49 protein-coding genes are annotated in these 50145 nt (G+C 61.2%); 19 read left to right on the top strand and 30 right to left on the bottom strand.

What is annotated here, in order from left to right; all coding sequences use genetic code 11:
• Positions 1-113: 113 nt before the first annotated feature.
• The 7 genes from porV to ABEL04_RS01460 all read right to left on the bottom strand — a co-directional run bounded on the left by porV (position 114) and on the right by ABEL04_RS01460 (position 6769).
• The gene (porV, locus tag ABEL04_RS01490; protein ID WP_375800602.1) at positions 114-1271 is read right to left on the bottom strand and encodes a type IX secretion system outer membrane channel protein PorV; all 1158 of its coding nucleotides are present in this window, start codon (positions 1269-1271) and stop codon (positions 114-116) included.
• A 352-nt stretch (positions 1272-1623) separates the two neighbouring features.
• The gene (locus tag ABEL04_RS01485) at positions 1624-1875 is read right to left on the bottom strand and encodes a histidine kinase dimerization/phospho-acceptor domain-containing protein (protein ID WP_375800601.1); all 252 of its coding nucleotides are present in this window, start codon (positions 1873-1875) and stop codon (positions 1624-1626) included.
• 76 nt (positions 1876-1951) lie between these two features.
• The gene (locus tag ABEL04_RS01480; protein WP_375800600.1) at positions 1952-2809 is read right to left on the bottom strand and encodes an MBL fold metallo-hydrolase; all 858 of its coding nucleotides are present in this window, start codon (positions 2807-2809) and stop codon (positions 1952-1954) included.
• A gap of 74 nt (positions 2810-2883) precedes the next feature.
• Positions 2884-3519, bottom strand: coding sequence for an LON peptidase substrate-binding domain-containing protein (locus ABEL04_RS01475; RefSeq protein WP_375800599.1), 636 nt, complete (start codon positions 3517-3519; stop codon positions 2884-2886).
• Positions 3520-3699: 180 nt separating this feature from the next.
• Positions 3700-4446: an ABC transporter ATP-binding protein gene (locus tag ABEL04_RS01470; RefSeq protein ID WP_375800598.1), complete on the bottom strand. Its 747-nt coding sequence runs from the start codon at positions 4444-4446 to the stop codon at positions 3700-3702.
• Positions 4447-4499: 53 nt separating this feature from the next.
• On the bottom strand, positions 4500-5879 hold the full coding sequence (locus tag ABEL04_RS01465; RefSeq protein WP_375800597.1) for a sigma-54-dependent transcriptional regulator: 1380 nt from the start codon (positions 5877-5879) through the stop codon (positions 4500-4502).
• Between the two features lie 176 nt (positions 5880-6055).
• On the bottom strand, positions 6056-6769 hold the full coding sequence (locus tag ABEL04_RS01460; protein WP_375800596.1) for a tol-pal system YbgF family protein: 714 nt from the start codon (positions 6767-6769) through the stop codon (positions 6056-6058).
• 326 nt (positions 6770-7095) lie between these two features.
• Here ABEL04_RS01460 and gap point away from each other — a divergent pair, with 326 nt between their 5' ends.
• The 7 genes from gap to ABEL04_RS01425 all read left to right on the top strand — a co-directional run bounded on the left by gap (position 7096) and on the right by ABEL04_RS01425 (position 14033).
• Positions 7096-8106, top strand: coding sequence for a type I glyceraldehyde-3-phosphate dehydrogenase (gap, locus tag ABEL04_RS01455; protein ID WP_375800595.1), 1011 nt, complete (start codon positions 7096-7098; stop codon positions 8104-8106).
• Positions 8107-8229: 123 nt separating this feature from the next.
• Positions 8230-9426, top strand: a complete 1197-nt coding sequence (locus ABEL04_RS01450; protein WP_375800594.1) for a phosphoglycerate kinase — start codon at positions 8230-8232, stop codon at positions 9424-9426.
• Positions 9423-10415: a mechanosensitive ion channel family protein gene (locus ABEL04_RS01445; protein ID WP_375800593.1), complete on the top strand. Its 993-nt coding sequence runs from the start codon at positions 9423-9425 to the stop codon at positions 10413-10415. The genes ABEL04_RS01450 and ABEL04_RS01445 overlap by 4 nt, the downstream gene beginning before the upstream one ends.
• A gap of 12 nt (positions 10416-10427) precedes the next feature.
• A complete protein-coding gene (locus ABEL04_RS01440; RefSeq protein ID WP_375800592.1) occupies positions 10428-11378 on the top strand; it encodes an ATP-binding cassette domain-containing protein in 951 nt (316 codons plus the stop codon).
• Between the two features lie 57 nt (positions 11379-11435).
• Positions 11436-12287 carry an ABC transporter permease gene (locus tag ABEL04_RS01435; protein ID WP_375800591.1) on the top strand — a complete coding sequence of 284 codons (852 nt, stop codon included), beginning with the start codon at positions 11436-11438 and terminating at the stop codon, positions 12285-12287.
• 72 nt (positions 12288-12359) lie between these two features.
• Entirely contained in the window at positions 12360-13253 is an 894-nt protein-coding gene (locus ABEL04_RS01430) for a dimethylarginine dimethylaminohydrolase family protein (RefSeq protein ID WP_375800590.1), read from the top strand.
• Positions 13254-13316: 63 nt separating this feature from the next.
• The gene (locus tag ABEL04_RS01425; RefSeq protein ID WP_375800589.1) at positions 13317-14033 is read left to right on the top strand and encodes a TIGR04283 family arsenosugar biosynthesis glycosyltransferase; all 717 of its coding nucleotides are present in this window, start codon (positions 13317-13319) and stop codon (positions 14031-14033) included.
• A 33-nt stretch (positions 14034-14066) separates the two neighbouring features.
• Here ABEL04_RS01425 and ABEL04_RS01420 read toward each other — a convergent pair whose 3' ends face one another.
• The 9 genes from ABEL04_RS01420 to ABEL04_RS01380 all read right to left on the bottom strand — a co-directional run bounded on the left by ABEL04_RS01420 (position 14067) and on the right by ABEL04_RS01380 (position 22848).
• The gene (locus tag ABEL04_RS01420) at positions 14067-15146 is read right to left on the bottom strand and encodes a hypothetical protein (RefSeq protein ID WP_375800588.1); all 1080 of its coding nucleotides are present in this window, start codon (positions 15144-15146) and stop codon (positions 14067-14069) included.
• A 60-nt stretch (positions 15147-15206) separates the two neighbouring features.
• A complete protein-coding gene (locus tag ABEL04_RS01415; RefSeq protein WP_375800587.1) occupies positions 15207-16808 on the bottom strand; it encodes a FlgD immunoglobulin-like domain containing protein in 1602 nt (533 codons plus the stop codon).
• On the bottom strand, positions 16805-17359 hold the full coding sequence (locus ABEL04_RS01410) for a hypothetical protein (protein WP_375800586.1): 555 nt from the start codon (positions 17357-17359) through the stop codon (positions 16805-16807). Before ABEL04_RS01410 ends, ABEL04_RS01415 begins: the two co-directional genes overlap by 4 nt.
• Positions 17360-17406: 47 nt before the next feature.
• Positions 17407-18657: a site-2 protease family protein gene (locus ABEL04_RS01405; protein ID WP_375800585.1), complete on the bottom strand. Its 1251-nt coding sequence runs from the start codon at positions 18655-18657 to the stop codon at positions 17407-17409.
• 54 nt (positions 18658-18711) lie between these two features.
• Positions 18712-19926 (bottom strand): pyridoxal phosphate-dependent aminotransferase, encoded by a 1215-nt coding sequence (locus ABEL04_RS01400; protein WP_375800584.1) that lies wholly within the window; start codon positions 19924-19926, stop codon positions 18712-18714.
• A 97-nt stretch (positions 19927-20023) separates the two neighbouring features.
• Positions 20024-20518 (bottom strand): pantetheine-phosphate adenylyltransferase, encoded by a 495-nt coding sequence (coaD, locus tag ABEL04_RS01395; RefSeq protein WP_375800583.1) that lies wholly within the window; start codon positions 20516-20518, stop codon positions 20024-20026.
• An 11-nt stretch (positions 20519-20529) separates the two neighbouring features.
• A complete protein-coding gene (locus tag ABEL04_RS01390) occupies positions 20530-21153 on the bottom strand; it encodes an RsmD family RNA methyltransferase (protein WP_375800582.1) in 624 nt (207 codons plus the stop codon).
• A gap of 207 nt (positions 21154-21360) precedes the next feature.
• A complete protein-coding gene (locus ABEL04_RS01385; protein WP_375800581.1) occupies positions 21361-22308 on the bottom strand; it encodes a hypothetical protein in 948 nt (315 codons plus the stop codon).
• An 84-nt stretch (positions 22309-22392) separates the two neighbouring features.
• Positions 22393-22848 carry a hypothetical protein gene (locus tag ABEL04_RS01380; RefSeq protein WP_375800580.1) on the bottom strand — a complete coding sequence of 152 codons (456 nt, stop codon included), beginning with the start codon at positions 22846-22848 and terminating at the stop codon, positions 22393-22395.
• A 246-nt stretch (positions 22849-23094) separates the two neighbouring features.
• Here ABEL04_RS01380 and ABEL04_RS01375 point away from each other — a divergent pair, with 246 nt between their 5' ends.
• Both ABEL04_RS01375 and era read left to right on the top strand, forming a co-directional pair.
• The gene (locus ABEL04_RS01375) at positions 23095-23826 is read left to right on the top strand and encodes a pyridoxine 5'-phosphate synthase (RefSeq protein WP_375800579.1); all 732 of its coding nucleotides are present in this window, start codon (positions 23095-23097) and stop codon (positions 23824-23826) included.
• A gap of 56 nt (positions 23827-23882) precedes the next feature.
• A complete protein-coding gene (gene era / locus ABEL04_RS01370; protein ID WP_375800578.1) occupies positions 23883-24797 on the top strand; it encodes a GTPase Era in 915 nt (304 codons plus the stop codon).
• Here the strand turns inward: era and ABEL04_RS01365 are convergent.
• Entirely contained in the window at positions 24792-25994 is a 1203-nt protein-coding gene (locus tag ABEL04_RS01365) for a 4-phosphoerythronate dehydrogenase (RefSeq protein WP_375800577.1), read from the bottom strand. The two genes, era and ABEL04_RS01365, sit on opposite strands and share 6 nt — an antisense overlap.
• Positions 25995-26334: 340 nt before the next feature.
• Here ABEL04_RS01365 and ABEL04_RS01360 point away from each other — a divergent pair, with 340 nt between their 5' ends.
• Positions 26335-27006, top strand: a complete 672-nt coding sequence (locus ABEL04_RS01360) for a hypothetical protein (RefSeq protein ID WP_375800576.1) — start codon at positions 26335-26337, stop codon at positions 27004-27006.
• A gap of 170 nt (positions 27007-27176) precedes the next feature.
• On the opposite strand, the gene ABEL04_RS01355 is transcribed toward ABEL04_RS01360, so the two are convergent.
• The gene (locus ABEL04_RS01355) at positions 27177-27800 is read right to left on the bottom strand and encodes an outer membrane beta-barrel protein (protein WP_375800575.1); all 624 of its coding nucleotides are present in this window, start codon (positions 27798-27800) and stop codon (positions 27177-27179) included.
• A gap of 551 nt (positions 27801-28351) precedes the next feature.
• Here ABEL04_RS01355 and bshA point away from each other — a divergent pair.
• Positions 28352-29503: an N-acetyl-alpha-D-glucosaminyl L-malate synthase BshA gene (gene bshA, locus ABEL04_RS01350; protein WP_375800574.1), complete on the top strand. Its 1152-nt coding sequence runs from the start codon at positions 28352-28354 to the stop codon at positions 29501-29503.
• A gap of 10 nt (positions 29504-29513) precedes the next feature.
• Here the strand turns inward: bshA and ABEL04_RS01345 are convergent, their stop codons facing one another.
• On the bottom strand, positions 29514-30164 hold the full coding sequence (locus tag ABEL04_RS01345; RefSeq protein WP_375800573.1) for an MBL fold metallo-hydrolase: 651 nt from the start codon (positions 30162-30164) through the stop codon (positions 29514-29516).
• Between the two features lie 166 nt (positions 30165-30330).
• On the opposite strand from ABEL04_RS01345, the gene ABEL04_RS01340 reads away from it, so the two are divergent.
• From ABEL04_RS01340 to hpf, 7 genes are all read left to right on the top strand, one after another.
• The gene (locus tag ABEL04_RS01340) at positions 30331-31758 is read left to right on the top strand and encodes an LptF/LptG family permease (protein WP_375800572.1); all 1428 of its coding nucleotides are present in this window, start codon (positions 30331-30333) and stop codon (positions 31756-31758) included.
• Between the two features lie 47 nt (positions 31759-31805).
• Positions 31806-32474, top strand: a complete 669-nt coding sequence (gene rsmI / locus ABEL04_RS01335; RefSeq protein WP_375800571.1) for a 16S rRNA (cytidine(1402)-2'-O)-methyltransferase — start codon at positions 31806-31808, stop codon at positions 32472-32474.
• Positions 32475-32542: 68 nt separating this feature from the next.
• Positions 32543-33187, top strand: a complete 645-nt coding sequence (locus ABEL04_RS01330; RefSeq protein ID WP_375800570.1) for a TlpA family protein disulfide reductase — start codon at positions 32543-32545, stop codon at positions 33185-33187.
• A 63-nt stretch (positions 33188-33250) separates the two neighbouring features.
• Positions 33251-36193 (top strand): DUF2723 domain-containing protein, encoded by a 2943-nt coding sequence (locus ABEL04_RS01325; protein ID WP_375800569.1) that lies wholly within the window; start codon positions 33251-33253, stop codon positions 36191-36193.
• A 443-nt stretch (positions 36194-36636) separates the two neighbouring features.
• On the top strand, positions 36637-36996 hold the full coding sequence (locus tag ABEL04_RS01320; RefSeq protein WP_375800568.1) for a cold-shock protein: 360 nt from the start codon (positions 36637-36639) through the stop codon (positions 36994-36996).
• A 40-nt stretch (positions 36997-37036) separates the two neighbouring features.
• Positions 37037-37498, top strand: coding sequence for an rRNA maturation RNase YbeY (ybeY, locus tag ABEL04_RS01315; RefSeq protein WP_375800567.1), 462 nt, complete (start codon positions 37037-37039; stop codon positions 37496-37498).
• Positions 37499-37654: 156 nt separating this feature from the next.
• Positions 37655-37975: a ribosome hibernation-promoting factor, HPF/YfiA family gene (gene hpf / locus ABEL04_RS01310; RefSeq protein WP_375800566.1), complete on the top strand. Its 321-nt coding sequence runs from the start codon at positions 37655-37657 to the stop codon at positions 37973-37975.
• 86 nt (positions 37976-38061) lie between these two features.
• Here the strand turns inward: hpf and metF are convergent, their stop codons facing one another.
• The gene (metF, locus tag ABEL04_RS01305; RefSeq protein ID WP_375800565.1) at positions 38062-39018 is read right to left on the bottom strand and encodes a methylenetetrahydrofolate reductase [NAD(P)H]; all 957 of its coding nucleotides are present in this window, start codon (positions 39016-39018) and stop codon (positions 38062-38064) included.
• A gap of 88 nt (positions 39019-39106) precedes the next feature.
• On the opposite strand from metF, the gene ABEL04_RS01300 reads away from it, so the two are divergent.
• Positions 39107-39718, top strand: a complete 612-nt coding sequence (locus ABEL04_RS01300) for a 5'-methylthioadenosine nucleosidase (RefSeq protein ID WP_375800564.1) — start codon at positions 39107-39109, stop codon at positions 39716-39718.
• A gap of 51 nt (positions 39719-39769) precedes the next feature.
• On the opposite strand, the gene ABEL04_RS01295 is transcribed toward ABEL04_RS01300, so the two are convergent.
• The 10 genes from ABEL04_RS01295 to nrfD all read right to left on the bottom strand — a co-directional run bounded on the left by ABEL04_RS01295 (position 39770) and on the right by nrfD (position 49806).
• Positions 39770-40069 (bottom strand): hypothetical protein, encoded by a 300-nt coding sequence (locus ABEL04_RS01295; protein WP_375800563.1) that lies wholly within the window; start codon positions 40067-40069, stop codon positions 39770-39772.
• A gap of 503 nt (positions 40070-40572) precedes the next feature.
• The gene (locus ABEL04_RS01290; protein ID WP_375800562.1) at positions 40573-41028 is read right to left on the bottom strand and encodes a cytochrome C oxidase subunit IV family protein; all 456 of its coding nucleotides are present in this window, start codon (positions 41026-41028) and stop codon (positions 40573-40575) included.
• 54 nt (positions 41029-41082) lie between these two features.
• A complete protein-coding gene (locus ABEL04_RS01285; protein WP_375800561.1) occupies positions 41083-41781 on the bottom strand; it encodes a cytochrome c oxidase subunit 3 family protein in 699 nt (232 codons plus the stop codon).
• A gap of 58 nt (positions 41782-41839) precedes the next feature.
• Positions 41840-43585 carry a cytochrome c oxidase subunit I gene (gene ctaD, locus ABEL04_RS01280; RefSeq protein ID WP_375800560.1) on the bottom strand — a complete coding sequence of 582 codons (1746 nt, stop codon included), beginning with the start codon at positions 43583-43585 and terminating at the stop codon, positions 41840-41842.
• A 64-nt stretch (positions 43586-43649) separates the two neighbouring features.
• Positions 43650-44636, bottom strand: a complete 987-nt coding sequence (gene coxB, locus ABEL04_RS01275; protein ID WP_375800559.1) for a cytochrome c oxidase subunit II — start codon at positions 44634-44636, stop codon at positions 43650-43652.
• Between the two features lie 131 nt (positions 44637-44767).
• On the bottom strand, positions 44768-45535 hold the full coding sequence (locus ABEL04_RS01270; protein ID WP_375800558.1) for a hypothetical protein: 768 nt from the start codon (positions 45533-45535) through the stop codon (positions 44768-44770).
• Positions 45536-45664: 129 nt separating this feature from the next.
• A complete protein-coding gene (locus ABEL04_RS01265) occupies positions 45665-46927 on the bottom strand; it encodes a hypothetical protein (protein WP_375800557.1) in 1263 nt (420 codons plus the stop codon).
• A 105-nt stretch (positions 46928-47032) separates the two neighbouring features.
• Complete coding sequence (locus ABEL04_RS01260; RefSeq protein WP_375800556.1) at positions 47033-47683, bottom strand: c-type cytochrome; 651 nt, start codon at positions 47681-47683, stop codon at positions 47033-47035.
• Between the two features lie 53 nt (positions 47684-47736).
• On the bottom strand, positions 47737-48342 hold the full coding sequence (locus ABEL04_RS01255) for a DUF3341 domain-containing protein (RefSeq protein ID WP_375800555.1): 606 nt from the start codon (positions 48340-48342) through the stop codon (positions 47737-47739).
• Between the two features lie 60 nt (positions 48343-48402).
• Positions 48403-49806: an NrfD/PsrC family molybdoenzyme membrane anchor subunit gene (gene nrfD / locus ABEL04_RS01250; RefSeq protein ID WP_375800603.1), complete on the bottom strand. Its 1404-nt coding sequence runs from the start codon at positions 49804-49806 to the stop codon at positions 48403-48405.
• Between the last annotated feature and the right edge of the window lie 339 nt (positions 49807-50145).

Below are 50145 nucleotides of genomic sequence, written 5' to 3'. Positions count from 1 at the left end.
CCCTGCTGTCCGACTGGCCCCAAACAGTACGTCCCGATGCGCTACGCAGCGCACCGGGACGCATCGAGCAGAAGCGATCGTACATGTGTGGGACGAGGCCGCCCCCCGTACTATTACTTAAACTCGAACAGCAGGGAGAACCGCAGGGTATTGGCCAGAGGACTGTTATTCTCTGCCGTGTAGAGATAAGAGATGTCCACCCCGGCAAAGTTGTACCGAAGCCCCGCCCCGAACGTCAGGAACTGACGGTCTCCATTGTCGGGATGCTCGTAGAAGTATCCCGTCCGGAGCGCAAAGAGATCGTTGTACCAGTACTCAACACCGGTCCCGACCGTGAACTGCTCAATGAGACTAAGCTTCGTCACGTTTCCTCCCTTGGCTTGGCCACTCGCCGGCCCCCACGACTTAAACAGCGCGACCCACCCCGGATCCCCGACGCGCGCCGTGTCGCCGTTAATTACCTCCTGCTCAACGTTGACCAACTGCTTGTTAAAGTCGGCCGCGAGGGTCAGGGTGTTAAACTCATCGAAGTCGATGGTGAGCGCCGGACCGAACCGGAGATTCATTGGAATCGGGTCCTTATCGGGGTTCGAGCTGTTGAAGTCCAGCGTCCCTCCCATATTCGCCAGATTCACGCCCGCAGAAAAGGTTGCTTCCGAGCCGCCCAGCGAGAAGGGAGCCGTGCGGTACAGCGCCGAGAAGTCCGCCGCAAATGTCGAGGCTGATCCCTCGCCCGTTCCCTGTAGCTGTCCCGAGGTCAATTTCGAATGGATGTACCGCAGTGAGGTGCCCAGCCCAAGCCGCTCGGATACTTGGTAGCCGTACGAAGTCCCGACGGCGAGTTGAAAGGAGCTTGTTTTCCCTACCCGTTGGCCCTGATCATCACGAATCACGGTCTCCCCCAGGTTCAGGAACCGGACGTTTCCCCCGAACGTCCCGATCCCGTCGACGTGATAGGTACCGACGAGGTACTCGTAGAAGAGCCCTGCGTTAAACTCCGGCAGCCAGTTGGAGTGCGTGATGCCTGCCTGCGTGTTTTTCTGGAAGGCTAGGCCCGAGGGGTTCCAGAACATAGCATTCGCATTGTCCGCTACGGCCACACCCGTGTTCCCCATACCCGCCGCCCGACTGTCCGGCTCGATGCGGAGGAAGAGGGCCGAGGATTGCCCAACCTGGCCATGGGCTGGCGCTGCAAGTGTAAATACGAAGAGGGCCGTCCCCAGTAGCGAGAGGGACCAGCGAGCAATGCGAGACAACAGAGAATACATCATAGGACCCAGGGATAAAGGTTGATCGCGTACAGAACAGAATGAAAGAGCGGCGCGGTGATCAGTGGAGACAGGATGGTAAACCTGAAAACTTCCCGATCCCTCCGTTGAACACTTCAACGCGCCTCATGCCGGATGTTTTCGCGCTCCGGCAGTTGGTGCAGTTTCTGTAGCGCTTTCGATCTGATAGACTTACTGGGTGGATGTAGGAAAGGACACTTCGGGCAACGGTAGGGTACTCAAGACCGATAAAATGCACAACCACTGAGTACTAATGTAACCTCCCTCCGAACGTTTCTCGCGCAATCTTCTTCGGGGCGCTTTTCTCTCGCGGGATTTTCCTTGGGAATGAGGGCTATCGACCATTTCCCAGCTGTTCCTTCAAGCGGTTAAGGCGCTGAAGGACCTCAGCCATCTGCTGGGTCGCTTCTTGGATATCCTGAACCGCCGACGTGAACTGATCGTCGAGTTCCTTTTCTCGGCTCAACTCGCGAAGAAACTGTGCGTTTCCTGAGATGATTGAGAGTGGGTTGTTCAGGTCGTGATGGACAGACGATAGGACATCCTGTATCTCTTCTTCCGGCATGGGCAGTTCGAGGTCATCCATTTCGGCGGAACGTAAGTTTATAGACGAGAGATGTGAGGTAGGACTCCGTATTCTGCAGGCCCAATGCTGGGCGTTCCTACAGATCTCCAAGCGGCCGTCGATCTACCACCTCAATCCCCTGGTCGGTTCGGTCGAGGTCGCCGATCTGGACCCTCGGGTCGTGTTCAAAGAACAATATCCATTCCGAACGCTCGGCCCGGCCTAAAAAATTTCTCTTCTCTTCGATTGTCTGCAAAGGTCGAACGTCGAAGGCCATCGTCCAGACGGGAGCAAGGTGATGGATTGTGGGCAGCAGATCGGCAACGTAAACGAGCGTGGTCTCATCGTCGGACACTTTCACAATCTGCTGCGCTTCGGTGTGTCCGTGGACCAGGATCACTTCGACGTTCGGGAACAGGGACCCTTCGCCCTCCACGAGATGAAGCTGGTTGGCAGCCTCGATTGGGAACAATGTTTCTTCGACAAAGGAGGCGCTCTCCTTAGGATTCGGGTCGGTTGCCCAGTTCCAGTGCCGCTTCTGGACGTGATAGGTGGCGTTCGGGAATGTGGGCTCAGGCCCCTCAGGGGTCTCGCGCGTGCCGCCCCCGCAGTGATCGAAGTGCAGGTGCGTGAGAATCACGTCCGTGATGTCCGCCCGGCCAAATCCGTGGGCCCGGAGGGATTCTTCCAGGGTTGCGGAGCCGTGGTCGACTGCGTAGATGTCCTGGTATTTCGTGCCTTCGAACGTGTCGCCGATGCCCGCGTCGATTAGGATGCGCCGATCGGTGCCCGCCAGCAACAGGCACCGCATGCTCAGCGGAATTCGGTTCTGCGCGTCCGGCTCGATGCGCTTCGACCAGAGGGGTTTCGGGACGATGCCGAACATCGCTCCCCCGTCAAGTCCAAAGCGGCCAGTGTCGATTGGGTAGAGCGTATACGGACCAATCTGGGGCATGGCGGATCGCAGATGAATGAGGGGACTCGCGGATCCGCCAACCTCAAAAACAGCGGGCCGAAAGTCTACAGGCCCTACACTTCTTCAGGGGGAAAATCCTTGAAGTGTCCGTTTGACCGGATCCGACGCTGCACCCCTTCCTGCTGTTCGATGCGGGGGATCACCGACTCGAAGTGGTGGATGAGATACCGGATGCGCTCGTTTTCGGTTCTGAACTCGAGCACCTCCTGTTTCTGGTCGCTGTCGAGGACCGCGTTCTGCGCGAGGACGAAGGAGAGCCGGTCCACGTCTTCGTAGAGGTCGGGGCGAACCGTGCGTCCGGCCAACTCAAGGAGCTTCATGTGCTGCGTGATGACCCGTTCTTTCAGCTCAAGATCGACCTCACTGTCTTCGTCCTGGACGAGTGTGACGTCGGCCGTGTAGTAGCTGAGCTGGTCGTAAACCTCCTCGATGCGGAAGCGAGTCTCCCCCTCCACGGCGATGTCCATCCGTCCGTCCTCGTACTCCTTCAGGATTTGGTCAATCCGGGCGGTCGTGCCCACCTCAGCCCAGCTCTCATCAGCCCGGACGATCCCGAACGGGGCGTCGTGCTCCAGGCAGTACTGGGTAAGTTCCCTGTACCGCTCCTCGAAGATGTGCAGCGGAAGGCGCTCGCCGGGGTAAAGCACGAGGCTTAGCGGAAACAGCGGGAGAGAGTCGATCGAATCCATAGGAAAGGGGAGAGAGTGTCGCTCGGTACTACCACTCCTCAAAGCGCTAAAGTACGGAGGGAGTAGCGATGGGGAGCAGTGTTGGACGTGTGAATTCTCGAATTCACTGAAGGGCCTAACGAACCTTATTCCCCGGAGTTCGGGGATGTCCTCCGGCCCGCACCCTGTTTTACTCCCCCGTCACGACTTGTCAGCATCTCGACCGCGGGAGGCCGCCTCCGCCGGCATAATGTCCTCGGCCGGGTCTATCTCGTGGAGCTGGCCCAGTTCAAGGCGCAGGACGCGCTCGGCGATCTGGGCCAGTGAGGGGTCGTGCGTAGCGAGCACGAAGGTCTGGTCGATGTCCTGGCTGAGCCGTTCAATCTCACGGTGAAGAGGCTGAGCCGTGCGGGCGTCCAGATTCCCGGTAGGCTCGTCCATGAGCACGAGGGCGGGTTCGTTCATCAGCGAGCGTGCGATGGCCACCCGTTGCTTTTCCCCCCCCGAAAGAGTTCCCGGGCGGTGATCGGCCCGGTCGGCCAGACCCAGGAGGTCCAGAAGGTCGCGAGCCCGGGGCCTCACCTCTGACAAGGAGCGGTGCTGGATGAGCGCGGGCATCGCAACGTTTTCGAGGGCCGTAAACTCGGGAAGCAGGTGGTGAAGCTGAAAGACGAAGCCAATCGCCTGATTGCGAAACGCCGCCAGTTCCTCGTCGCTCTTCGAGAAGAGATCGTTCTCCCTGAACCGGACCGTGCCCGCAGTGGGCCGGTCGAGGGCCCCGAGCAGATGAAGCAGCGTCGACTTTCCCGATCCGCTCTCTCCCGCAACCGCCACGATCTCTCCCTCACGGACGCTCATGTCGAGGTCCTGGAGCACTGTAAGCGGCTCGGGGCCGCCAGTGTCGTACTCCTTCACCAGGCCATCGACGTCGAGAAGAGGAGCGTCCACTACGGCAGTGAGGAACTGTGGGGCGGGTCAATGGGGCGTGCGGGAAAACGGCGCTAGTCGTCGCGCTCGATGCCGTACTTGTTGAGCTTGTTGTAGAGGTGGGACCGCTGTATCCCGATCGTCTCGGCGGTTTGGCTCACATTCCAGTCGTGCTCAAGGAGTTTGTGCTGAATGAAGTGCTTTTCGAACTGATCGCGCGCGTCGGTGAAATCGTCGTAGGCCTTTATAAGCTCCTGCGCTACGCCTTCCGAGTCGACTCCAGGTTGCACGAACTGATCGATGTCCGCAGCCTCGATCGTCTCCCGATCCACCAGGATGAGCAGGCGCTCGATGACATTGTGGAGCTCTCGGACGTTTCCCCGCCACTCGTAGTCTTTGAGCCGGTGGAGAGCGTCGTCGGTGAAGGTTTTTGGGGGGAGTCCATTGCGCTGCGCCACTCGCTCGGCGATGTGTTCTGTAAGGAGCGGAATGTCGTCCCGGCGTTCCCGCAGCGGCGGCACGTCGATCAAAATCACACCGATTCGATGATACAGGTCCTCACGGAAACGGCCCTCCTCGATTTCCTCCATCAAGTCTTTGTTCGTCGCCGCAACAACCCGCACGTCGACGGAAATGCTGTGCTCCCCTCCGACCCGCTCGATTTCACTTTCTTCCAGCACGCGAAGCACCTTGGCCTGTGCCGAAAGGCTCATATCCCCGATCTCGTCCAGAAACAGCGTGCCCTCGTGGGCCTGCTCGAACTTTCCGATGCGCTGCTGAGTAGCCCCCGTGAAGGCGCCCTTTTCGTGGCCGAAAAGCTCGCTCTCGATGAGCTCGCTCGGGATGGCGGCGCAGTTCACCTCTACCATGGGTTCATCGGCCCGGGCCGACTTGTGGTGAATCCACTTCGCCACCAGTTCCTTGCCCGTCCCGTTCTCGCCCGAGATGAGAACCCGCGCTTCCGTAGGCGCAACCCGGTCGATCGTATCCTTAATCTCCTGAATGGACGCGCTCTCCCCGATGATCGGAGGAAGGTCGCCCGTGCTCTGCTCACTGATGGCCTGCCGCATGCGCCGGTTCTCGACCTCGAGCTTTCCGTGGTCCAGGGCGTTGCGAACAGTGACGAGGAGCCGGTTGAGGTCTGGGGGCTTCTCGATGAAATCGTACGCCCCAAGCTTCGTGGATTCGACCGCGGTTTCGATGGTGCCGTGTCCACTAATCATGAGAACCGGCACCTCGTACCCCTCCTCGGCAATCGTCTCGAGAACTTCCATGCCGTCGATCTTCGGCATTTTCACGTCGAGGATCACCAAATCGTACGCGTTCTCGCGGAGGGCCGACAGTGCCTCCTCACCGTCGACGGCCTCCTCAACGTCAAAATCCTCGTACTCCAGAATTTCGCGAAGCGTCCGGCGAATGCTCGCCTCATCGTCAACAACTAAGATCGTAGGCATGCCGAAGCGCGGGACAATCCACAGAGTGTGTCACGGACTTGCTAGGGCCCCGAGGCCCTCCCTGCCCCCGGCGTCGGGATTCATGCCTCACGGAACGGACCCCAGTGGTGTCCCTCGCCGCGACATCGGGGCGTCAGCGGGCCCGGGATGGAGGCTCGTCGTCGTCCCCGAGGGCACTACGACGACGTCTGCTTCTGCTGCACCTTCGCGCGGGCCAAGTACCGCTTGGCCCGAGTGGCCTGGTCGGACTCCGGATAGTTCTCCTGGATTTTCCGGTAGACCGTTATCGCGGTGTCGTACTGACCGGCCTCTGCGTAGGCCTGCCCTGCACTAAGCAAGTAGCGCGGGGTGGTCAAGTCGTTCTTGTACTGGGACGCCGCCCTCTCGTACAGCTTGGCCGCCCGTTGGAACTGACCGCGGTTCTCGTAGATTTTTGCCTGCGCCGCCAGGGCGCTCGCCCCGAAGAAGTTGTTTTCCTTCTCAAATTTCTTGAAGTACGTCAGCGCCTGGTCGTACTTTTCAGTTTGGTAGAGGGCGTTGGCGGCGTAGAAGGAAGCAAGGTTGCCGGCATCCGTGCCGCTGTAGTTATCAGCAATTGCGAGAAGCCCGGCCTGGCTGCCCGAGCCGTTGAGGGCCTGTTCGTAGTTGCCTCGCTGATACACCGATATGATTTGCCCTAGCTTCTTGTTGGCTGCCTCTTCCTGCTGCTGGTGGTAGTAGATGTAGCCCGGAACGGCGAGCGCAAGCGCGAGGAGCACGACCCCAATCCCCTGTGCGAGGCGGCGGTAATCCTCGTAGAAAAGCAAAGCTCGCGCGTAGAGGTCGACAAAGATGTTTCTCCGAAGCTCCTTGCGGCGTGAGGTCTTTTCGGGCGTCTGGAGAGCAGTCATGTGTAGCTGAAATGGACGAAACTCGAATGAGCAAACGACAACGTCCCCCCGACGAACCTTTTGAGTTCAGGCCCATGCTGCGCACCGAATTCCGTTTAACGTGCCGCCGTTCGTTCGTTTCCGACCGGGGCGAACCGACGAGCACCGACCCTGCTTTTGCATGTGATCTTTACTAAGTTGACTCGCGGATCTTATAACTTAGTGTTGCGCTACGGCTCCCTCGTGCGCAAGCACGCAGGAGGCTTTCTGAGGCTGTGCACGGGCCTCGATTCATCGCGCGGCCCGCCGGCTTGCTTGATCGTTGAATTCAGACTGGAGTCCACACTATGTCCATCCGACTTGGAATTAACGGGTTCGGTCGCATCGGCCGTCTATGCTTTCGCTCCATTCTTGAGCGTGAAGCGCACAATTTTGAGATCGTAGGGGTAAACGATCTCACAGACGCTGAGACGCTGGCCACGTTGCTCAAGTACGACACCGTGCACGGCCAATTTCCGGGGGACGTGCGCCTGGACGATGGTGCCCTTGTCGTTGATGGGGAACGGTTCCCAGTTTTCAGCAAGAAGGACCCGACCACGCTTCCGTGGGGGGACCTGGACACCGACGTGGTCATCGAGTCAACAGGGGTCTTCCGGACCCGCGAGAAGGCGTCGATGCACCTGACGGCCGGGGCCGATAAGGTCGTAATCAGTGCCCCCGCGAAGAGTGAGGTGGACGCTACCGTTGTGTTGGGCGTAAATGACGAGGTACTGACGGGCGACGAGGAGGTCGTGTCCAACGCCAGCTGTACGACGAACTGTCTGGCCCCGCTCGTGAAGGTTCTCGACGACGCCTTCGGCATCGAGAGCGGCCTCATGACGACCGTCCACGCGTATACCGCGTCGCAAAATATCGTGGATGGGCCCCACAGCGATCTGCGCCGGGCCCGTACCGCCGCCGAATCGATCATCCCGACCACGACCGGAGCCGCAAAGGCCGTAGGGGACGTGCTCCCCCACCTCGACGGCAAACTCGATGGCATGGCCATGCGGGTGCCTACGCCCGACGGGTCGGTGACCGACCTTACGGCGACTGTCGAGCAGGACGTGTCGACCGAGGAGGTGAACGAGGCGTTTCGCGAGGCAGCCCAGGGACCCCTCTCCGGCGTGCTCGCGTATAGCGACGACCCTATTGTTTCGCGGGACATCATCCATGACCCGCACTCCTGTATTTACGATGCGCCCTGGTCGATGGCCGCGGGCTCGATGGTAAAGGTCGTGGGATGGTACGACAATGAATGGGGGTACGCGAATCGCACCGTCGACCTCGTAGACCAGCTCGTCGAGACGTCCGCGTAGTGCCGAGAGCGTCCTGCCCTCGCCCGGCGCCGGAGCGTCTGCACCAAGCCCAACATTGGGAAGAGCCGATAGCAAAATGTTGGCCTCGCCGCCGAATCCTTCCTGTTCCCTGCATACGGTCCCATGCAAAAGCGAACCCTCGATGACATCGATGTCCGTGACAAGCGTGTCCTCATTCGCGTAGATTTCAACGTCCCGCTTGCGGGCTCCAACACCGGACCCCCGAGCGTCGCGGACGACGCCCGAATTCGGGCCTCCCTGCCTACCATCCGCCACGTCCTCGACAAGGACGGGAAAGCCATCTTGACGAGTCACCTGGGCCGTCCCGGTGGGCAGCCGAACCCGGACTTGAGTCTCGCCTGTGTGGCCGACCATCTCGGGACCTTGATCGAGGAACGTGTCCGGTTTTCCAGCAACGCGGTCGGCGATACCGTCGAGGAGGCCATCAACGGCATGAGCGACGGGAGCGTAATGCTACTGGAGAACACGCGCTTCGACTCCGGCGAGAAGGCCAACGACGAGTCTTTCGCGAAGGCCTTGGCCAGTCTGGCCGACGTGTACGTGAACGACGCCTTCGGGACGGCCCACCGGGCACACGCGTCTACGGCCGGCGTGGCCGAGTTCGTAGACGTGGCCGTGATGGGCCGCCTGATGGAGAAAGAGATCAAGGCCCTTACCCGGGTCCGCGACCACCCCGACCATCCGATGATCGCCATCCTTGGGGGGTCGAAAGTGTCCGACAAACTCGGTGCGATTCGGGTTCTCTCCGAGACCGCAGACCGCGTGCTTGTAGGAGGGGCCATGAGCTTTACCTTCCTTGAGGCGCTCGGGCGCGAGGTAGGCGCCTCTCGCGTTGAGGCGGACCGTTTGGACACGGCCCAGTCCCTTTACGATGCCGCCGAGCACGCCATTATGCTGCCGAGCGACCACGTCGTGGCCGACGCGCCGGAGGCCGAGGCGTCGGCCTCTGTCGTCGAGGGCGATATTCCTGAAGACCAGATGGGCCTCGACATTGGCCCGTCCACCATTGAGACGTATCGGGACGCCCTCGACGGAGCAGCAACCGTGGTGTGGAACGGGCCGATGGGCGTGTTCGAGCACGAGCCGTTTGCGGAGGGCACTATGGCCATTGCTCACGCTGTGGCCGACGCCACCGACGACGGCGCATTCTCTGTGGTTGGCGGGGGCGACTCGGTGTCGGCCCTCGGTCAATCTGGGTGCACCGACCGCATCAGCCACGTCTCTACCGGTGGCGGCGCCCTGCTCACCTTCCTCGAAGGCGGCTCCCTCCCCGGCATCGACGCCCTCTCGGACGCATGACCGCCCCCCTCTCTGTGCAGCACCCGGCTCTGTTCTCCCCTGTTCTCTTGGGCCCGTCCCTACTCCTGCAGGCCGACCCGCAGGTCTGGATTCAATCGCTTAGCCTGCGAGTTCTTCTCCTGGGGGCGGTGCGGATCGTCGTCATCCTCGGCCTCGCGGCCCTTATCCTGGCACTGGTCCGGCGGGGCACGCAGCAGTGGATTTCTCGGGTCGAAGACCTCCCGCCGACGGATCCGAAGCGACAGCGGGCCGTCACCCTCGGCAACTTGCTCCAGTCCATTGCGGGCTACGCCGTGTGGGCCGTCGCGGGCATTATGGTTCTCAGTGAAGTGGGGCTCGACATTGGCGCCCTCCTCGCCACTGCGGGCATCGCGGGCCTCGCCATCGGGTTTGGGGCGCAGACGCTCGTCAAGGACGTCATCGGCGGCGTCTTTCTGCTCTTCGACGACATCCTGCACGTCGGCGACCTCGTGACGATCAACGGCCACACGGGCACCGTCGAGGAGATCGGGGTGCGACTCATCAAGCTGCGGAAGTTCGACGGCGAGCTGGTGATGATTCCGGCCGGGGAGGTGCGCATCTTCGGCAATAAGAGCGTGCAGTGGGCCCGCGCCATCGTGCCCGTGGGCCTGAGCTACGGGCAGGACGTGGACGCCATCCTGCCGGTCATGGAGCGAGTGGCCAACGAGTGGGCGGTGGAGCATGAGGACATCGTGCTCGACGAATCGCCGCAGGTGCAGGGGCTGATGGACTTTGGCGACTCGTCTGTGACCGCGCGGGTGGTCGTGCGCGTGAAGCCAGGGGAGCAGTTCGCCGCCGAGCGCGAGCTGCGCCAGCGTCTGAAGCACGCGTTCGACGAGAAGGGGGTGGAGATTCCCTTCCCACAGCGCACGACGCATGTCATCCAGAGCGACGCCCCACCCCGCACGCCCGATACCGCCGACGAGGAGACGACCTCCGACGCGTCGGCGTCCGACGAGAGCAAATAAGGACCCGTCTTCATGCCTGCCCTCTCCGTCTCGTCGCTGTCGAAGACCTACCGCACGGGCCTGCTGCGGCGGTCAACGGTGCAGGCGCTCGACGAGGTGTCGTTGACGGTGGAGGAGGGGGCCATCTTCGGCCTCCTCGGCCCCAACGGCGCGGGCAAGACGACCCTCGTCAAGATTCTGCTCGGGCTTGTCCACCCCACGAGCGGCACGGCCCGCCTCTTCGACCGCCCCGCGGGGGATCCGGCCGCCCGAGAACGAATTGGCTTCGTCCCCGAGAACCATCGCTTCCCGGGCTTCTTCACCGCCGTGCAGACGCTGCATGCCTACGGCCGCCTGGCCGACGTGCCGCGGGCCGATCGCAAAGAGCGCATCCCCGCGCTGCTGGAGCGCCTCGACCTGGACGGACGCGGCGACTCGAAGGTGAAGACCTTTTCGAAGGGCATGCTCCAGCGCCTCGGCCTGGCGCAGGCGCTTCTCAACGACCCGGATCTGCTGTTTCTCGACGAGCCCACTGGGGGCGTCGATCCGGTGGGGCGCCGCGCCATCCGCGACATCGTGCTGGAGCTGCGGGACGAAGGGAAGACGATTTTCCTCAACTCGCACCTCCTCTCGGAGGTGGAGAAGGTCTGCACGCAGATCGCCATCCTGCGGGAGGGATCGCTGGTGCGGCAGGGGAGCGTGGAGGAGCTGACCGCCGTGGAGCGGGTGTACGACCTCGTCGCCACCCCCGTCCCCGATGCTCTCCTGGATGACCCGGGCACCGCCCTCCAACCCGCCCCGAACGGTGCCCCTTCCAATCCCGACCTCGCCCAGTACCGCGTCCACGCCGACGACCGGGCCACCCTCAACGCCGTGCTGGACCGCCTCCGCGGGGCCGACGTCGAAATCGAGTCGATCACCCCGCTGCGCCAGTCCCTCGAAGACTACTTCATCGACGTGGTCGACACGCCCCCGTCCTCTTGAGTCTGCAACCGTCGCTCCGTCGGTGAGCGCACCCACCCGCCCAAACGCCCATACGCAATGCGTCCCCTCCTCGGCCTTGTCCTCATTACGTTCCGGGAGCTCTGGGCCCGGAAGATCGTGCTGGGGCTCTTCATCATCAGTTCGCTGGTCCTGCTGGCCGTCACGTTTGCCCTCAATCTCAACGTGGTGGAGGGATCGCTCGCTGGCATTCGGCTCTTCGGCCAGGACGCCATGCCCGAAAACGGGGGCGGGAACGCGGAGGCCTCGCCGCTTACGCTCAACCGGGTGGTCATCGCCGTGGAGTCCGTCGTGGCCGGGGTGGCCTACTGGATTGGCATCCTCCTGGCCCTCTTCGCGTCTGCCTCCCTCTTTCCTGACCTGCAATCGGACGGGCGGGTGGAGCTGCTGCTGTCGAAGCCCGTGGGCCGCACGCAGGCCCTGTTCGGGCACGTGCTGGGGGTGTGGAGCGCCGTCGGCGTGCTCACCCTCTACCTCATGGGCGGGGTCTGGATCATTATGTCGCTGAAGACGGGCGTGTGGAATCTCCGCTTTCTGCTCTCCCTCCTCATCGTGGTGGGCATGTTCGCGGTGATGTACGGCGCTGTCACGCTCATGGGCGTCTGGACCGAAAGCACCGCGCTGGGCCTCATCGTCTCCTACGGCCTTATCGTCGTGTCGATGGTCCTCGCGGCGGCCGACCAGATCAGCCCGACGCTCGGGCCCGTGGGCCAACCGGTGTTCTGGGGACTGTACCACACGCTCCCCAACTTTACGGAGGTCACCCAAATCGTGTCGACCCTTGCGAAGGGCAACACGGTCTCGTCGTGGTATCCCTTTTTCTCTTCCCTCCTGTTCGGGGGGGTGGCCTACGGGGCCACCGGCTACTGGTTTGCCCGTCGGGACTTCTGAGTCGTAGACTTCGCCCTGCTCGTTTTCTATTTTCCACGTTCACGTCCCGCTCACTGCTGACCTCCCCGCCCCATGGTTTACCAGTCGACCGAGGAGCTTGACGCTCAACTGAAGGATCTTCCGCCTCTCCCCCGCCCGAACCGGGTCGTCCTCACGACCCCGACCCACTTCGACGTCGAGTACGTGATCAATCCTCACATGTCGGAGAACGTGGGGACAGTGCACAAAGAGGTGGCCTGGCAGCAGTGGAAGGCCGTCCGTGCGGCATATGCCGCCCTCGATGCAGAGCCAGTCGTGGTCAACGGCCAGTCGGGCCTGCCCGACATGGTGTTCTGTGCAAACCAGACCCTTCCCTTCTTCGACCCCGCTTCCAACACAAAGGGCGTGGTGCTCAGCCGCATGCATAGCGAGCACCGAGAGGACGAGGTGCCCTACTACGGCCGGTTTTTCGAAGACAGGGGATACGCCGTTGAGACGCTCCCTGAGGATTTAGACGCCGATTTCGAAGGAATGGGGGATGCTCTCTGGCATCCGGGACGACGCCTGCTGTGGGGCGGATACGGCTACCGGACCAGTCCGGAGGCGTACGAGGCGCTGAGTGAACTACTGGACGTGCCCGTCGTCCTGCTCCGCCTTACCGACCCTGACTACTACCACCTCGACACCTGCCTGTGCCCGCTGGATGCGGAGCACGCCCTGGTAGCCCCCGAGGCCTTCGACGATACGGGTCGAGCTCTCATCGAGTCGCTCTTTGACACCCCCATCGAGGTCCCGGATCACGAAGCGCGCCACCAGCTTGCCTGCAACGGTCACTGCCCGGACGGGAAGCACGTTCTCATTCAGGAAGGCTGCGAGGAGACCGACGAGCGCCTGCGCGCAAACGACTTTGTCCCCGTTGAACTTGATACCAGCGAGTTTCTGAAGGCCGGGGGATCGGTGTTTTGCATGAAACAAATGGTGTGGTAACAATACGGAGGACCAAACGACTAGACCCTATGCCTCCCCACTGTCCCCGCCACTGTACCAGCCGTGCCCCATTCGCAGCACATCTCAGTCGTCATTCCGACACTCAACGAGGCGTCCAACATCGGGCGTACACTGCGCCGCCTCGACGTCCAGGACGACCCGTTCGAGACGATCGTGGTGGACGGCGGGTCGGAGGATAAGACACGGACGCTCGCTCAGTCCTGGGGGGCTCAGGTCCTCCAGGCTCCCGCAGGACGAGCTGCGCAGATGAATCGGGGGGCGGAGCATGCCACCGGGGACGTGTTGCTCTTTCTGCACGCCGACACGCTTCTTCCCCCGGACGGACTGTCGGCCATCCGCACTGCCCTCGACGATCCGGAGACCACATCCGGTACATTTCGCCTGCAGTTCGACGATTCTACCCCGTTGCTCGACTTCTACAGCTGGTGCACCCGCTGGCCCTGGCTTCGGCTCTGCTTCGGGGACCGCGGCCAGTTCGCGCGCCGATCGGCCTTCGAGGCTGTAGGAGGCTTCCCGGAGTGGCCTCTCTTCGAGGACCTTGAACTGGCGGCCCGGCTGTCCGAACACGGCGGATTTTGCTTTCTCGATGCAGCCGTTACCACGTCGGCCCGCCGCTTTCGTCGGCACGGACCGGTGCGCCAGCAGCTTCTTAATCTATACTTGTGGACCCACTACATGCTGGGCACCGACCCGGAGCGCGTCGCGCACCTCTACCGCACTCACGCATCAGCGTCCTCCGAAAAGACACCGCTCTCTTGAGTCGCAGGCGTCCCGAAGCGGGAGGCGTCCCGCCTACTCTCCCGACAGGAAGAGCTCGATGGTGCCTGTGTTCATGAGTGTGCGCACGTACGGCTCGAGCGTGGCCGTGTAGCTGAGACGAAGATCGAGGTTGCCAATGGACTGCCGTACGCCAAACCCGGCACTGGGGCGGAGTCCGCTGACGCCCCCCACGCCGATGCGGTCGACTCCGCCCCGAGCTGTGAGACTCTCGATGACCTGATACGACGCTCCGATGCGGCCTCGCAGGTCGTGGAAAAGAAATGATTCCGTGCGCGTGCGCCGCAACGGCCCGCCGGTGGTAACGATGAAGTCGCGAACGCGTCGGTCCCGGGCCGTGTAGCGGGATTCGATCTCGCCCAGGAGGCGGAGGCGTCCATCGTGCAGGGCGTAGCTGGCCCCGAGACGCACCCGAACGGGAAACCGGTCAGTATGGCTGCTTCCCCCGATTGCAGAGGCGTTCCATTCGTGCTTCGCGAGCAGGTCGTTGACGGCACCGGCCAGGTACAGCTGGTCAGTCGCCTGCACGCCCACCCCAGCGTCTACCCCCAGTCCCCGAGCCGGGTCCACCGCGGAGATGAAGTTGGACTGATACAGCGTGAGGGCCACGCCCACCGAGAGCCAGTCTGCGAAGCGGTTTCCGAATGCCAGAGAAAGGGCAAACTCGTCGGTGGAGAGGGTTTCGGTGTGGTACCCGTCCTGGTCGCGGCCGTCAATGTTACTGACGCCCGCGTGGGTAAAGCTCAATCCGACCCCCGCCGAGGGACCAAGCGGGGCTGTAAACTCAAGGAACTGCAATTCCCGGTCGAAGGAGAGGAGCGCCGCCGATATTGACACGCGCTGGCTGTCGGTGGCCGGCAGAAGGGCGGGATTGTAATGGGGACTCGCGTCGGACGAGTAGTCGGCCACGAGGGCGTTGCCGAGGGCAATGCCGCGGGCGCCAAACCCAAGACGCGAGAAAGCTCCTGCCCCAGTGTCCTGACCGACGGCGGACGACGGGCCCACACTCATCCCAACGCTCACCCCCAGAAGAACGAGCACAAAGAGCGTTCGCTTCCCCCAGTCGTGCGGCGGCCTGTTCGACGAGACGTGCATACGGTCAATAAAACTGATGGGGAGAGTGTCGATACGGCGTCCTCTCCGACGCCGAGGCGGTCAGTTCGAGAGCACAATTTTTCCCCGAACCGTCGCTCCGCCGAGCTCAACCGTGTACAGGTACGTACCCGTCGGCAGACGAAGCCCGCCTTCGCCCGTTCCATCCCACGAGATCTCCTGCCGGCCCGCCGACTCTTGCTCGCGGAGGGTTCGCACCCGGTTCATTGAGAAGTCGTAGATGTTGACCTCGACTGTCTGCGGCTCCGGGACCTCGTACACGATGCGGACCACCTGGTCTCGAGACGGGACAAACGGATTCGGGTACGCATACGTCTCAACGTCTGGGACCCGCTCGGTGGGATTTTCGGGATTCACGGGAATGTCGGTGCGGAAGAGCTGCCAGGCAGGCAGCGTGGCTCCGGGATCGTCGGGGAGCAGGCGCGGCTCGTCGGCACGATCGAGACGCAGGAGTCCCTCGTCGGTCCCGACCCAGAGGGCAGAAGGGGTTGACTCTACAGCAAAGGTCGAATCGGTAGGCAGGACCTCGTCCTCAGCCTGAAGCCTGAAGTCCTCGATGCTGCGCCACGTTCGTCCCTGATCGCCGGAGACGTACAGTCCCGACGCGGCGGCGGCGTAGACCCGCTCGGGACGGGCCGCCAGGTCATTAACCTGCTTCCCGAGAAGTGCGGCCCGAAAGGTGTCTCCTCCGTCCGGCGTCACTGCGAGCCCGGAACGCTGGGTCCTGCTCAGGCGGGCCGCGGTCATCCAGATCGGATTTCGCTTCCCAGGCCGGGGCTGCTCAGCCAAAGCCTGTACGCGCTGTCCGGGGAGCCCCCGTGGTGTCCCCTCGGCCCCAAACCGGCGCCAGGTACGATCTCCATCTGGCCCCACGTCCGCGGGAGTCGACCAATTCACCCCGGCGGCGGTGCCCGCCCAAACGGTCCCCGTCTCGTCCACGAGCACGCTGTACACGAAGTAGTTCAGGAGCCCGGGACGGCCCCCCGGTCCCACGCGGAAATTGTACTCGTTCGTCGGGCGGACGACCTGGAACGTATCGGGAGGCAGAACGGCACGGTTCCACGTTCTCCCTTGATCCGCCGACCAGCGAAGTCCGCTTCGCCGCCCGGCCACCCACACCGTATCCGCGGTCCGCCCGAGCGCCAAATCCTGAGGCGCGCTAGTGTCCTCCCTCGTGACGGGTACCGCCGACAGCGTCGACACGCCGTAGGTAATCGTCGTGTCGGACGGCTCATCGAGGTGCACGGGGCGGCTCTCGAACGACTGTCCCCCATCGGTAGATACCAGAAACCCAGCCGCCCCCAGGGCTCCGCCAGCCGCGCTGAACGCAAGCCCGGCCCATACCACAGACGATGATTCGCCCCCGGCGGCGAGTGAGAGCACAGAATTTTGGCTGTCTTTGAGCCGGCCTCGAACGGTAGGATCTTCGGGGGCGAGGAAGCGATTCTCGTCTTCCACGTAGACCGTGAGTGAAGGGCCAACCCACAGCGAGTCCCCCGCCGCCTCCGCCTCCCGGATCGTGTTGCTCACCACTCCGGTCGTCGGCTTCAGTTGCTGCCGCGTCTGCGCCCCAAGGTCCGACTGTCCGCTTGCCGTCGGAACCATGAGCGCTACCCCAAAGAAGCACGCGAGGAGTCGTTTCATGGTTGTGGACGCTGATGACCAGAGACAATCGAAAGACGGAGGCGGGCCGCGGACGGTACAAACTGGCTTCTCGCCCCCCCGGCACGACTCCCGATTCGGGAGACACGCGTCTCGTCGTCCGGATCGAATCGGAACTGCCCTGTCACCTGGTTGCTCGTGAGGCTGTCGTCGTCCACCGCAAACGCGCGGATCGTGAAGATTTCCTCGGCGAGCGGGACTGTGAGGCCGATCCGACGGGCGTAAATTGCCCCTTCACTCGATTGGAGTTCGACAGAGGCTGCTCCTCGCGGGTTTGAGGCTGGCTCCAGGATCGAGAGAACCTGCGCGATCCGTCCATCCAGATCCACGGCCCGAACCGCAACGTCCAGCACAACTTCGGCGAGGGAATCTTCTTCCATCACCCGTACGGTGTCGGTCACGATCTGCAAGTTCGACACCCGAGGCGACCGACGCTCTTCGGGGCTGGAGCTGGGGACCGAGTCGCACCCCCCTGTCAGGACAAGACCGACCAGGAGGGCCCAGAGGAGGCAGCGTGATGTAGAGGAGGGCATGCGGGAGCAATGAATTCTGGACGTGTGGGGTCAGCAGGGGATCTCCATCACAGAACAGTGAGGGGCCGAAGGCTGAAGCAGAGAATGAAGATGGCGATGGCCGCGTAGCCCAGCACCCGGCGCGTGGGGGTTAAATCCTTCGGATACGCGACCGGCGGATGCTTGACCCGCACGAGAAAGACGATGAGGAGCGTCCACACCAGCCAGCCTGCGTAGCCGAACTGCACAAGCGTGGGCCCGACAGCAATGGCTCCGGCCACACCGCCGAGAAGCCCAGCCAGGCCAAACAGGGTGCGGCGGGACGTCCCCCCGAAGATTCGATACAGGTACCCGTAGAAGATGGCGCCCAGGAGGATCCAGGAGGCGCGCCCTGCCCACGGCCCCACTTCATACAGGATCGGACGCACTCTTTCCATGAACCCGACCCCGCCCGACACCAGCAGCACGAAGACGAATGCCTGCGCGAAGCGGCGATGCCACTTGTCCCCCAGCAGCGCGTAGAGGACGTGGCCGCCGTCGAGCTGTCCTACCGGAAGCAGGTTGAGGGCCGTAAAGAAGAGCCCCAGCCATCCGGCGAAGAGCACCGGGTAATGGTACATTTCATACATCGGCGGCACGTTGGGAAAGAGCTGCGACAGGAACCAGTAGAGGGGAGTATGTCCCACGACGAGGACCATCGTGCCTTTCCCCGAGTCCGGTGGTGTGCTCGGGAACGTGCCGTGCTGCCGGATGTGCGCCTTCAGGGCTTCGTGCCCCGGCAGGTCGAGCAGGTATTCTGGTGGGGGCAGGGTCGCAAATCCGTAGAGCAGAACCCCGAAGGCCACCACAAACCCCGCAAGGGGCCCGGCGGCCCCAATGTCGAACAGCTTGCGCGTGTCCGGGATGCGCTGTCGAATGCTAATGACCGCCCCGAAGGTGCCGATGCCGTTGGGAAACGGAATGTAGTAGGGCAGGGACGTGCGCACGCGATGATACCGCGCCGCAAAATAGTGGCCGAATTCGTGGACGGTCAGGAAGCCGAGGAAGGGAATTGCGTACCGCAGTCCATCAAGGACCCAGGCGCGGTTCAGGGTCAGAAAAAACAGCGAGATTGTCTGATCCTGCGCCTGGTAGTAGAGCAGACGGCTGGACCACCGGGCCCCGGCGTAAACCGTAAATGCCAGGGTGAGCACAAACAGCAGCAGGTGAAGCCAGTAGCGTTCGGATCCTGACTGAGGTGTGGAAAGTGCCTGTGGCGAGGAGGGGGTCGGCTCAACCTCGACGGGGGAGTCGGTACGAGAAGGTTGGTTCGATTCCACAAGCAGAAGCGTACGTAAACAAAACAGCCGCGATGTTCTCAGGTCACATTCTGCCTAGCGGAGGGCAGAGAGCCCGGCCTCGATCCGATCCAGGGCGGTCTCGAGGTCTTCCATGGACGAGGCGTACGATAGCCGGAGCCCGTTGGGCGCTCCGAAGGCCGTGCCGGGCACGAGCGCGACATTGTGTTCTTCCAGCAGGTAGAAGCAGAGGTCGCTGCTGTCGCCGATGATCGACCCGTCGGGGGCTTCAGCCCCCAGAAAACTCGACACGTCCGGATACAGGTAGAAGGCCCCCTCGGGCGTGGGACAGCGCAGCCCGTCGATGTCGCGGAGCCGCTCAAGCACCACGTCGCGCCGGCGCCGAAAGGACGCGACCATCTCGTGGACCGGTTCTGGATCCATCTCCAGGGCCGCCACTCCTGCCTTCTGCGAGATGCTGCACGGAGCCGAGGTGAACTGGCCCTGAATTTTTGCCGCGGCCTGAGCAATCGGCTCAGGCGCAGCCATGTAGCCGAGACGCCAGCCCGTCATGGCAAACGCCTTGGAGAACCCGTTCACGGTAATCGTGCGGTCCTTCATTCCGGGGATGGACGCAAATGCCCGGTGCTCAGCGTCATAGATCACGTGTTCGTAGATCTCGTCGGAAACGACAAAGACCTGCTCGTGGGATCGAAGCACCTCCGCGAGCGCCTCCAGTTCTCGGGGGGCATACACCGCCCCGGTGGGGTTCGAGGGAGAGCAGAGGACGAGGATCTGTGTGCGTTCGGTGATGGCCTCCTCAAGCGCCGCTGGTCGAAGCCGGTACTTCTCGTCAACACTCGTCGGGACCACCACCGGTTCCGCCCCACTGAAGCGAGCCATCTCAGGGTAGCTCACCCAGTACGGCGCCGGCACAATGACCTCGTCGCCCTCGTCGCAGAGCGCATGGATCGCCAGTGCGAGGGACTGCTTGGCCCCGTTCGAGCACACGACGTGCTCCGGCGTGTAGGAGAGGTCGTTGTCCCGGTCGAACTTCCGGCAAATTGCCTCCCGAAGTTCCATCGTCCCTGGGTTTTCGGTGTAGTTTGTAAATCCGTTGCGGATGGCGTCCATCCCCGCGTCGGCAATGGGCTCAGGGGTGTCGAAGTCGGGCTCCCCTGCGCTGAGGGCCACCACGGGGTGGCCCTGCCGCCGTCGCTCTTCCGCCCGCGACTTCATGGCGAGCGTGGCGGACGGCTGCATCGAGTCCACGCGGTCGTTAAAGCGGAGGGTCGTCGTCGAGGTGGGCATAGGGCAAAACGGACGAGATCAAACGAAGAACAGGTAAGGGCCCAAAATGGCACTGGGTGCTCGGCGCGAAAACAGGGCCTCGTGGAACACGATGACGTCACGACCCCACGGGGGCCTTCTTCTGCCTCAGTGCCTCCACGACGGGCGGCGGCACAAACTTCGAGACGTCGCCGTCCCACCGGTGCGCATCCCGAACCATCGAGGAGCTGATGAGGGCGTATTCTTCGGACGTCATGAAGAACACAGTTTCAAGTTCCGGAGCGAGCTTCCGGTTCGCAAAGGCCATTCGGAACTCGGCGTCGAAGTCACTCACCTGCCGGAGGCCGCGAACCAGAGCCGCCGCCCCGACCTGACGCGCGCGGTCTACGATCAATCCCTCGTAGGCCTTCGCCCGCACCCCCTCCAGGTCTTCGGTGCACTCGCGGACGAGTTCTGTGCGCTCGTCGGTGGAGAAAAGCGTTTCCTTCTCCGCATTCACCCCTACGGTGACTTCCACGCGCTCGAAGAGCCGGAGGGCTCGCTCCAAAACATCACGGTGCCCGTAGGTGAAGGGATCAAACGTGCCGGGATACAGGGCAAAATCGGCGTCCATGAGGACGAAAATTAGGACTGGGAGACGGCGTCGTCGGAGGCAGCGGCTTGTTCCGTCGCCGAAGACTCCTCATCCGCCCTTCGGTGATCGTCCGGCGGCAGTGCCGGTCGGAACAGGCTCACGATCGTGCGTCCGTAGGGCCGACTCGTCATCAAGCGCGGGTGCTCGTCGAACCAGTCATGGGAGCTGTGCTCAAGCGTGAAGACCCCGTCGGTCTGGAGGTGGGGAATGGCGAGATCAGGCATCTCCTGCATCGCCTCCAGTTCGTAGGGCGGGTCCGCCATAATCAGATCCAACTCCGGACCGCTGTAGTTTCGCAGGTATTCGACGGCATCGCCCCGGATAAAGATGCATCTATCCTCTACCCCCAGCTTCTCGGCGTTCTGCCGCGCATAGTCGAGGACTTCCCTTTTCTGCTCGACGAACGTGACGAGGGCAGCCCCTCGGCTAATCGCTTCTAGCCCAAGAGCTCCGGTGCCGGAGAAGAGGTCGAGCACTTCAGCCCCTTCCAGATACATTCGGGCATCCACGAGTCCAAACAGTGACTCGCGGGTCCGAGCCGTTGACGGTCGAGTTTTGTGGCCCGAGGGCGACTTCAATCCGTGGCCCCCAAACCGTCCAGCAATGATCCGCATGACAAACCGAGACGTGTATGAAACAGATTCCAGAGAAGCCCTTGTCCCCACAGAATTCCCCATGCGTATGGTAGAGAGTTTTCGCCCAAGAGATCCGTCCTGCCGAGCGGCGGGCCGCGGGGATCTGCGACGGTAGAAGATTCCGCCGCTCCGCGACGGAGGTGCAGGAAATCCATCGCTGCAAGAGTGGAACACCACTGAGTGCCGTCAGCGAGGAGCGCTGCTGAGTGCGGCCCCGATGCAGGGGACGTACGAAACCGCCGGGTCTCCTTCAGGGCGCTCCGGGAACTCGCTCAGGACCTGGAACGGATCGAGGAGCTCAGGCGAGCGGCCAAGGACGCGTTCGAGCGGGCCGTGCTCGCCGCGGTCTACCTCGTCTCCGTACAGGTAGAGGCGCCCAATTTCCCCCAGCGGAACGTGAATGCGATTGAGGAAGCTCACGGCGAAGTAGGCCTGATTTGCAGGGCTTCGGGGATCTTGGCTGGCGTGAGCGTGATGCCAGGCCTGGTCATGCGTGAGGGTGTACTCGGTGTGCGTCGAATACTGACCGACCGCCAGGCTGTACGGGCCCGACGTCTCCGATTTTGTGTCCGCCCCCCCTTCGACCTCCACATGTCCTGCCAGTCGGGCAGCGGCCTCCGAACTTACCCTGTGGCTCCTCCTCCGTGCAGGAAGAGCGGCCACAAGCGCTTCGGTCCGCTCATCGACGGCCTCCGGCTCCGCCAAAACGTGGACCCACTCGATAGGCTCTTCGTCGTCCCCGTCGACGGTGCGAACGACTTGTGATGTGATCGAGAGAGAGTTGGGGGATCGGACACCGGCGACCAGCGCAGCCTGCTGAACGACGTGCTGCGTTCGATCTCGCTCAGAGAGTCCGGCCGAAATCGGTGTAAAGAAGCTGAAAGCCTCTATCGGGGGAAGGACCACGCCGATCTCCGGGGCCTCAGTTCCTCCGAGCTCCTCTTCGACCGCTGCCTCGACCCGATCGAGCGCCTCTGGGGACGCCGCTTCCCCCCGCAAGACGCGACCCAGGTCGACCTCGAAGGTCCGGTGCCCGTAACGGCGAAGGCTCGGTCCGGAGTCCTTCCATACGAGCTCACTGCAACGGAGTGACGGCCCCTGAATGTGAATCGCAGCCGAGACCGGCTCGCTCATAGTGATCGTCCCCACCTGCGTCGAGTCCACTGCCTATCCCCCCGCCGCGGGCCACCTGGGAGCCAAGCCCCATCGTCCAGGTCCTCATTCCCAACTTGCACGGTTGGTCATTGTTGGGTCTCCGGTAAGGGTGCCAATCTCATCTTCGGTCCCCGGATCCTTGAGGCGGTACGTTTCGTAGCGCCCGGTGTCGTTCACCGCGTATTGAAATCGCTTCCCTGTTCGGGGCGAGTAAAAGAGGGTATCGAGATTGACCGGGCCACCAAATACGCTGTCCTGACGGTTGGACAGGACGGAGTCATTGCGGATGTGCTTTGCGAGAAGAGACAGCGAGTCCGGAAAGGAGGCACTGTCCCGCTCGTAGTCGATGAGCGCCGTCCGGATATCTGTCATGTTATCACGCGCGGCCTCGCGCAGACGCTGCTTTTTCGCGATACGCTCGTAGGGCTCCGTAATTGACTGGTATAGAAAATAGCTGAGCCCAACAATAACGAGCGCGAGAACAACCTGAATACCAGTGCGAAGTTGATTGCTAGCCATTGAGCCTGCGTGCGTGATGACGAGAAAATGACCGGGGGAGTCCGTCCGTAGCGACGCTCAGGGCCGATACGGGGTGGAAACCGTAATGACTGCCCCGAAGATAGTAGGCGCTTGTTCGAAATGCAATTCCTGCATGTTGGTTCTTCACGACCTTCAGAAATAAGCGCCGCCGCTCGCAAACAAAGGCAGTGGGCTAGTGTTGGAATCGACCGATATCGTCCTTCTTCGAACAAGCGTGGCCTTCCTGTGCCCAACCTCCTTGTCAACATCGATCACGTCGGCACTCTCCGTAATGCCCGACAGGAGACTTTTCCGGACCCCGTCCACGCCGCGGCCCTTTGCGAGCAGGCCGGCGCTCACGGAATTGTCTTTCATCTGCGGGAGGATCGGCGTCACATCACGGAGCGTGATGTCCACCTCCTGGCCGATACGGTAAAGGGGAAGCTCGACTTTGAGCTCTCGACCGATGAGGAAGTGGTCGCGATCTGCTGCGACGTCGCGCCGGACCTCGCGACTCTTGTTCCCGAACGACGGGAGGAGGTGACGACGGAGGGGGGACTCGACGTGACGGCTCACCAACAGCGGCTGGAAGATCGCGTAGATCGCCTTTTCGGAGCCGGAATTGAGCAGGTGAGCCTCTTCGTAGACCCCATTCCGGCGCAGATTGATGCTGCCGCCGCCGTGGGTGCCAACTGCGTTGAGCTGCACACTGGGGACTTCGCGGAGGCCGACACGGAAAGGGCCCGCCGCGAGGAAGCCGAGCGGCTGGCGCAGGGCGCTAGGACGGCCCACGAGGCAGGTCTCCGTGTCCATGCGGGCCACGGGCTCAACTACCGGAACTTCTCTCTCTTTCAAGAGACCGTTCCACACGTGGCCGAAGTTTCTGTCGGGTTCGCGGTGATGGCCCGAGCAATTCTCGGGGGACTGGGCCAGGCCGTTCGCGACATGAATGCAACCGTGAACGGGCCCCTCTCGTAGGACTTCTGGTTGGTTGCTTCTCGTCCCCGTTTCTTTTCGTGATCCCCGGCGGTCCCATGGAACAGTCCAGTTCGTTTTTCGAGGACATTCCCGACGACCACACCAGTGGGTACGTGGCCATCGTTGGGAAGCCCAACGTCGGGAAAAGCACGCTGATGAACGCGCTGCTGGGCGAGAAGCTGTCCATCGTGACGCGCAAGCCGCAAACCACCCGTCATCGCGTAATCGGCATTCATTCAGGCCCTGAGCACCAGGCCATTTTCCTCGACACGCCGGGCATCATCGAACCGCGCTACGAGCTACACGAGGCCATGATGGGGCAGGTGCAGGGGGCCATTCGGGACGCCGACCTGCTTCTCTTCTTGCATGAGGCCCCCCAGGAGCACCCCGACACCCAGAGTCTCGACCAGATCGGGGAGACTCCCGCCTTTTTGATTCTGACGAAGATGGACCTCATTCCCCAGGATGAGGTCCTTCCTCTCGTGGAGTCCTACACCGACCTTCGGGCCTTCGACGAGGTCGTTCCGACCTCTGCCCACGAGGGCCGTAATCTGCAGACGCTCCTCAATCTCGTTCTCGACACCCTTCCTCAGGGTCCCCCTTTCTATCCGAAGGAGATGATCAGCGAGCACCCGGAGCGGTTCTTCGTCGCCGAGATTATTCGGGAAAAGGTGTACCAGTACTACCATCAGGAAATTCCGTACTCCGTCCAGGTGAACATTGTGACCTACGAGGAGCGGTCCGGCGACGAGAAGGACTACGTGGACGCGGAGATCATCGTCATGGAGGAGTCCCACAAGGGCATCTTGATCGGGGAAGGGGGCAAAGCCCTCAAGAAGGTCGGAATGACGGCTCGCAAGGACATCGAGGCGTTCGTCGACCGGCCTGTCTACCTAAACCTGCACGTGAAGGTGCAGGAGAACTGGCGCGACCGAGAGCGCCTCCTCCGCTCCTACGGCTACCGGTCATGACCTGTGCTCTGCGGGCCGTCCCGCACGATGCATCGTCAGTCCTTCTTCGACGGCTCGGACGTGCTCGGGCGGAACGGCAGATCGCGGGAGCGTGTGCTGTCTCATTTCTCGCCGCCGCCGGTACTCCGCCCGAAGGCCTGTGAACGCTGCCTTTCGGTCCTCCAGAGAAAGCTCGGTCAACGCCCGCATGGATGCATCGTCGATGCAGATGTCGTAGGCTTGGCGCCCAAGCTCGTGACGCCAGTCGTTCCTCGACAGCCGAGGATCCGGGGGACGACACCGGAGCGCATCCTTCGATACAGGACGGGGAGCCCTCATGACGTCTTTCCGGGGTTCGCCCCCAAGGTGCTCGCACAGCGCCTCGTAGAGCATGGCTGTACCTCGCACCTTCCCGTCGTAGGCGTAACCGGCAATGTGCGGTGTCGCCAAGTCGACGGCCCGGATGAGGGACGGGTCGGGGGTAGGCTCGTCCGTCCATACGTCCAGCACCGCCGCGTCCACGGGGCCGTGCGTCCGAGCCTTCCGCAGGGCGCGCTCGTCGACGACTGCTCCACGAGAGGTATTCAAAAACCAGGCGCCCGGCTGAAGCCTCCCAAAGAACTCAGCGTCCGCGAGGTGGCGGGTTGGATAAGGACCCTCGGTCTTGAGGGGCACGTGGAGCGTGACGATGTCGGCCCTATCGAGCAGCGCCTCAAGGGCCACGAACCCGTGCGATCTCCCTTCCGCCTCTGCAGCTTCGGCGAGGGGAGGATCGTTGCGGAGAACCGTCATGCCCAATGCGGGGAGCCGGCGGGCCAGGCGCCCGCCGATGTTCCCGCACCCCACGATGCCCACCGTCCGATTCTGCAACGACGCCCCGCTTCGACGCGCCAGTTCCAGCAGCGCCGCCACGACGTAGTCGGCAACCGAGGTGGCATTCGACCCAGGTGCATGGGCGAACTCGATGCCACGGGTCCGGAGATACGCCTGATCCACGTGGTCGGTACCAATTGTGGCCGATCCCACGAAGCGCACGCTGCTCCCCTCCAGGAGGTCGGGGCCTACCGGCGTAACGCTCCGCACCAGGAGAACATCCACGTCCCGGACGTCGGCCGGACTGATGTCCGGTCCCGGTCTCCTCCGAACAGTCCCGAACTGACCAAACATCCGTTCGGCGCGGGGGATGTTCGAGTCCGCAAGAATTTGCAGTTCAGCCATGAGCTCAGACGATTGCCATTCTGCCGCGCTGCTTGGAGTCCAATCTGGCGGGAGGCTCCCCCATGAAAGTCCCCCCGAGAAACGACGAAGCGGCGGTTAACCCTTCGTCAAGCCGCAAGAAATCAAATATGAATACCTTGGTGATATACTTAAGTCTCCATCTTCCAGTACTTTGCGCAAGCGTTGTACTGGAAACTTGGACTGAGCCCTTGAGGTTCAAATCCAAGCTTGAATGACGGTTCGAACCTCATTTAGGCATCGTTTTTGCGCCACTTCCCTCTGAGGCCTCTCATTTCTCTGGGCCTCGCTCGTTTGTCCTTCGAAAAACGCAGACTGCTACATGAGCAGGCGCACTTTCCTTCTCTGTGCCTCCCTCGGGACGCTCGTGTTTACGGCCGTCCCAATGACGGGAGAAACCGACTTCTCCGCCCTCACAGCGATCGCCCCGGCGGAGCACGAAAAGGCACTTTCCTCTCCTGAAGACCCCTCTCAGAAGCCGTCCGGGCACCTGAAGGCCGCGTACGCCCCGACCGATCGTCCGTCCACCAGCACGATGACGCCTCCGGCGGAGGTCGACACGCCGACGCTCTGGCTAGCGCGAGCGATCTACTCGGAAACCAAGCAGGCCCACGAGCAGGAACTCGTGGCGTGGGTAATCCGCAATCGAGTCCAAACAGAATACCGGGGCAGCTCGACCTACCGGGAGGTAGTCCTAGATCCTTACCAGTTTAGCGCCTTCAATCCTGGTTCAGCCCGGCGATCGTTCTTCAAGCAGTTGACCCCTGAGTCTCAGTTCTCAGGGTGGCAGCAGGCGCTCTGGATCGCCCACTACGTACGTCGCGCGGACTCGGTCTACCGCCCCTTCCCCCTCCGAACACGGCACTTCTACAGCGAGCGATCGATGAAGGGACGCCAGTCCCCATACTGGGCCGACCGGTCCCGATTCGTTGCTCCCGGATGGAGCTACGTGTTGGACGAGCGTCGCTTCCGGTTCTACGAACAGGTCTCGTAGCACTGCCCCACCTTGTCCCAAGGCTCCCGACGCCGGAGCCTCCTGGAACGCAGAGGAGGCGGCTCGTTAATCCTGTTCGCCTCGACGAAGGACCGGGGACAGAATACGTCCGGGTCCAGAACGGGTGGGCGACCGGATGCTTCGTCTCCGGCCCGCCTGCGTGAGAGCCCCTAGAAAATCACGTTCAGCCGGAGCGCGAAGGCACTGAGTGTTCGGTCTGAAGGCTTAAATTCAGTGCCCCCAATTGTGAAGTTGTCCTCAACGTAGTCCGTAGCTCCGAACTCGTACCGCAGTTCGGGCTGTAGGGTGAGGTCCGCCCCTGGGAGAGAGACATCCGCCCCGACTCCTACGTCGAACACGTACGAGACCTCCTCGAGGGCGTCGTCGAACTTATTCTCTCCCTGCGGAAACACTGCTTTCGGGCCGCCGAGCACGTATGCACTGAGGAGCGGCGTCGGGAGAAGAGTCACTCGAAGATCGACCGGAACCTCCCAGGTCGTTACGTCGGACTGCGAATCGGGAAAATCGTAGGTTCCTACCTTTCGGAAAAACAGCCCCGGTCGGAGACTGAAGGCTCCAAGTCCGAGGTCGTAAACGAGGCCGAGATGGTACCCCGTTGCGTTTTCGAGAGTCGCATTCTCGCTGGCGTTGGTGGTCGTCTCTATGTCGTTCAGTGCGTCGAAGCCCAGGCCCGCGGATACTCCGAGCTGTGCCCGAGCCGGGACGGCGATGGCCCCGACCAATGCGAGGGCAACGAGAGCAGAAGAGAACGTACGCTTGACTTGGGTGTCCATGGAGGCTCAAGTGGATTGACGAGAAGTGGATAAGAAGCTGCAAAACGTGCAGATGCGGGTGCCACCCGGCATCGACCAGGAACCGGCATCGACCAGGAACAGGTCTTCCTGCGCATCGCCCACAGTGCGGGGGCGCACTCCGGGAACGAAAAGTAACGAGGAGGCGGATCTTTCACACATCTCGCTTCCTCACCCGCCCTGCACATCTGCGCCAGCGTCGGACGTTCCCGCAACTTCACGGCACAGACGATTCACGGAGGGGCAAGTCGGGCAAGCAGAAGTCTGCCACGGCCTCTGCCGGACTCACCTGGCATTTGATCTCGCTTTTCCTTCGAGCTCCTGTGGCCGGAGAAGTTCTTGGGATAGCGTAAGCCGCCCCAAGAACCAGCTACAGGGGCTTTCCTGAGGCACGAGACGAGTTCCCCTTCCTGTTCGTTACAATCCGCTAACGGGGAGAGCGTTCGTCTCTGCAACCTCCTCCAAGAGAAAATGTAAATTCCTCAGGTTCTACAAGCCGATCTTCCCGCGACCTTCCTAATGCCTCGGCCTCTATGAAAATCGGTATTACGTGCTATCCTACCTACGGTGGAAGCGGTGTCGTCGCGACGGAACTCGGGAAGGCCCTTGCCGAACGGGGGCACGAGATTCACTTCGTCTCGTCGGACCTTCCGTTTCGGCTTTCCCACGTGGCGGGCAATATCTTTTTCCACGAGGTCAACGTCCAGAGCTACCCGCTCTTCGACTATCCGCCCTACACCCTGTCTCTCACCAGCAAAATGGTGGACATCGCCAAGCACGTGGGCCTTGACCTCTTACACGTCCACTACGCGCTCCCACACGCCTCGAGCGCGGTGATGGCCCGTCAGATTCTGGATTCAGAGGACCTGGATCTTCCCGTCGTCACGACCCTCCACGGTACGGATATTACTCTCATTGGTCAGGATCCCTCGTTTGCGCCCGTCGTCACGTGGTCGATCAACGAGTCCGACGGCGTGACGGCCGTCTCCAACTACCTCCGTCAGGAGACCTACGATCACTTCGAGGTTTCCAAAGACATCGAGGTCATCCCAAACTTCATCGATACGGATCGCTTCGTGCGGCAGGACAAAGAGCACTTCAAACAGGCGCTCTGTCCGAACGGGGAGAAGGTCATCGTCCATATCTCCAACTTTCGCCCAGTCAAGAACGCCCGGCAGGTCGTCGAGGTATTTCACCGACTGCAAAACGGCACCTCAAACGTCAAACTCCTGCTGGTGGGCGACGGCCCGGATCGCGTACCGACGGAACGGAGGGCCCGCGAGCTCGGAGTCTACGACGACGTGCGGTTCCTCGGCAAGCAGGATCCGGTCGAGGAGATTCTGTCGATTGCTGATGTCTTCCTCATGCCGAGTGGTTCGGAAACCTTCGGTCTCGCGGCCCTCGAAGCGATGGCCTGCGAGGTGCCCGTCGTGGCGACCGACGTGGGGGGACTGCCCGAACTCATCGTACACGGGGAGACCGGCTTCCTCTGTCCGCTCGATGACGTGGATGAGCTCACCGAATGCACCAGGACGCTATTGACCGACGAGGACCTGCACGACGAGATGGCGTCAGCGGCGCGGCGGCGGGCAGTGGAGACGTTCGATATCGACCGCGTTGTGCCCCGATACGAGGAGCATTACGAACGTGTCCGCGAGGCTGCTGCCCCCGCCACCACTGCGTAGTTCTCCCTTTCTATTGCCGTAGCGCCTCCTGTACAAACGGGTTTTGCGCGCGCTCCCGGCCGATGGTCGTCGTAGGCCCGTGGCCGGGGTAAATGGTGAAGTCGTCGCCGAGGGGAAGGAGCTTTTCGGTGATCGAGTCTAGAAGCTGCGTCCGGGAGGTTTCCGGAAGGCCCTGCGTCCGGCCAATTGAGTTCTGAAAGAGAACGTCTCCCGTGATGGCCTGTTGGCTCGCGCGGTGAACGAAAGTGATGGAGTCCGGCGAGTGGCCGGGCGTGTGCAGGACCTCGAGTGTGGTGTCGCCGAAGGAGATCGTGTCGCCCTCCGCGAGATGGGTCGCTGGGACGGACGGCGGATCCACGTCCACACCAAACGCGGTCGCCTGCTCGTCGGCCCGCTCGATGAAAGGCACGGTGGCCTCATGGGCTTTGAATTGCCGATCGAATCGCTCCTCGAAGAACCGGCACCCGAAGATGTGGTCCACATGGGCGTGCGTGAGGAGAAGGTCCCGAATCGTGAGATCGTGCTCCTCAAGGAGGGCAACCACGCTCTCACACTCTGCTTCCGTCTTGCAACTGGCATCGATGAGCACTGCCTCCCCCTGGTCGTGGCAGAGGTAGCAGTTCGTCATGAACGGATTGAACGTAAATGGTTCGACCTGCATCGGGGGAGAGAGCGCTGTGTGCAGAGTGCTGGCGAATCGGTCTTCCCAATCCTCACTCTCCCGGGAAGATCCGCTGGTTCTCCTCGAACACGCGATTTGCGCCCGTCGTTTACCCGTGGGCCACTGCGATAGAGAGAGCTTTTTCCTTCGAGCGAACGCCTGATTCATGCTGCGTCGGCTTCACTGGCTTGTGCTGCGCCGACTGCCCGGTCCGTTCTTTGGGTGGCTTGGCACGCTCATGTTTCTGCTGCTGATGCAGTTTCTCATCCGGTGGCTGCCCGAAATTGCGGGCAAGGGCATTCCGGTTCGGGTCATCATCGAGCTTATTGCCTACAACCTCGCGTATATGGTGGTGCTGGCAGTGCCCATGTCGGTGCTGCTGGCGGCCCTCATGGCCTTCGGAGGCCTCGCTGAGTCCCGCTACTACGCGGTCATAAAGAGTACTGGCATCTCGTTCAGCCAGATCGTATGGCCGACGCTGGTAGTCGGCCTCTTTCTCACGGGCGGGATGCTCTACTTCAATCACGTGATGTTGCCGGAGGCCAACCACCGGGCGCGTCAGCTCTGGAGCGACATCCGTGACAAGCGTCCCGGATTCGAGCTCCGTCCCGGTGTCTTTTACGACGGCATCAAGGACTACAGCATTCTGGTCCGGAAGCGTCCCTCCGGCACAAACAAGCTCATCGACGTCACCATCTACGATTACACCAAGGGACGAGACCGACAGGGTGTGATTAAGGCCGAGCGTGGCCACATTCGGTCCCTGAACGGAGGGAGTCGGCTCGTACTTACGCTCCAGAACGGGGAGATCCACCGTCTCTTGCCGGCGGACGCCACCCATCAGGCCCAACGCTACAAGCGGCTCACGTTTGACCGGCACAAGATTACGTTTAACCTGTCTAACGCTGTCTTTCGACGCTCCAGCTCGGGCGACGCGGCCCGCACTACGCGAACCATGCGTACGCCTCAGCTTCTTAGCACGCTCGACTCCCTACAACATCAGCGACGCAGCGAGTACCGCGAGCTGTACGAGAACGTGCACGAGGACCTCTTCCCTTCTTCCGATGAGCCCGATTCTGTGCAGTCCTCTCCTTCTGCGTCACCTCTACAGGACACGACCCACCTCGCCTTCGCCGACCTGGGGAGCAAACTCCAGCGGTCGGTCGTGTCTGCGGCCCTGAACAGTGCCCAGTCCGTGCAGTCGTCCATTACGCGGACCAGTCGTGATACGGGATGGAAAACGCAGCGGATTCGGAGCTACAAGGTTGAGCTCTACAAGAAGTTTTCGATTGCGCTCGCGTGCCTCGTCTTTATGTTCATTGGCGCTCCACTGGGGCTGACGCTCCGGCGCAGCGGACTGGCGACCGTCGGGGGCGTCGCGCTCGGCATTTTCATGTTTTACTGGATCACGCTCGTTCAGGGCGAGAAACTTTCGGAGCGGGGATTCTTTCCGCCGTGGTTCGGAATGTGGATCGCCAACATTATCATGTCCGGGGCCGGCATCTGGCTCCTTCTCCACGTCGTGCTCGATCTGGGCGCAACGCCGCCTCTTCGCCGACGGCTGTGGAACTGGATGACATCGTCGGAGTCCTGACTCCGCAATGTCGGAGTCCCCTGCCTCAGTGATCTGCCCGTGCTTCCGTGCTGTACCTGGTTCCCACCCCCATTGGCAACCTCGACGACATCACGCTACGGGCGCTACGGGTGCTCCGCGAGGTAGACCTGATTGCCTGCGAGGACACGCGCAGGTCCGGGCACCTTCTTGATCATCACGACGTAGACACCCCCACTACCAGCTACCACGAGCACAATGAACGCGAAAAAACCCCCGAGCTCATCGCTCGCATGCGGGTTGGACACGACATTGCGCTGATCAGCGACGCCGGTTCACCAGGAATTTCCGATCCGGGCTTCTACCTGACGCGGGCATGCCGGGAGGAGGACATTGACATCTGCCCTCTCCCAGGCCCCACGGCTCTCATCCCGGCGCTTACAGCGAGTGCTCTTCCGAGCGATCGGTTCGTGTTCGAAGGATTCCTTCCCAAGAAGCAAGGCCGACAGACCCGACTAACGGAACTGTCCACCGAACCGCGGACGATCGTGCTCTACGAGGCTCCCTACCGGCTCCTTCGAACGCTCGACGACCTGATTGAACACTTCGGTCCTGAACGGCCCGCCGCCGTAGCCCGGGAGCTCACAAAAAAATACGAGGAAATCGAGCGAGGAACGCTGGAAGAGGTGCGAGCGTATTTCGCTGGGTGTACGAAAGTGCGTGGCGAGTGCGTTGTCGTCGTTCAGGGTGTTTCTTAAGGCTTCTCCTGCACGGTATCGTCCCCGCGTCCCCGTACAGTCCTTATTCACCGGATCCCCCCAGCGCCGTGAAGACGTTCCCCCGCTTGCTTCTGGGCAGTCTCCTTTTCGTGGCCGCCGCCCCCCTGGCTCAGGCACAGGACTCGACACAGTGTAAGGCCGGACAGCTCCAGCTTGCGCAGACTGATACTTCGTCCAGCACCGCGAGCGCGGCTTCGAGCTCTGCCACCGCGTGGGCTAAGCGGTCAAGGGTAACCGACTCGACGCCTGCCGCGTCCGTCACGCCGACCACGAAGGCCGAGGCGTTCGTACAGGACCGCATCCGAAAGAAGGGCGTGCACGTAGTTCACTTTTGGGCTCCGTGGTGTCCGAACTCGAAAAACGAACTGGCCAACGGGTGGGCGGAGCTCGTCGCCAACCATCCGAATGTCACGTTCACCTTTGTGACCGTGTGGAACAACAACGAAAAGGGAGCCTCGACCCTCGACAAGTACGATATCCCCGACCGTGTCGTCGAGGTGACCCAACCCGACCTTGGTCCTAGCGACGAGGAGTCAAACCGTCGACACTCGTTTCTCAGCCTCCCTGTCACCTGGATTCCGTCCACCTGGATCTTCCACAATAGGGGGGAGCTCGCCTTCGCGTTGAACTATGGAGAGATGAAGATGGACACGATTCAGTCGCTCCTCGACGCGACTCGGAAGGACTGGTAACAGGTCCCACGGGTCTCCCCTTTTCTTTCTTCTGCTCCCTTCTCCACGCACAACCGCCTCAGCATGAATAGGAAGTGGACTGACCGCATCGTCGCCGGGCTCGTTTTCCTCTGGGCGCTCGGTCTCTACCTCGCGACCGTAGCCCCTACGGTCTCCTTCTGGGATCCTGGTGAACGGATCGCCAGCGCCTATATGCTTCAGGTGATGCACCCTCCAGGCGCTCCCTTCTACCTGCTTCTGGCCCGCATTTTTTCGATGCTGGCCCCCTCTCAGGAGACGGTGGCCCTGGCCGTGAACATTCTCTCGGTTCTGGCCAGCGCGGGGGCCGTACTACTCACGCACCTCATCATTGTCCGGCTGGTTCGCCGCTGGCAGCCCGACCTGAGCGAGCAGTCAACAGGGCAGTACGTAATTGCTCTCACCAGTGGTGTGGTTGGGGCGGTTACCTACTCGGTCACCGACTCGTTCTGGTTTAACGCGGGTATTGCCGAGGTATACGCCCTCTCCACGTTTTTCACGGCCATGGTCGTGTGGCTCGTCCTCCGCTGGAGCCACGCGGCAGAAAGCGAGGAGGAGCGCCTTCGGGGCGACCGCCAACCCTTCCAGCTCGACGCCAACCGCTACCTTGTCCTCATCGCTTTCCTCTTCGGGATTGCCATTGGGGTGCATCTCCTGAGCCTCCTGGCCTTCTTCTTCGTCGCTCTTATCGTCTTCTTTACTGAATTTGACCGCGAGCACTGGACGCCTCGCCAGCGCTGGCTTCGCATCGCGGGCGCAGGGGTCATCTCTTCTGCACTGTTCCTGGCGATTTATCCAGGCATGGTTCTCGGGCTGCCTACTTTGTTTAAAACCCTTGGGGCTCCTTTTCTCACGTCCCTCATTCTCGCGCTCGTCATTGCCTACGGGGTGTACAAGACCCATCAGCTGGAGCGGTCCGTGGCAAATCTTGCCTTCATGTGCGTCGCCGTTCTTTTTATCGGCTACGCCTCTTATGCCCTTGTCTTCATTCGAAGCGCGACTGAACCCCCGATCGACATCAACGACCCAGACACGATCGAGAAGTTCATCTCCTACCTCGAACGTGAGCAGTACGGGGACACCCCTCTCCTGCGAGGCGTTACCTACAACGACGCGACGGGGCGAGTCCCCCGCGACGGAGAAAAAACCTTCTTCCCCCGGCGCTACTCTCCAAAACCACGCCACCAGAAGGTCTACGAGCGCTACGAGTCGGACCTGGGATTCTTTCTCCAGTACCAGGTCGGATACATGTACGTGCGGTACTTCCTCTGGAACTTCGCAGGACGAGCAAGCGACAAGCAGGGCGCTCCCGCCATCACGGGGCTTCCCTTTGTTGACCCCGCCTCGTCGACAGAGCGCTTCGTACAGTCTCCAAGTCAGAAGGAGTCCCGGAACGTCTATTTTGCCCTTCCACTCCTTCTCGGGCTTTTTGGGGCCTTCTACCACTTCAGCCGGGATTGGCGACGGGCGTTCAGCGTCTTCGTTCTGTTCTTCATGACAGGCATTGGGATCGTCATCTATCTAAATCAAACACCGATGCAGCCGCGCGAGCGGCACTACTCCTATGTCGGTAGCTTCTTAGCCTTCAGCCTCTGGGTCGGCATCGGGGCGGGGGGCATCTTACAGATGGTCTACGAGTCTGTCCAGGACACCCTGTCGAATACCGCACGACTCGCTGCCCTTCTTGGTACCGGCCTCCTCGTGGCTTTGGCCGTACCGGGCTGGATGACGTATCAGAATTACGGCGACCACGATCGCTCCGAGAACTATGTACCGCGCGACTACGCCTACAACATGCTAAACAGCGTCGCGGAGGACGGCATCCTGTTCACCAACGGTGACAATGACACCTATCCGCTCTGGTATCTGCAGCATGTAGAAGGCGTACGGCGGGACGTGCGCGTCGTAAACCTATCGTTGCTGAACACGAAGTGGTATATTCGGCAACTCAAGCACCAAGCGTCCTACGAGTCGGCCCCACTCCCGATCTCACTGACCGATGATCGGATCAGCAATCTTGGGTACAAGAGGTGGAAGCCTCAGCAGATGACGCTGCCCGTGGATTCCAGCTCGCTGCGTCAGGATTTAGGGGCATATCTCCCTGATTCTGCGAAGGCGTCGGCATTTGAGAGCCCGATGACGTGGACGTTGAAGGGGCGTCGGTTCCGGAAGAACGTGCGCGTACTGCAGCCTGCCGACTACGCCGCCTACAACATGCTGTACAACATCGCCAACAACGGGTGGGAGCGCCCCTTCTACTTCGCCGTGACGGTGGCGCGTTCCGGACAGCTCAATCTCCAAAACTACTTCCAGTTGGAGGGGCAGGCCTATCGTGTGCTTCCCATCAAACACAACCAGACTCTCGGACGCGTAATTCCGGGCCTGACCGCCGAGCGAATGTTGAAGTTTCGGTTCAAAAATCTCGATGACTCGACCGAGTACTACAACAAGTGGGCGCGACGGATGGTGGACGGGTATCGCCTTCACTTCTCGCATACCGCCCAGCGATTGGTTAAAAAGGAGCACTCGGATACGGCGGAACGCCTCCTGAGCGGCTTCACAGAGCAGGTTCCTTTCTCCACCATCCCAGGGGACATGCAATCGATTCTCTACACGACTCGCGCCTTTCGCGCTCTAGGCAACACCGAGAAAGTTGCGAGTCTCATGGAAGAGGCGGAACCGCTCGTCCTGAACAAGCTCACGACGGCCAACTCACAGCGGCAGTTCCTGTTAGCTCTCCGGTATGCCGGCCGGATTCGCTCTACGTACCTCAAGATGGGCCTGAAGTCAGAAACCGAGGGCTTCAGGGAGAGGGTCGACAAGGCCCTTTCAAGGGCCTCATTCCAGGCTCCCAGGCGAGTCCGCCGGGCGTACGGGCTTACCGGTGACACAGCACAGGTCTCTCCCCAAGCCCCAGGACCTACGCCCCAACCCGGAGCCCGCTTCGGTGCGCCCGAACAGCAGCCTTCCTCCTCGCCTCCAAACTGACGGGAAATCGGATTGGAGAAGTTCGTTCGCGGGGACGTCTCCTCCTCATCTTCTGGCATAGGCTCTCCCCCGGGATGGAAAAGATACATCTTTAGCCCAGCGGGACGTCTCCTGCTCTCGTGCGCTGGAGTCGCCGTCGGAACTTCCAGCGCCCTCCGGCATCCCTCGCACGTGTCTATTCCGAAGAGACCTGCGCTCGCGCCTTCTCGGGCTGGAGCCTAGCGCTCGTCTTCGCCTCTGTGGTTTGACAGACGGGGGGACTCCATCTATATTTGCTTGGTACAAATTCCTCAACGCGGCCGTCCACGGTTTTGCGAGACGAAAAACCCTGCCGCACTTGCGATTACGTGGGGGATCTCAGACATACTTTCTCCCCCACAGTCTGATCGCGCCGCTCGGGCGCGCCTCTTTCGGCGCCGTTGCCCGCGGCAGCCAGTGATTTTATGACCAAGCTGACTTACGCCCACGACATGAAGACGAGCACAGTCAAGTGGTTTGACGCGAAGAAAGGATACGGCTTCATCGATCATCCCGACGACGGGGAGGATGTGTTCGTTCACTATTCCAACATCCAGTCGGAGGAGGACTTTAAGACGCTCCAGAGCGGACAGCGAGTCCGTTTTGAGATGGACGAGGGGCCGAAGGGACTGCACGCCCCCGAAGTTGTGCCTCTGGATGAGGAGGAGCCCAACGTAGAGGACGGTGAGGCTTCGACGGAAATCGACCCTGCCGATGTCGACCCAACGGCCAAGGTCGATCCGTCCCTCCCCGACAGTGGATCCTCCGCGGACGCCTCGCCGTAGGCTGAATCACATGTTGCGGTGATCTTTCCCGGCCTTTCTTGTGCGTGAAGCCTATCCCAACTCACTCTCGATCGAGCAGGACCATCCCTCCCAGACGCTCGACGAGCCTGTACTTGAGGAGGTGATCCGTCACGTCCTGGCGGCGGAAGACGCGACGCTCGTCCACCTGAGCGTTGTTCTCACCGACCACGCGACGGTGCGCCGCCTCAACCGGTCGTACCTCGACCACGACTACCACACTGACGTCCTCTCCTTCTCACTCCGGAACGAGACTTCAGCTTCCGATTCCCTCGTGGTGGAGGGCGAGGTGTACGTGGACCTGGACACGGCCCGCGAGCGCTGCGAGGAGTTCAGTGCCACCTTCGAACGGGAGGCATGCCGGTACGTCATCCATGGTCTCCTCCACCTTCTAGGGTACGACGACGCGACGGAGTCAGGCCAGGAGACGATGCGCAGGCGGGAAGACGAGTATCTCCAAGCGGTCCTTTCCCCGTCCGCATAGTTCACTCGGGTCCTCCCGGTTTCTGCGTTCCGGGACTGCCCACGATTCTCTCGTCGAAACATCTACCCACGTGGTAGAATGTGAAGGGCCCGCGAACGCTGAGCGGGGCACGCAGAAGACCCTATGTTCTTCCCCACAACCCAGACGGTACAGTCCATGGCTTTTCAAACTCAAGTCACGACTCGCCACGTAGACGTCAGCGACCGCGTCCGCGAGTATGCACGGAGCCGAACCGCAAAGCTTGAGCAGTTCTACGACGGAATTGTCAGCGCTCACGTTATCCTCGGGGAGGACAACTCCCCGGCGGAGAACAAAACTGCTCAAATCAACATCGAGGTCTATCAGAAGCAGCTCTCGGCCGGAGATTCGGGAAGCAGTCATGAGGAGGCAATCAACCTCTGCGTCGATCAGCTCCGGCGCCAGCTTGAGAAATACAAGTCGAAACTGCGCAGCAAGGACAAGGACGCGCACCGGTAAGCCCTGCGCCCCCAGACATGCGAATGGGCCCAGCGCCGGTGATCGGTGCTGGGCCCATTCCTGCGTACGGAGTTCTCCGACGGAAGCTATGCCATCTCATGCAGCGGGTCTACAACCTTCTTGACCGTTTCGGCACTCGACATGATGTAGAAGTGGATGCAGGGGACGCCTGCGTCCATCAGCTCTCTGGTTTGCCGAATGGCCCACTCTACCCCGATGTTCTCGACGTCTTCAGGATCGGCAGCATCCACCTCCGCGGCAAGCTCTTCTGGGATCTCGGTATGAAAGTACTTGGGGAGGAGCCGGAGGTGTTGCTTCCGCTTTAAGATCTTGACGCCCGGGATTATGGGAACCTCAATGCCGACCTCCCGGCACTTATCGACAAAGTCAAAAAAGTATTCGTTGTCGAAGAACATCTGCGTGACGATGTAGTCGGCTCCTGCCTCCACTTTCTCCTTCAGGCGCATGATGTCCCAGGCCAAATTAGGAGCCTCAAAGTGCGTCTCCGGGTATCCCCCTACTCCAACGCAAAAGTCGGTCGGTTCAGCGTCCATGAGATCCTCAAGGTACTCTCCGTTATTCATGTCCTGAACCTGCCGCACGAGGTCAACGGCGTACTCGTTGCGCGACCGGTTGCCGGAGAGGGACTTCTCGTAGCCCTTGTCGTCCCCCCGAATCGCGAGCACATTGTCGATGCCTAGGTAGTTGAGCTCGATGAGGGCATCCTCGGTCTCCTCCCGCGTAAACCCTTTGCACAGGAGGTGTGGAACCGTGTCGATCCCAAACCGGGCCTCGATCGCGGCGCAGAGCCCGATCGTGCCGGGGCGTTTGCGCTTCACGCATCGCTGCCAAGTTCCATCGTCCTTCTGTTCGTAGGAGACCTCCGCCGAGTGGCTCGTCACGTCGATGAACGGTGGGTTGAACGGCATCAACTGATCCACGACATCGAGAATTTGCTCGGCGGAGCCCCCCCGTTTCGGAGGGATAATCTCGTAGGAGATGAGTGGTTCTGTGGCTCGGTCAAGATGCTCAATTACCTTCATTCGGTGCGTGATTTTCGTTCGCGAGTTTGTTTGATTGCGCTTGTGCACAGCGACCGCCCATCATACCTCTCATCAGCTAGGGTGTTCGATGATCGGGATTATCTTTTCTACATCGAAAGGTGCAGCTGCTTTCGTCAAGCAATACGGTAGCGGCCGATTCGACCGAATCGAGGAGGGTCAGCACGCACGGATCGGGGAAGTTGTCGTCGCCGTGACTGGATCCGGAAAGATTAAGGCGACGCTCAACACGGAACGTCTCTTTCGACAATATGACCTAGAGGTTCTTCTCCACGGTGGAGGCGCGGTCGCGCTCGCGGAGGACATGGAGGTTGAGACCCTAGTTGAGGTAACGTCTGTTCTGGAGGGTGATCGAGTGGACCTAGAATCGCCCTCGTACCCCCGTATGCCCCTCAACGCTCCCTTTGACCTCGCCCACGAAGGAACGCTCGTCACGCAGGACCGCGCGACAGAAAACCCTGAGGAGCGGAGCTACTGGGAACGCATCGCAGACCTTCGGGACACCACAGGCTACGCAATTGCGTACGTGGCGGCCCAGCACGGTGCTTCGTGCCACATCATGAAGGCCATCACGGCCCGGGTCGGTGCCGAGAGTGCCTCCACCGAGAAACAGAACGTGTATTCGACCATCGCCACACACCTGAAAGAGCAGGTCGATGCGATCGCGGAGGAGGCCTCATGAGGCCGAACGGAGACCGCCGGCGGGGGAACAGGGGAGCAGGCCTAAAGCCGTTCAGTTCCGGCGGATCCAGAGATCCTCCCGCCAGGATTCCGGGATTCCCTCCGACACGCCCCACACGTACTCCAAGTCTGTTTCCTGCTTCCGCTGCCTCCGGCGCTGGTCGGCACGAATCTCGCGGACGCCAACAGGGACGCGCTCCCCTTGAGCCGCCGCTTGCTCTCGCCGAACGACGGGATGCTCCTCGAAGGGGCGGGGACGGTTCGGGTAGTAGATCCGGTACACTGTGGCACCTACCCAGACGAGCAGCGCGAAGAATATCGCTCCAGCGAGGGTAGAAAAGAACAGAAACATCGTGCGCGGCGGAAGTCGGCCCAATCCGTTTGCGGGTGGTGAGGATGGGCTCGCTACGCGACAGGGCCTGGGCTGCAAGCTACGTTACGGCGGGCAGCGGGAGCGTCTGAGCGTGGCGAAGCCCTTCCAGGGTGGCGCTCGCCCATCTGGATTCTGCCGGTCTCGCGGAGTCGTTTCTCCGGGGCGACTGCATCCAGAGGCAACCAAGGCTCCCCTGCATCGGCACTGTCACTGCAAGGAGCAGGAACAGGACCGTGTTTTGATAGACTACACCGGATGCCTGCTTAAGTTCTGTTGCTCTCCCCTCGTGCCGCCGACAGTTTCTCTGTCGTAACCTGCTGCGCAAGCACAATTTTCGGGCGTCTCCTTCGCCCATCTGTTTGGAAGCCGGACACGGGGGTGGATCCACTGACCGAGCTCGTAGACATAGGGGTCCGTTCGCCTCCGTGTGTCACGGTGTCGCCCGACACAGGTGACCTCAGAAGAGGACTCCTGTCGCAGAATTACTCAGAGCCCCCGTCTTCCGTAGGCAAGTTTGCCCCGCGATCTTGACCCGGATAGTCTGAAGGAGCAATTCGGAGTTCCTCCTCGCTGATCTGCTTCTGCTGCTTTTCTGCTTGCTCCTGCTCGGCCTCAGCCTGCTGGATGGTTTGTCCACTCACGTTATCGAGATCTCCCCGAAAGGCCGTATCGAGGAGTGTCATGCCTACGAACACGACCACGAAGATGGTGCCGATCGTGAACGTGAGCGCATTAACCGGGTTGTCGTACTTCAGGTGCATGAAAAACATCACGACGAGGCTTGCCTTAGACGCCGCGATTCCAATGGCCACGGGGACGCCAAGTGGTCCGAGAGAGACGAGGGATACCCCGTATGTGAGGAGGGTAAGCACAATGAGTGCCCCAAACACCTTCAGGAGGGTAGACTTGGGAACAATGTGGGGACCGTCGTGCGCCATGGTGCCGTGAGCGGATTGTGAGCAGCCCGGGCTGAGAACCCTGGTCGAAGAACATCAAACGAGGTAGAGCAGCGGGTACAGGAAAATCCAGACGATATCAACCAGATGCCAGTACAAGCCAGTAAGCTCTACCGGGGTGTACCATTCGCTGTTGAACCATCCACGCCAAGCCATGATCGCAATGACCCCGATGACAACCATTCCGACCAGTACGTGAATCCCGTGAATCCCGGTCATCACGAAGTAGATGCTGAAGAACTGCGGCGCCGCCTCCATTCCGGCTAGGTGCTCGTAGTGGGCCCCGTGTGGATCGAAGGCATTTCCCGGAAATACGCCGTGTTTAAACTTGGCCGTGTACTCAAAATACTTGACCACCATGAACGCTCCGGCCAGGCCCAATGTACCGAGCAGATAGTAGAAACACCGCTTCACCTTATCCTGCTTGATGCAGTGGATGGCCAGAGCGACCGTAAGGGACGAGGTGAGGAGCACAACGGTGTTTACTGTGCCCATGAGCTGGTTGAGCGTACCGCTCGCCGCCGCGAAGGTCTCTGGATGCCACTGGCGATAGACAGCATAGGCGACAAACATGCCGCTGAACAAGAGCACCTCGGTGATGAGGAAGATCCACATCCCGAGCTTCGCCGAGTCAAATTGCTGCTCGGACGAGACGAAGTGATGTTCAAGGTGGGATGGGTGATGGTCTTGCTCGACCTCAGTATCAGTGGGAGCCGGGGCGGTTTCCGTCGCCATGAGAGGGTCAAGGAATTTCGTGAGACAAGTACAGGGGGCCTAGAGGTTTGGGACTCGGTCACGCACTCGCCGACTCCGCAGTGTCTTCCGCTGCCGGCGCGGACGGAGCAGGTTCTGGGATTTGTGGCACCTCGTCGCCGAGGGCCTCACCATCGCCGCCCCCAAACACCTCGTCGGCAAGGTGGAAGTCGTAAGGACCACGCGTCACCAGCGGCGTGCGCTCGAAGTTGTGATGGCTCGGCACAGCGGCCACGTTGGTCCACTCCAGAGTGGTAGCGCCCCACGGATTAGCCGGCGCTTCTTCGCCGTAAGCAAGCGACCACAGGGCATAGCCCAGGATCAAAAAGAGCCCCGCGCCCAGAATCCAGGACCCATAGGTCGAGAGCTGGTGCAGGTCCACGAAGCGCTCGGCGTAGTTGGCGTAGCGGCGCGGCATCCCGCGCGAGCCGAGCACGAGCTGCGGGAAGAAGGTTAGGTTGAATCCGACGAACACCAGCCCGGCCGCAATTTTCCCGAGCGTCTCGTTGTACATGCGCCCCGTAATCTTGGGCCACCAGTAGTGCATCCCGCCCAGCAAAGCGATGACAGAGCCGCCCATCATGACGTAGTGGAAGTGGCCCACCACGTAATACGTGTCGTGCAGGTGCACGTCCACGGCCAGCACGCCCACCATGATGCCGGTGAAGCCGCCGATGGTGAAGAGGAACAGGAAGCTCAGGGCGTAGAGCATCGGGGTCTGCAGCCAGATGGACCCTTTGTACAGGGTAGCCACCCAGTTAAAGACCTTGATGCCGGAGGGAATGCCGATCAGATAGGTGATCAACGAAAAGATGATCGAGGAGACCGCCGACTGGCCACTCACAAACATATGGTGCCCCCACACCAGGAAGCCGAGCATGGCGATGGCGACCGACGAGAGCGCGATGGCCCGGTAGCCAAAAATACGGGAGCGCGAAAATGTCGCAATCAGCTCCGACAGGATGCCGAACGCCGGCAGGATCATGATGTAGACCGCCGGGTGGCTATAGAACCAGAAAAAGTGCTGGAACAGGACGGGATCGCCCCCGAGGGCCGGGTCGAATATGCCGATCCGGAGCGTCTGCTCCAGGATGAGGAGCACCATCGTGATTCCGATCACCGGCGTAGCCAGCACCTGCACGATGCTCGTCGCATAGAGCCCCCATACGAAGAGCGGGAGCCGATTCCACGTCATGCCGGGCGCCCGCATCTTGTGCGTCGTGACGATGAAATTGAGCCCCGTAAAGATCGACGCAAAGCCCGCCACGAAGATAGCGGCCGTCATCCAGAGCACCCCGCCACCCGTAGTGGAAGAGTAGGGCGTGTAGAACGTCCAGCCCGTGTCTACGCCGCCGGCCAGCAGGGCAGTGATCGTCAAAGCAGCCCCAGCCATATACACGTACCAGGAGGCGAGATTGAGTTTGGGAAAGGCTACGTCCTTCGCCCCAATTTGCATAGGCAAGACAAAGTTGCCCAGAATCGCCGGAACCGATGGCACCAGGAAGAGGAAGACCATCAGGATGCCGTGCATCGTAAACACCTGATTGTAGGTGCTATTGCTCATGATGGTCTCGTTCGGCCCCATCAGTTCGGCCCGCATGAGGAGCGCTAGGGTCCCTGCCACGAGGAAGACCACAGCGAGGGAGATGCAGTAGAGAACGCCGATGCGCTTGTGGTCTTTCGTCGTCAGCCACGACCAGATTCCCGTCTCGTGGTTGAGATAATTGGTGTCCTCGTCGTGGTGCTCTTCATGTTCGACCGGAGTGTCCTGCGTGGTCGTGCTCATAGGTCTTCAAATTGGTCCGTGGAAAACACTCTGGGCAAAGCCTGCAAGTCTATGTGGTCGCCCCTCAGGCTCCCTGGCTCGTCGAATTTTGTTCTGGTGAGTCGTCCGTGGGCGGCTCTTTGTCGCTCTGCTGTTTGATAAATTCAACGAGCGCCGAGACCTGCCGCTCCGAAAGGCCCGAATAAGAGGGCATAACATTCTGATAGCCCTTCACGATGCGGGCTTGCGACTTGAGGATGGACTTGCGGAGGTAGTTCTCGTCCACCGTAACCGTCGACCCATTCTCAAACTCGTGCTCCGTCGTGCCGTAGAGCCCCTTCCAGGTAGGGCCCACCTTCTGGGTCCCGTCCAGGCTGTGACACGTCTGGCAGCCCCGCTGTTTGTACAGCTTTTCTCCGAGCTTCGGGAGCGGAATGTCGGAGGGCGTTGCGGCCTTCTGGACCCATTCGTTAAAGCGTTCCTGGGAGACCACCTTTACCGTGGCGTCCATCTCGGAATGGCTCCGACCACAGTACTCGGCACAGAACAGGTCGTACGTTCCCTTCTCAGTCGCCTCAAACCAGACCGACGTGTACCGATTCGGCAGCACATCTTGCTTCGCTCGGAACGCCGGCACGAAGAAGCTGTGGATCACGTCCTTGCTGCTCATCTTGGTCTGCACAGGCTTGCCAGCTGGCACATAGAGCGTGTCTGACGCTGTTGCCCCATTGGGATACCGGAATAGCCAGCTCCATTGCTGCGCCGTCACGCGGATCTGGTAGGCATTCGGGGGTACGGTCTTCTGCTTCACAAAGGACTTAAATCCCCAGTTAAAGACGAGAAGGACGAGGATCGTAGGAATCACGATCCAGGAGATCTCCAAGACTCTGCTCTCCTGTACAGGGGCAGGACGCTCAGCGGGGTCTTGTCGACGATACCGGTATATGAACCAGAGTATCGCCGCGGTGACCCCGACGAGCAAGATCGTGCTGGTCACCGTCACGAACATAAAGAGGCTGTCAATCTCAGACGCCATTGTAGATGCCGCCTCAGGGAGCCAAAACTCACCCATGCTGCAGTTGAACGTTGGTGTGCAGAGCTATTTTCGAACCAAAGGGCTAATCGTCAACCCTTCAACACTGACTTGCGCCGTGGGCAGGCGTTGAACGAGAGAATCCTACTTCTCTCACCTCCTGTGGGAGATCACTGCGCCTGCGACGGTTCCGATTGCTGCGCCTGCTGCACGTATTCTTCCGCCGCGATGATTTTCATTGCACTGTCAATCGGAATGTGGTAAACCCCTTCTTTCCTGTTCACAACCCCATACTGCCGGAGTTGCTCCGCCGCCTCGCGTTCAGCCTGTCGAATTTGCTGGTAGTCCTGCTGGCCGACGGCCGTCGTCTGGGCATTTTGGCTTACCTGTTCGAACCAGCCGAAGATGACCGCCGCGGCAACCAGGATGACGGCGATGATTGAGGCTGAGATCCCCATAATCTGTCCCGCCGCAACACCTTCGTACGCTACTCCCCGCTCTTTTTCTTTCTCGAACTGGTCCTCGAAATCGAACGACTCGACTTCGACCCCGCGCTGTGCGCTGCGGGCAAGCTCCGTGGTGGGCTCCCCCTCGTCGCTGGGAAGAGGTGGGGACGCTTCCGCTTCTGTGGTTGCGATAAAGCTTCCAACGGAACCTCCTTTGCTCCAACCGGCCTCCGTCCCAGACAGGACGCGCCAGAAGAGCGTCTGCCCGTCGGTGGGTAGCTGGTTACCAACCGTCACGGCCGTTTCGGCGCCCACCTCCGCATCCACGACGGGGTCCTCGAAGCGGGCCGTAGGGGCTACCTGGAGGCGATACAATTCGGCCTCGTCGATGTCCTCCCAGACGAAGGTAACCTCATCCCCGTTCACTGCAGTGGCATCCCGCGGGGCCACAGGAGAAGGGGGGGAAGGAATGTGTTCTTCCTCAGAACTCATGGTGCGGGCGGGATGGTCGATCCAATAGGGAAAAGGGAACGCAGAGAACCAATGGGAGGGTCACTCCCCCGGGTGAAAATCACCAAAAAAGAACTCACAGGCGCGGTTGAGTCATGGAGTTTCACACCGCTACATGTTTTCGAACTGGAGTGAGTCCTCCAGGTACGGGTGATTCTGAGGGATCAAGGAATGCCGGCGCAGCCGATACATGAGGGCCCCTACGAAGATCCCCGTTAAACCCAACCAGCACGTAAAGTCAAGCCAGTGGAATCCCCCGCCGTCTCGAAGCACCGGAAGCACCATCCAGTGGATGTCAAACCAGTGCATCCCGATAAGCCAGATGGACATGACAGCCATCACTGAGCGGCTCCGCTTCGGGGCTTGTGGAAGCAGGACGAAAAAGGGAATCACGAAATGAAAGAGCACCAGGAAGGCGCTGTGCCAGCCCCATCCGCCGCGGAGCCGATGCTGGAACCACACCGTCTCTTCCGGAATGCCGCCGTACCAGTAGAGCATATACTGACTGAACGCGATGTACGCCCAGAAGACGACGAATCCGAACAGGTACTTGCCTAGATCATGGTAGTGCTCCGCCGTAATTACCCCCTGAAGCAGCCCCCCAGTTCGCTGCAGCACGAGAGCGATCAGCGTAATTGCGGCAACGGCCCCAAGGATGCCCCCGGCGAAGAAATAGATGCCGAAAATGGTGGAAAACCAGTGCGGGTCGGTCGACATGAGGATGTCGTAGCTCGCGAAGGCCGTGGTGACGGCCACCAGCGGCAGGCCCCAGGCACTCGTGTTTCGCAGTTTCTGCTGGAGATTCGGATCCGGATCGACGTCCTGCCGCAAGGAGAAGGTATACAGGCGGTACGAAACGAGCGTCCACGCCACAAAATAGACGACCATGCGAATCGACCAGAACTCAATGTTCAGGTACGGGCGTTTCCCCGCCAGCACCTCGTCGTACTGGGGACTATTCGGGTCGTAGAGCGCCTCGTGGGTCCAGTGGTAAAGATCGTGCATCCCGAACAGAAGCGGCAGCCCGAGCACAAACAGGAGCGGGAAGGCCCACACCAGGGCCTCATTGATGCGGTTCACGACGACGCTCCAGGACGCACGCGTCAAATGGTTGAAGACGAGGAAGAAAAGCCCTCCGAGGGCTGTGGTCAGCAGGAAGGACCAGCCCGCGAGGTAGGCAAAGAAAAAGTCGTCCGGGCTCTGCAGCAGCCCCAGGCAGCTGATTGTCATCAGCGCGATGCCCAGAGCAGACGGAACGAGCCATGCACGTCGATCCCCAACGAACTGGTAGGCCCGCCCCGCAGCGTCGCGCGTAGACTGAATCGGGTCGATGAGCCATCCCAGGCGGGAATTTTGTTGGAGCGGTTCAGCCATAGCGTCGAAGGGTTCGTCGTCAGGGCTGCGAGGGGCCCGAAAAGGGGAGTGATGAGATCGTATGCTCAAGAAACGGAGCATGCTGGTGCACCGCCTGCTTCGCGGCTACTCTGTGGAGGCCTCTCCCACCGGCATGCCGCTGTCTGTTCCGTTCAGGCGCGCCTGCACGCCTGGGGGCACAGCCTTTTCCGTTGCGTTCTGGCTGCGCTGCAGAGCACGGATGTAGGCAACGATGGCCCAGCGGTCGAGCACAGGAATTTTCTGGCCATACGCCGGCATGCTTCGGACCCCGTTGGCGATCGCGTCATACAGGTAGCCGTCGGGGGCTTTCCGGAGGCGATCGGTGTGGTAGCTTGGGGCTGGCGTGTAGCCGTAGTCGCCCCGCATAATGACGCCGTTTCCGTCGCCCTTCTTTCCGTGGCAGGGCGTACAATGAATCTTGTACCGTTCCTGACCCCGCTCCAGCACCTTCTGGGTCACCGTGATGGGAATCTTCTCTACGTACTCCCCCTCGGACGTGCGTGCCCGGTACAGGGCCGAATCCGCCTGAAGGTGCCCCCGTGCCACGGTCCCCGATACCGGGGTCCGCATGGCGGCATCATCCTCGAAAAACGGATTGGCCTCCTGGGGCCCAAATTTCTGCTGGAAGTCCATGTCCAGGTTCATGTGGAAGGGGGGGTTGTCCGAACGAGTCCCTCGGCACCCCGCCAGAAGCAGGGCCACGAGCACCAACCCGGTAAGGAACGAGCGTCGCATGGTCGTGCAGGAAAATCTGAGAAAGAGGGGTGGTCGCGGGAATCCCGGCGGCGCTAGGCGTCAGCGGTGCCGTCATCCTTCACGACCTCGATGTGGTGAGCCCCAAGGCGATGGAGCAGCGCGGCGGTGTCCTCCACGTCAAACTGGTCGTCGCTGGCCGCCACGTGCAGGAAAAACCGGTCGTCCGTAGCGCCCTTGAAGCGGTCGGAATAGAACAGCGGATTGTACGGACGCGGGAGCCCGTTTAGGGCGAGCATCCCGGCCACTGCCCCGAACGCCGCAAACAGCACCGTAAGCTCGAACATGATGGGCACCGACGGCTCCACCGCAAAGAACGGCTTTCCGCTGATGTTAATGGGATAATCTACGGCGGCCGTCCACCACTGCAGGAGATACGCAACCGCAAGTCCCGTGAGTCCGCCCCCGAACGTAAAGAATCCCACTCCCACAGCATTGCCGAGCCCCATGGCCTCGTCCATGCCGTGAATGGGGAACGGGCTGTGGGTGTCAAAGTGGCGATAGCCATCCTCCCGCACCGCCTCGGCGGCGTGGAGCAGGGCTCCGGGATCGGAGTACTCCGCCAGCAGGCCATATACCTGATCGGCGTCACTCTCGAAGATCCCAAGTCGTGCCTTCAGGTCTTGGGTCAGCGTGGGCATGGCGTTGCGCAGTGTAGAGTCGGGAACAGTGGCGAGGAAGACACCAGGGGGATCGTGGAATCATGCGGAGACATCTTCTTCCGAGCCGTCCCCTCGGTAGGCCTCCGCCAGAGCAGGTTCGGCGGGCTTGATGTACGGCTCCCCGTCGCCCTCGACGTGCCCGTTGCCCTCATGCTCGTGAAAGTGCGGATCGGCCTGCGGCATGACGCCCTTCACCTCGGACATGGCCACCATGGGCACGAACCGGAGGAACAGGAGGAAGAGGGTCAGGAAGAGCCCAAAGGATCCAACGAGGGTGCCGATGTCGATCCAGGTGGCATTGAAGTAGCCCCAGGAGCTCGGCAAAAAGTCGCGGTGCAGCGACGTAATCGTAATCACGAATCGCTCGAACCACATCCCGATATTGACGAGGATCGACAGCGCGAACATCACTGGGATGGACCGCCGCAGCCGCTTGAACCAAAAGAGCTGCGGGGTGATGAGGTTGCAGGTCATCATGATCCAGTACGCCCACGCGTAGGGCCCAAAGGCGCGGTTGATGAAGGCGTACTGCTCGTACTCAACCTGCGAGTACCAGGCCATGAAGAACTCCGTGATGTAGGCGAAGCCCACAATCGACCCCGTCACCAGGATGATAATGTTCATCTTCTCCAGGTGGTCGATCGTGATCAGGTTCTTGAGACCGTAGATCTCCCGCGTGATCACCATGAGGGTCACCACCATTGCGAAGCCGGAGAAGATGGCCCCAGCTACGAAATAGGGCGGGAAGATGGTGGTGTGCCATCCCGGCAGCACGGAGACTGCAAAGTCGAAGGACACGACCGAGTGGACCGACAGGACCAGCGGCGTAGCAAGGCCAGCCAGCAGCAGGTACGCCTTCTCGTAGTTCCGCCAGTGCCGGTTCGACCCGGTCCAGCCGAGCGAGAAGAAGGCGAGGATGCGCTGGCGCCAGAAGTTCTTGGCACGGTCGCGCAGCGTCGCAAGATCGGGCACGAGGCCCACGTACCAAAACAGAAGGGAGACGATAAAGTAGCTGGAAACCGCGAACACGTCCCACAGCAGTGGGCTCTTAAACTGCGGCCACATGTTCATTTGGTTTGGAATCGGGAGCGTCCAGTAGATGGCCCAGACGCGCCCGACGTGGAACGTGGGCCAGATGAGAGCACAGATCACGGCGAACAGCGTCATCGCCTCTGCCGCCCGGTTAATAGCCGTCCGCCAATGCTGGCGAAACAGATAGAGAATGGCGGAGATGAGCGTCCCGGCGTGACCGATCCCAACCCAGAAGACAAAATTGACGATGGGCCAGCCCCACCCGACGGGCTGATTGTTGCCCCACACGCCAATTCCGTTCCACACCACATACGCAAAGAGAACAAGGAGCAAGAGCGTCCCGGAGAGGGCCACCGCAAAGGCGGCGTACCACGCCATCGGGGCTTTCTTTTCCGCGTGCCGCGACACCATCTCTGTGATGTCGTGGAACGAAAGATTGCCCTTGACGAGCTCTTCCTGGTCGGCCTTTCCATCCCCCCTCGGGACCGGCTGGGACTCAGACGGCTCCGCGGGTAGTTTCTTGGACGTTTCCACGGGTCGTTCGGGATCGATTGCGAAACAGTGAGAGGGGGACAGCGCGGCTTACGCACCGGCGTGCGCCTCCTTCGATGCCGCCGCGTCCGACGACAACGCCTCCTCCAGGCGAGAATTCTTGTTGCGCACACGCCCGAGGTAGGAGAGACGTGGCTTCGTGTTCAGGTATGAGAGCAGTTGGTACCGGCGCGGATTCTTCTTCTCCTCCACCACGTC

The sequence above is a fragment of the Salinibacter sp. genome, assembly GCF_042218895.1.
Lineage (GTDB): Bacteria > Bacteroidota > Rhodothermia > Rhodothermales > Salinibacteraceae > Salinibacter.
The sequence above is the reverse complement of the archived record's forward strand: the minus strand, read 5'-3'. Positions and strand labels throughout refer to the sequence as shown.

Bases quoted from the DNA above. Each gene is read 5' to 3' on its own strand.
- ctaD (WP_375800560.1), bottom strand. From the start codon at position 43,585: ATGAGCACGACCACGCAGGACACTCCGGTCGAACATGAAGAGCACCAC.
- ABEL04_RS01450 (WP_375800594.1), top strand. From the start codon at position 8,230: ATGCAAAAGCGAACCCTCGATGACATCGATGTCCGTGACAAGCGTGTC.
- ABEL04_RS01290 (WP_375800562.1), bottom strand. From the start codon at position 41,028: ATGGCGCACGACGGTCCCCACATTGTTCCCAAGTCTACCCTCCTGAAG.
- coxB (WP_375800559.1), bottom strand. From the start codon at position 44,636: ATGGGTGAGTTTTGGCTCCCTGAGGCGGCATCTACAATGGCGTCTGAG.
- ABEL04_RS01480 (WP_375800600.1), bottom strand. From the start codon at position 2,809: ATGCCCCAGATTGGTCCGTATACGCTCTACCCAATCGACACTGGCCGC.
- ABEL04_RS01260 (WP_375800556.1), bottom strand. From the start codon at position 47,683: ATGCGACGCTCGTTCCTTACCGGGTTGGTGCTCGTGGCCCTGCTTCTG.
- ABEL04_RS01360 (WP_375800576.1), top strand. From the start codon at position 26,335: ATGAGCAGGCGCACTTTCCTTCTCTGTGCCTCCCTCGGGACGCTCGTG.
- metF (WP_375800565.1), bottom strand. From the start codon at position 39,018: ATGAAGGTAATTGAGCATCTTGACCGAGCCACAGAACCACTCATCTCC.
- ABEL04_RS01445 (WP_375800593.1), top strand. From the start codon at position 9,423: ATGACCGCCCCCCTCTCTGTGCAGCACCCGGCTCTGTTCTCCCCTGTT.
- era (WP_375800578.1), top strand. From the start codon at position 23,883: ATGGAACAGTCCAGTTCGTTTTTCGAGGACATTCCCGACGACCACACC.
- ABEL04_RS01255 (WP_375800555.1), bottom strand. From the start codon at position 48,342: ATGCCCACGCTGACCCAAGACCTGAAGGCACGACTTGGGATCTTCGAG.
- ABEL04_RS01340 (WP_375800572.1), top strand. From the start codon at position 30,331: ATGCTGCGTCGGCTTCACTGGCTTGTGCTGCGCCGACTGCCCGGTCCG.
- ABEL04_RS01265 (WP_375800557.1), bottom strand. From the start codon at position 46,927: ATGGCTGAACCGCTCCAACAAAATTCCCGCCTGGGATGGCTCATCGAC.
- porV (WP_375800602.1), bottom strand. From the start codon at position 1,271: ATGATGTATTCTCTGTTGTCTCGCATTGCTCGCTGGTCCCTCTCGCTA.
- ABEL04_RS01295 (WP_375800563.1), bottom strand. From the start codon at position 40,069: ATGTTTCTGTTCTTTTCTACCCTCGCTGGAGCGATATTCTTCGCGCTG.
- ABEL04_RS01270 (WP_375800558.1), bottom strand. From the start codon at position 45,535: ATGAGTTCTGAGGAAGAACACATTCCTTCCCCCCCTTCTCCTGTGGCC.
- ABEL04_RS01400 (WP_375800584.1), bottom strand. From the start codon at position 19,926: ATGCCCACCTCGACGACGACCCTCCGCTTTAACGACCGCGTGGACTCG.
- ABEL04_RS01390 (WP_375800582.1), bottom strand. From the start codon at position 21,153: ATGCGGATCATTGCTGGACGGTTTGGGGGCCACGGATTGAAGTCGCCC.
- ABEL04_RS01465 (WP_375800597.1), bottom strand. From the start codon at position 5,879: ATGCCTACGATCTTAGTTGTTGACGATGAGGCGAGCATTCGCCGGACG.
- ABEL04_RS01485 (WP_375800601.1), bottom strand. From the start codon at position 1,875: ATGGATGACCTCGAACTGCCCATGCCGGAAGAAGAGATACAGGATGTC.
- gap (WP_375800595.1), top strand. From the start codon at position 7,096: ATGTCCATCCGACTTGGAATTAACGGGTTCGGTCGCATCGGCCGTCTA.
- ABEL04_RS01475 (WP_375800599.1), bottom strand. From the start codon at position 3,519: ATGGATTCGATCGACTCTCTCCCGCTGTTTCCGCTAAGCCTCGTGCTT.
- hpf (WP_375800566.1), top strand. From the start codon at position 37,655: ATGGCTTTTCAAACTCAAGTCACGACTCGCCACGTAGACGTCAGCGAC.
- ABEL04_RS01435 (WP_375800591.1), top strand. From the start codon at position 11,436: ATGCGTCCCCTCCTCGGCCTTGTCCTCATTACGTTCCGGGAGCTCTGG.
- ABEL04_RS01320 (WP_375800568.1), top strand. From the start codon at position 36,637: ATGACCAAGCTGACTTACGCCCACGACATGAAGACGAGCACAGTCAAG.
- ABEL04_RS01460 (WP_375800596.1), bottom strand. From the start codon at position 6,769: ATGACTGCTCTCCAGACGCCCGAAAAGACCTCACGCCGCAAGGAGCTT.
- ABEL04_RS01355 (WP_375800575.1), bottom strand. From the start codon at position 27,800: ATGGACACCCAAGTCAAGCGTACGTTCTCTTCTGCTCTCGTTGCCCTC.
- bshA (WP_375800574.1), top strand. From the start codon at position 28,352: ATGAAAATCGGTATTACGTGCTATCCTACCTACGGTGGAAGCGGTGTC.
- ABEL04_RS01440 (WP_375800592.1), top strand. From the start codon at position 10,428: ATGCCTGCCCTCTCCGTCTCGTCGCTGTCGAAGACCTACCGCACGGGC.
- ABEL04_RS01380 (WP_375800580.1), bottom strand. From the start codon at position 22,848: ATGGCTAGCAATCAACTTCGCACTGGTATTCAGGTTGTTCTCGCGCTC.
- ABEL04_RS01365 (WP_375800577.1), bottom strand. From the start codon at position 25,994: ATGGCTGAACTGCAAATTCTTGCGGACTCGAACATCCCCCGCGCCGAA.
- ABEL04_RS01285 (WP_375800561.1), bottom strand. From the start codon at position 41,781: ATGGCGACGGAAACCGCCCCGGCTCCCACTGATACTGAGGTCGAGCAA.
- ABEL04_RS01300 (WP_375800564.1), top strand. From the start codon at position 39,107: ATGATCGGGATTATCTTTTCTACATCGAAAGGTGCAGCTGCTTTCGTC.
- ABEL04_RS01410 (WP_375800586.1), bottom strand. From the start codon at position 17,359: ATGCCCTCCTCTACATCACGCTGCCTCCTCTGGGCCCTCCTGGTCGGT.
- ABEL04_RS01430 (WP_375800590.1), top strand. From the start codon at position 12,360: ATGGTTTACCAGTCGACCGAGGAGCTTGACGCTCAACTGAAGGATCTT.
- ABEL04_RS01325 (WP_375800569.1), top strand. From the start codon at position 33,251: ATGAATAGGAAGTGGACTGACCGCATCGTCGCCGGGCTCGTTTTCCTC.
- coaD (WP_375800583.1), bottom strand. From the start codon at position 20,518: ATGGACGCCGATTTTGCCCTGTATCCCGGCACGTTTGATCCCTTCACC.
- ABEL04_RS01385 (WP_375800581.1), bottom strand. From the start codon at position 22,308: ATGAGCGAGCCGGTCTCGGCTGCGATTCACATTCAGGGGCCGTCACTC.
- ABEL04_RS01345 (WP_375800573.1), bottom strand. From the start codon at position 30,164: ATGCAGGTCGAACCATTTACGTTCAATCCGTTCATGACGAACTGCTAC.
- nrfD (WP_375800603.1), bottom strand. From the start codon at position 49,806: ATGGTGTCGCGGCACGCGGAAAAGAAAGCCCCGATGGCGTGGTACGCC.
- ABEL04_RS01415 (WP_375800587.1), bottom strand. From the start codon at position 16,808: ATGAAACGACTCCTCGCGTGCTTCTTTGGGGTAGCGCTCATGGTTCCG.
- ABEL04_RS01420 (WP_375800588.1), bottom strand. From the start codon at position 15,146: ATGCACGTCTCGTCGAACAGGCCGCCGCACGACTGGGGGAAGCGAACG.